Annotated in this window: 50 protein-coding genes, 1 tRNA gene and 2 pseudogenes (2 of these 53 running past the window's edge); 26 read left to right on the forward strand and 27 right to left on the reverse strand. The window is 69.5% G+C overall.

Annotated elements, in window-relative coordinates:
• The 4 genes from FJ887_RS12135 to FJ887_RS12150 form a co-directional block, all read left to right on the forward strand.
• Positions 1-226, forward strand: partial view of an FtsX-like permease family protein gene (locus FJ887_RS12135; RefSeq protein ID WP_140955439.1) — the 3' end only. Its footprint begins 1,157 nt before the window's first position; the window shows 226 of its 1,383 coding nt (coding positions 1,158-1,383); the start codon falls outside the window, past its left edge; it ends in the stop codon at positions 224-226.
• 147 nt (positions 227-373) lie between these two features.
• Complete coding sequence (dnaB, locus tag FJ887_RS12140; protein WP_137825541.1) at positions 374-1,711, forward strand: replicative DNA helicase; 1,338 nt, start codon at positions 374-376, stop codon at positions 1,709-1,711.
• Between the two features lie 23 nt (positions 1,712-1,734).
• Positions 1,735-2,403 carry a 4a-hydroxytetrahydrobiopterin dehydratase gene (locus tag FJ887_RS12145; RefSeq protein WP_137825540.1) on the forward strand — a complete coding sequence of 223 codons (669 nt, stop codon included), beginning with the start codon at positions 1,735-1,737 and terminating at the stop codon, positions 2,401-2,403.
• 75 nt (positions 2,404-2,478) lie between these two features.
• Entirely contained in the window at positions 2,479-3,384 is a 906-nt protein-coding gene (locus FJ887_RS12150; protein WP_137825539.1) for a LysR family transcriptional regulator, read from the forward strand.
• 35 nt (positions 3,385-3,419) lie between these two features.
• Here the strand turns inward: FJ887_RS12150 and FJ887_RS12155 are convergent, their stop codons facing one another.
• The 4 genes from FJ887_RS12155 to FJ887_RS12170 all read right to left on the reverse strand — a co-directional run bounded on the left by FJ887_RS12155 (position 3,420) and on the right by FJ887_RS12170 (position 7,649).
• Complete coding sequence (locus FJ887_RS12155) at positions 3,420-4,379, reverse strand: NAD-dependent epimerase/dehydratase family protein (protein WP_249356756.1); 960 nt, start codon at positions 4,377-4,379, stop codon at positions 3,420-3,422.
• Positions 4,376-5,956, reverse strand: coding sequence for a succinic semialdehyde dehydrogenase (locus tag FJ887_RS12160; RefSeq protein WP_137825538.1), 1,581 nt, complete (start codon positions 5,954-5,956; stop codon positions 4,376-4,378). The genes FJ887_RS12155 and FJ887_RS12160 overlap by 4 nt, the downstream gene beginning before the upstream one ends.
• A 68-nt stretch (positions 5,957-6,024) precedes the next feature.
• The gene (locus FJ887_RS12165; RefSeq protein WP_137825537.1) at positions 6,025-6,936 is read right to left on the reverse strand and encodes an acetoacetate decarboxylase family protein; all 912 of its coding nucleotides are present in this window, start codon (positions 6,934-6,936) and stop codon (positions 6,025-6,027) included.
• 137 nt (positions 6,937-7,073) lie between these two features.
• Positions 7,074-7,649 carry a TetR/AcrR family transcriptional regulator gene (locus FJ887_RS12170; RefSeq protein ID WP_249356755.1) on the reverse strand — a complete coding sequence of 192 codons (576 nt, stop codon included), beginning with the start codon at positions 7,647-7,649 and terminating at the stop codon, positions 7,074-7,076.
• A gap of 102 nt (positions 7,650-7,751) precedes the next feature.
• On the opposite strand from FJ887_RS12170, the gene FJ887_RS12175 reads away from it, so the two are divergent.
• The 3 genes from FJ887_RS12175 to FJ887_RS12185 are packed head-to-tail and all read left to right on the forward strand — an operon-like array spanning position 7,752 to position 9,727.
• Positions 7,752-8,480 (forward strand): type 1 glutamine amidotransferase domain-containing protein, encoded by a 729-nt coding sequence (locus FJ887_RS12175; RefSeq protein ID WP_137825536.1) that lies wholly within the window; start codon positions 7,752-7,754, stop codon positions 8,478-8,480.
• Complete coding sequence (locus FJ887_RS12180; protein ID WP_137825535.1) at positions 8,477-9,256, forward strand: SDR family NAD(P)-dependent oxidoreductase; 780 nt, start codon at positions 8,477-8,479, stop codon at positions 9,254-9,256. The genes FJ887_RS12175 and FJ887_RS12180 overlap by 4 nt, the downstream gene beginning before the upstream one ends.
• A gap of 36 nt (positions 9,257-9,292) precedes the next feature.
• Positions 9,293-9,727 carry a DUF6841 family protein gene (locus FJ887_RS12185; protein WP_137825534.1) on the forward strand — a complete coding sequence of 145 codons (435 nt, stop codon included), beginning with the start codon at positions 9,293-9,295 and terminating at the stop codon, positions 9,725-9,727.
• 9 nt (positions 9,728-9,736) lie between these two features.
• Here FJ887_RS12185 and FJ887_RS12190 read toward each other — a convergent pair whose 3' ends face one another.
• From FJ887_RS12190 to FJ887_RS12220, 7 genes are all read right to left on the reverse strand, one after another.
• Complete coding sequence (locus FJ887_RS12190) at positions 9,737-10,411, reverse strand: HAD family hydrolase (RefSeq protein ID WP_137825533.1); 675 nt, start codon at positions 10,409-10,411, stop codon at positions 9,737-9,739.
• A gap of 47 nt (positions 10,412-10,458) precedes the next feature.
• Entirely contained in the window at positions 10,459-11,085 is a 627-nt protein-coding gene (locus FJ887_RS12195; protein ID WP_171007035.1) for a nucleotidyltransferase family protein, read from the reverse strand.
• 56 nt (positions 11,086-11,141) lie between these two features.
• Positions 11,142-14,012, reverse strand: a complete 2,871-nt coding sequence (locus FJ887_RS12200; RefSeq protein WP_137825531.1) for a molybdopterin-dependent oxidoreductase — start codon at positions 14,010-14,012, stop codon at positions 11,142-11,144.
• Positions 14,009-14,950 carry an FAD binding domain-containing protein gene (locus FJ887_RS12205; protein ID WP_137825530.1) on the reverse strand — a complete coding sequence of 314 codons (942 nt, stop codon included), beginning with the start codon at positions 14,948-14,950 and terminating at the stop codon, positions 14,009-14,011. The genes FJ887_RS12200 and FJ887_RS12205 overlap by 4 nt, the downstream gene beginning before the upstream one ends.
• Positions 14,941-16,311 (reverse strand): XdhC family protein, encoded by a 1,371-nt coding sequence (locus FJ887_RS12210; protein WP_181365649.1) that lies wholly within the window; start codon positions 16,309-16,311, stop codon positions 14,941-14,943. Before FJ887_RS12210 ends, FJ887_RS12205 begins: the two co-directional genes overlap by 10 nt.
• 272 nt (positions 16,312-16,583) lie before the next feature.
• Positions 16,584-16,787, reverse strand: coding sequence for a cold-shock protein (locus FJ887_RS12215; RefSeq protein ID WP_137825906.1), 204 nt, complete (start codon positions 16,785-16,787; stop codon positions 16,584-16,586).
• A gap of 335 nt (positions 16,788-17,122) precedes the next feature.
• The gene (locus FJ887_RS12220; protein ID WP_137825905.1) at positions 17,123-17,812 is read right to left on the reverse strand and encodes an ArsR/SmtB family transcription factor; all 690 of its coding nucleotides are present in this window, start codon (positions 17,810-17,812) and stop codon (positions 17,123-17,125) included.
• A 64-nt stretch (positions 17,813-17,876) separates the two neighbouring features.
• Between FJ887_RS12220 and FJ887_RS12225 the strand changes: the two genes are divergently transcribed.
• From FJ887_RS12225 to nrfD, 7 genes and pseudogenes are all read left to right on the forward strand, one after another.
• Positions 17,877-19,202, forward strand: a complete 1,326-nt coding sequence (locus FJ887_RS12225) for an isocitrate lyase/PEP mutase family protein (RefSeq protein ID WP_212743330.1) — start codon at positions 17,877-17,879, stop codon at positions 19,200-19,202.
• A gap of 22 nt (positions 19,203-19,224) precedes the next feature.
• Complete coding sequence (locus FJ887_RS12230; protein WP_249356807.1) at positions 19,225-19,974, forward strand: ABC transporter permease; 750 nt, start codon at positions 19,225-19,227, stop codon at positions 19,972-19,974.
• A gap of 97 nt (positions 19,975-20,071) precedes the next feature.
• A complete protein-coding gene (gene trxA / locus FJ887_RS12235; RefSeq protein WP_137825903.1) occupies positions 20,072-20,482 on the forward strand; it encodes a thioredoxin in 411 nt (136 codons plus the stop codon).
• Positions 20,483-20,535: 53 nt separating this feature from the next.
• Positions 20,536-21,258: a class I SAM-dependent methyltransferase gene (locus tag FJ887_RS12240; RefSeq protein ID WP_249356806.1), complete on the forward strand. Its 723-nt coding sequence runs from the start codon at positions 20,536-20,538 to the stop codon at positions 21,256-21,258.
• Between the two features lie 47 nt (positions 21,259-21,305).
• Positions 21,306-24,470: pseudogene (gene fdnG / locus FJ887_RS12245) on the forward strand (formate dehydrogenase-N subunit alpha); the annotation flags it as partial.
• Positions 24,471-24,916: 446 nt separating this feature from the next.
• Entirely contained in the window at positions 24,917-26,014 is a 1,098-nt protein-coding gene (locus FJ887_RS12250; protein WP_137825900.1) for a 4Fe-4S dicluster domain-containing protein, read from the forward strand.
• A complete protein-coding gene (nrfD, locus tag FJ887_RS12255; protein WP_137825899.1) occupies positions 26,011-27,378 on the forward strand; it encodes an NrfD/PsrC family molybdoenzyme membrane anchor subunit in 1,368 nt (455 codons plus the stop codon). The genes FJ887_RS12250 and nrfD overlap by 4 nt, the downstream gene beginning before the upstream one ends.
• Positions 27,379-27,713: 335 nt before the next feature.
• Here nrfD and FJ887_RS12260 read toward each other — a convergent pair whose 3' ends face one another.
• The 3 genes from FJ887_RS12260 to FJ887_RS12270 form a co-directional block, all read right to left on the reverse strand.
• Entirely contained in the window at positions 27,714-28,112 is a 399-nt protein-coding gene (locus FJ887_RS12260) for a VOC family protein (RefSeq protein WP_137825898.1), read from the reverse strand.
• Positions 28,113-28,279: 167 nt separating this feature from the next.
• On the reverse strand, positions 28,280-29,923 hold the full coding sequence (locus FJ887_RS12265) for an amidohydrolase (protein WP_140955441.1): 1,644 nt from the start codon (positions 29,921-29,923) through the stop codon (positions 28,280-28,282).
• Complete coding sequence (locus FJ887_RS12270) at positions 29,920-31,302, reverse strand: MFS transporter (RefSeq protein ID WP_181365650.1); 1,383 nt, start codon at positions 31,300-31,302, stop codon at positions 29,920-29,922. Before FJ887_RS12270 ends, FJ887_RS12265 begins: the two co-directional genes overlap by 4 nt.
• A 199-nt stretch (positions 31,303-31,501) precedes the next feature.
• Here FJ887_RS12270 and FJ887_RS12275 point away from each other — a divergent pair, with 199 nt between their 5' ends.
• On the forward strand, positions 31,502-32,104 hold the full coding sequence (locus FJ887_RS12275) for a TetR/AcrR family transcriptional regulator (RefSeq protein WP_137825896.1): 603 nt from the start codon (positions 31,502-31,504) through the stop codon (positions 32,102-32,104).
• Positions 32,105-32,110: 6 nt separating this feature from the next.
• Here the strand turns inward: FJ887_RS12275 and selD are convergent, their stop codons facing one another.
• Together selD and FJ887_RS12285 are read right to left on the reverse strand one after the other, a co-directional pair.
• On the reverse strand, positions 32,111-33,115 hold the full coding sequence (gene selD, locus FJ887_RS12280) for a selenide, water dikinase SelD (RefSeq protein ID WP_137825895.1): 1,005 nt from the start codon (positions 33,113-33,115) through the stop codon (positions 32,111-32,113).
• A gap of 96 nt (positions 33,116-33,211) precedes the next feature.
• A complete protein-coding gene (locus FJ887_RS12285) occupies positions 33,212-33,568 on the reverse strand; it encodes a nuclear transport factor 2 family protein (RefSeq protein WP_137825894.1) in 357 nt (118 codons plus the stop codon).
• A gap of 121 nt (positions 33,569-33,689) precedes the next feature.
• Between FJ887_RS12285 and FJ887_RS12290 the strand changes: the two genes are divergently transcribed.
• Complete coding sequence (locus FJ887_RS12290; protein WP_171007059.1) at positions 33,690-34,463, forward strand: helix-turn-helix domain-containing protein; 774 nt, start codon at positions 33,690-33,692, stop codon at positions 34,461-34,463.
• Between the two features lie 42 nt (positions 34,464-34,505).
• Here the strand turns inward: FJ887_RS12290 and FJ887_RS12295 are convergent, their stop codons facing one another.
• The 3 genes from FJ887_RS12295 to FJ887_RS12305 all read right to left on the reverse strand — a co-directional run bounded on the left by FJ887_RS12295 (position 34,506) and on the right by FJ887_RS12305 (position 38,039).
• Positions 34,506-36,239 carry an FAD-binding oxidoreductase gene (locus tag FJ887_RS12295; protein ID WP_137825893.1) on the reverse strand — a complete coding sequence of 578 codons (1,734 nt, stop codon included), beginning with the start codon at positions 36,237-36,239 and terminating at the stop codon, positions 34,506-34,508.
• Positions 36,236-37,123 (reverse strand): lysophospholipid acyltransferase family protein, encoded by an 888-nt coding sequence (locus FJ887_RS12300; protein ID WP_249356805.1) that lies wholly within the window; start codon positions 37,121-37,123, stop codon positions 36,236-36,238. Before FJ887_RS12300 ends, FJ887_RS12295 begins: the two co-directional genes overlap by 4 nt.
• Before the next feature lie 133 nt (positions 37,124-37,256).
• Complete coding sequence (locus tag FJ887_RS12305; RefSeq protein ID WP_137825891.1) at positions 37,257-38,039, reverse strand: SDR family NAD(P)-dependent oxidoreductase; 783 nt, start codon at positions 38,037-38,039, stop codon at positions 37,257-37,259.
• A 134-nt stretch (positions 38,040-38,173) separates the two neighbouring features.
• Here FJ887_RS12305 and FJ887_RS12310 point away from each other — a divergent pair, with 134 nt between their 5' ends.
• Genes FJ887_RS12310 through FJ887_RS12320 form a run of 3 tightly spaced genes read left to right on the forward strand, consistent with a single transcriptional unit; the run spans position 38,174 to position 42,109 of the window.
• The gene (locus FJ887_RS12310) at positions 38,174-40,420 is read left to right on the forward strand and encodes an HAD-IB family hydrolase (RefSeq protein WP_137825890.1); all 2,247 of its coding nucleotides are present in this window, start codon (positions 38,174-38,176) and stop codon (positions 40,418-40,420) included.
• Complete coding sequence (locus FJ887_RS12315; RefSeq protein WP_137825889.1) at positions 40,414-41,334, forward strand: hypothetical protein; 921 nt, start codon at positions 40,414-40,416, stop codon at positions 41,332-41,334. The genes FJ887_RS12310 and FJ887_RS12315 overlap by 7 nt, the downstream gene beginning before the upstream one ends.
• A complete protein-coding gene (locus FJ887_RS12320) occupies positions 41,324-42,109 on the forward strand; it encodes a ferritin-like domain-containing protein (RefSeq protein WP_137825888.1) in 786 nt (261 codons plus the stop codon). The genes FJ887_RS12315 and FJ887_RS12320 overlap by 11 nt, the downstream gene beginning before the upstream one ends.
• 17 nt (positions 42,110-42,126) lie before the next feature.
• Here FJ887_RS12320 and FJ887_RS12325 read toward each other — a convergent pair whose 3' ends face one another.
• From FJ887_RS12325 to FJ887_RS12335, 4 genes and pseudogenes are all read right to left on the reverse strand, one after another.
• Positions 42,127-42,489: a YczE/YyaS/YitT family protein gene (locus FJ887_RS12325; protein WP_219993833.1), complete on the reverse strand. Its 363-nt coding sequence runs from the start codon at positions 42,487-42,489 to the stop codon at positions 42,127-42,129.
• A gap of 91 nt (positions 42,490-42,580) precedes the next feature.
• A pseudogene (locus tag FJ887_RS18650) lies at positions 42,581-42,982 on the reverse strand (DUF6198 family protein); the annotation flags it as partial.
• Positions 42,939-43,991 (reverse strand): glucose 1-dehydrogenase, encoded by a 1,053-nt coding sequence (locus tag FJ887_RS12330; protein ID WP_137825886.1) that lies wholly within the window; start codon positions 43,989-43,991, stop codon positions 42,939-42,941. The gene FJ887_RS12330 and the pseudogene FJ887_RS18650, both read right to left, overlap by 44 nt.
• Before the next feature lie 66 nt (positions 43,992-44,057).
• Positions 44,058-45,005: an SMP-30/gluconolactonase/LRE family protein gene (locus tag FJ887_RS12335; protein ID WP_137825885.1), complete on the reverse strand. Its 948-nt coding sequence runs from the start codon at positions 45,003-45,005 to the stop codon at positions 44,058-44,060.
• A 212-nt stretch (positions 45,006-45,217) separates the two neighbouring features.
• On the opposite strand from FJ887_RS12335, the gene FJ887_RS12340 reads away from it, so the two are divergent.
• The 3 genes from FJ887_RS12340 (at position 45,218) to selB (ending at position 48,602) form a co-directional block, all read left to right on the forward strand.
• Positions 45,218-45,313: transfer RNA gene (locus FJ887_RS12340), tRNA-Sec, on the forward strand.
• Positions 45,314-45,366: 53 nt separating this feature from the next.
• On the forward strand, positions 45,367-46,755 hold the full coding sequence (gene selA / locus FJ887_RS12345; protein WP_137825884.1) for an L-seryl-tRNA(Sec) selenium transferase: 1,389 nt from the start codon (positions 45,367-45,369) through the stop codon (positions 46,753-46,755).
• Entirely contained in the window at positions 46,755-48,602 is a 1,848-nt protein-coding gene (gene selB, locus FJ887_RS12350) for a selenocysteine-specific translation elongation factor (RefSeq protein ID WP_137825883.1), read from the forward strand. Before selA ends, selB begins: the two co-directional genes overlap by 1 nt.
• Positions 48,603-48,711: 109 nt before the next feature.
• On the opposite strand, the gene FJ887_RS12355 is transcribed toward selB, so the two are convergent.
• A complete protein-coding gene (locus tag FJ887_RS12355) occupies positions 48,712-49,398 on the reverse strand; it encodes a TetR/AcrR family transcriptional regulator (RefSeq protein WP_137825882.1) in 687 nt (228 codons plus the stop codon).
• A gap of 108 nt (positions 49,399-49,506) precedes the next feature.
• Here FJ887_RS12355 and FJ887_RS12360 point away from each other — a divergent pair, with 108 nt between their 5' ends.
• Positions 49,507-50,052, forward strand: coding sequence for an NADPH-dependent FMN reductase (locus tag FJ887_RS12360; RefSeq protein ID WP_249356804.1), 546 nt, complete (start codon positions 49,507-49,509; stop codon positions 50,050-50,052).
• Positions 50,053-50,148: 96 nt separating this feature from the next.
• Here the strand turns inward: FJ887_RS12360 and FJ887_RS12365 are convergent, their stop codons facing one another.
• Both FJ887_RS12365 and FJ887_RS12370 read right to left on the reverse strand, forming a co-directional pair.
• A complete protein-coding gene (locus FJ887_RS12365; protein ID WP_137825880.1) occupies positions 50,149-51,435 on the reverse strand; it encodes a M20 family metallo-hydrolase in 1,287 nt (428 codons plus the stop codon).
• A 31-nt stretch (positions 51,436-51,466) separates the two neighbouring features.
• Positions 51,467-52,798 carry an MFS transporter gene (locus FJ887_RS12370; RefSeq protein ID WP_137825879.1) on the reverse strand — a complete coding sequence of 444 codons (1,332 nt, stop codon included), beginning with the start codon at positions 52,796-52,798 and terminating at the stop codon, positions 51,467-51,469.
• A 226-nt stretch (positions 52,799-53,024) separates the two neighbouring features.
• On the opposite strand from FJ887_RS12370, the gene FJ887_RS12375 reads away from it, so the two are divergent.
• On the forward strand, positions 53,025-54,317 hold the full coding sequence (locus tag FJ887_RS12375; RefSeq protein ID WP_250786233.1) for a helix-turn-helix domain-containing protein: 1,293 nt from the start codon (positions 53,025-53,027) through the stop codon (positions 54,315-54,317).
• A 270-nt stretch (positions 54,318-54,587) separates the two neighbouring features.
• Complete coding sequence (locus tag FJ887_RS12380) at positions 54,588-55,010, forward strand: VOC family protein (protein ID WP_140955442.1); 423 nt, start codon at positions 54,588-54,590, stop codon at positions 55,008-55,010.
• On the opposite strand, the gene FJ887_RS12385 is transcribed toward FJ887_RS12380, so the two are convergent.
• Positions 54,986-56,143 carry a DUF2332 domain-containing protein gene (locus tag FJ887_RS12385; RefSeq protein ID WP_250786234.1) on the reverse strand — a complete coding sequence of 386 codons (1,158 nt, stop codon included), beginning with the start codon at positions 56,141-56,143 and terminating at the stop codon, positions 54,986-54,988. The two genes, FJ887_RS12380 and FJ887_RS12385, sit on opposite strands and share 25 nt — an antisense overlap.
• A 253-nt stretch (positions 56,144-56,396) precedes the next feature.
• Between FJ887_RS12385 and FJ887_RS12390 the strand changes: the two genes are divergently transcribed.
• Positions 56,397-57,207, forward strand: the 5' portion of a protein-coding gene (locus FJ887_RS12390) for an MFS transporter (RefSeq protein WP_140955444.1). Its footprint extends 623 nt past the window's final position; only the first 811 of its 1,434 coding nucleotides appear in the window; the start codon lies at positions 56,397-56,399; the stop codon falls past the right edge of the window.

The raw sequence follows: 57,207 nt of genomic DNA on the forward strand, positions 1-57,207 counted from the left end.
GGTCAGGGCAGTGCTCGGTCCGGTCATCTGGGTGACGCTGTTCGCCGGCGGCCTCGGACTCTTCCTCGTCCTCCCCTTGGCCGGCGCCGCTCTCGTCATGAAGCCGGTCACGTTCGTCACGATTCTCGCGTCAGCGGCCCTTGGTATCGTCGTCATCAGATTGGGGCTGCAGGTCGCCAAGCCGATCCTCGCCTCGGTGGCCACCGCCGGTCGCGCGCGGCTGTGAGACCGGGTCGCGGGCACCGCCTCGGCGAGACCGGGGCGGTGCCTGCGGTGACGTGAATCGCTGTCGGGTCCGCGCGCGGCACGGGTAAAGTGGGATGGCACTGCACCCGGGCCGGGCAGGCGTTGGCACAGAGGAGGAGACGTGGGAGTGAGCAGCGATCTGGGGTATGACGGACTCAGAACTCCTCCGCAGGACATCGAGGCCGAGGAGAGCGTCCTGGGGGCCATGCTCCTGTCGAAGGACGCGATCGCCGACTGCGTCGAGTCGATGTCGCGCGACGACTTCTACAAACCCGCCCACGAGACGATCTACGAGGCGATCCTCGATCTCTACTCCCGCGGTGAGCCCGCCGACTCGGTCACGGTCGCGAACTATCTGACGAAGTCCGGCGACCTCTCCCGCATCGGCGGTCCCGCCTACCTCCACACGCTCATCGCGTCCGTGCCGACCGCGGCGAACGCCGGATACTACGCCTCGATCGTCCGCGAACGGGCCGTGCTGCGCCGCCTGGTCGAGGCCGGCACCCGGATCGTGCAGATGGGCTACGACGCCGAAGGCGACACCGACGCCGTCGTCAACAACGCTCAGGCCGAGATCTATCAGGTCACGGAGAAGCACACGACAGAGGACTACGTCATCCTCTCCGAGATCCTCGGCGAAGTCGCGGCCGAGATCGAGCGCAACGGCGACACCGACGGGCAGACCGCCGGGGTGCCGACCGGGTTCACGGAGTTCGATCAGCTCACCAACGGCCTCCACCCGGGGCAGATGATCGTCATCGCCGCGCGACCCGGTGTCGGCAAGTCGACGCTCGCCCTCGACTTCATCCGGTCCGCGGCGATCCATCACAAGCAGGCCGCGGTCTTCTTCTCCCTCGAAATGGGCAAGAACGAGCTCGTCATGCGACTCCTGTCCGCGGAGTCGGAGATCCCGCTGCAGAACCTGCGCCGCGGTGAGCTCAGCCCCCACGACTGGACGAACCTCGCCGCCACCGAGGCGCGCATCAACGACTCGCCGCTCTTCGTCGACGATTCGCCGAACATGGCGCTCACGGAGATCCGCGCGAAGTGCCGTCGGCTCAAACAGCAGCACGACCTCAAGATGGTCTGCGTCGACTACCTCCAGCTCATGAGCTCGGGCAAGCGCGTTGAGTCCCGTCAGCAGGAGGTCTCGGAGTTCTCGCGTTCGCTCAAGCTGCTGGCCAAGGAACTCGAAGTGCCCGTCATCGCGCTCTCGCAGCTCAACCGCGGCAGCGAGCAGCGCACCGACAAGCGACCGATGATCTCCGATCTGCGCGAATCCGGATCGATCGAGCAGGATGCCGACATGGTCCTCCTCATCCACCGTGAGGACATGTACGACAAGGAGCACGAACGCGCCGGTGAGGCCGACATCATCGTCGCCAAGCACCGTGCCGGACCGACCGGAGACATCGCCGTGGCGTTCCAGGGCGCGAAGTCGCGGTTCGTCAACATGCCGCAGTAGGTTTCCCGGCCCAGGAGCGAAATGTGGACGCACTCAGCAGCAGTGAGATCGACGACGCCGGCATCGACGACTGGCGCCAGCTGGCCGGCCCGATTCGCGCGCGATTCCGAACAGCGAACTTCTCGGCCGGGCTCGATTTCGTCGCAAAGACCGGGGCGGAGGCGGAGCGGGCCGGATTGTCGCCTGACATCGGATTGACCGAAACTGCCGTCAGCGTCACCCTCGGCAGCGCTTCCGTCGGAGTGAGCGCCCGGGAAGTCGCGCTCGCCAGGGACATCAGCCGCATCGCCGCGCAGGTGGGCGCGGTCGCTGAAACCGCGAGCCTCCAACAGGTCGAGTTCGCCCTCGATACTCAGTCAGCTGAAGGTGTTTCCCCGTTCTATGCCGCCCTCCTCGGTGCTGCACCTGCTGGAGTCCATGCCAAGGGTGACCTCGTCGACCCGACGGGCCAGGCGATGAGCCTGTGGTGGCAGGAGCCGAGAGCGAGTTCACGGTTTCCTCTGCCTGAGTCCTCGGTGCCACAGCGGTGGCACCTCGACGTCTGGGTCGGACACGATGAGGTCCAGGCGCGCATTGCCGCGGCAATCAGGGCCGGGGGCAAACTGGTCAGCGATACGGCTGCACCGTCGTACTGGGTGCTCGAAGACCCCGACGGCAATCGCTGCTGCATCTGCGCCCCGATGGTGGACTGACGGCACGGTCTCACTGCCGGAGCGAATCGTCGATCACTGGTCAGTGCCCTCACGGCGCTTTGTACGATGGCAGGCATGGACACGACCCCGAACGATCTGCTCGTGCTGCTCGCCGTCTCCCGCTCGGCAAAGTTCGCCACGGCTGCCCATGCGCTCGGCGTCAACCACACGACGATCTCACGACGGATCGCGGCATTGGAGAAGGCACTCGGCGGCCGGGTGCTCGCCCGATCAGGCAGCGGATGGGAGCTCACGGAGCTCGGCGCCGAGGCGGTGCGCGTCGCCGAGAAGGTCGAGCTCGCGGTCGGCAGCCTCGGTGAGTCGGGCGAGACTCCCGATCCCGTCAGCGGCGTCGTGCGGATGTCGGCGACGGACGGGTTCAGCGCCTATGTGGCCTCACCGGCCGTCGCGGCGCTGCGGCGGACCCACCCGGGCCTGAGCGTTGAGATCGTCACGGTGACGCGGCAGGCGCTACAGCAGCGGTCGGGACTCGACATCGAAGTGGTCGTCGGGAAACCGCAGGTCCATCGCGCCGAGGCGGTCCACCTCGGCGACTATGCGCTGGGAATGTACGCTGCGCAGGACTACCTCGCCGACCACGGCACCCCGACGACGGTCGACGCGCTCATGGAGCACCAGCTCGTGTACTTCGTCGACTCGATGCTCCACGTCGACGACCTTGACGCTCCCCGGCGCCTCGTGCCGTCGATGAAAGACGGTGTGACCTCGACGAATGTCTTCGTCCACGTCGAAGCCACACGGACGGGGGCCGGAATCGGGTTCCTGCCGTGCTTCATGGCCGACCAGCATGCCGACCTCGTCAGACTTCTCCCCGGCGACCTCACCGAACACCTCCCGTACTGGATGGTGCTGCGGCCCGACTCCATGCGCCGTCCCGCCGTCGCCGCAGTCGCCAGGGCGCTCAAGCACCAGACGGCGTCATACTATGACGCCCTCATGGGGAAGGAACAGACGATCTGATTGACGTACGGCGTGCGGTGCGGGCGCCTCGGGATTCACTCGCCGAGGATGTCGGCGATGCCCTGCCGATACGTCGTCACAGCGAAGTCGGGGAAGCGGGAGGCGAACTTCGACGTGTCGAAGATGTTGTCCCCGCGGTACCGGGGCAGGAGTTCGGCCGCCTCGGCGAGCATCGGATTGAACCGGCGGCCCAACTTGAACACCCACAGCGGAAGCACGGTGTAGCCGATCTTCCGCCCGGTGATCTCGGAGGCGATCGCGATGAGCTCACGGTACGTGCGGCGATGCTCATCAATCGGCAGATGCCAGGTCTGCCCGTACGCGTCGGCGGTGTTGCCGAGCAGCGCCAGTGCCCGGCTGGCATCCGGCGTCCAGATCAGCGAGCGCTTCGTCGTCGCACTCACCGGCACGAGCGGGCGCTTGCCCGCCCTGATCCGGTCGAAGACGAGCATGTTCGACCAGCTCTTCGTCTTCCCCGGCCCGTAGAACTCCGGGGCGCGACCGATGAGCGCGTCGATCTGTCCGGCAGCCATCGCGTCGAGGAGCATCGTGACGATCGCCGCCCGCACCCGGCCCTTGCGGCCACCGGGAGCGAATCCCGTCGACTCGGTCTGCGGGGTCGGGGTGCCCGGGTACATGTACGTGTTGTCGAAGAAGACGAGCTTCGTCCCATGGGCCATGCACGCATCGATGACATTGCGCATCATCACCGGGAACTTCTCCTCCCACAGCGCCGAATCCATCGGCAGACCCACCGTGAGATAGGCGATCGAGCTGCCCGCGACAGCACGCTCGGTCGACGCCGGGTCCATGAGGTCGGCTGTGACGAGCTCATCCGTGCCGTTGACCTGCTTCGGGTGCCGGCTGACGAGCCGGATGTCCTGAGTGAAGTCGCGATGGAGGGCGCGGGCGAGTTCGTCGGCGATCGGCCCACCGGCACCGAGGATGGTCTGCAGTCCGTCGCCGCGTTCGCGGGCGTAGTCGGTCGGGTTCACTTCACACCCGGGATCCGCTTGAGCACGCGCAGCGCGCCTGTGACGATGCGGGCGTAGCGCACAGGATCGACATCGTCCGGCACACCGACGGGCAGCAGCCGGGAGGCGGCGATCGTCTGCGACTCGGTGTACTTGAGGATGCCGTGCTCCCCGTGCCGCCGGCCGAGGCCCGAGGCCTTCATGCCGCCCATCGGCGCATCCATCGACCCCCACGCCGCGGCGTACGCGTCGTTGACGTTGACGGTGCCGGCCTCGAGCCGGGAGGCGACGCGGACTCCCCGGTCCTCATCGGAGGTCCACACGCTGAAGTTGAGGCCGTAGTCGCTGTCGTTGGCCGCAGCGATCGCCTCCTCCTCGTCGGCAACCCGGTAGAGGCTGACGACCGGACCGAAGGTCTCGTGCGCGTAGACCTCCATCGACTCGTCGACATCGGTGAGGATCGTCGGCTCGTAGAAGTAGGGGCCGAGCTCGGGACGGCGCCGACCGCCGGCGAGCACCGCAGCGCCCTTGTCCCGCGCATCATCGACATGGCGCATCACCGTCTCGAGCTGCTTCTGCGACACGAGCGAGCCCATGTCCGCGGAGTAGTCGATCCCGGCGGTCAGCGTCATCGCCCTGGCGGCAGCGGCGAACTTCTCAGTGAAGTCGTCCCAGAGGACGTCGGGGACATAGATGCGCTCCATCGAGATGCACAGCTGCCCTGTGTTGGAGAAGCTCGCCCGGATCGCCCCGGACACCGCCTTGTCGACGTCGGCATCGTCGAGGACGAGAAGGGCGTTCTTCCCGCCGAGCTCCATCGACGCGTCGATGAGGTTCTCCCCGGCCTGGGCGGCCACCGTCTGTCCCACAGCGGTCGACCCCGTGAACATGAGGAAATCGGAGTTCTCGATGATCGGCAGACCGAGTTCGGCACCCGACCCGGTGACGACCTCGACGAGACCGGGCTGCATGCCCGCCCGCTCGAGCATCTCCACGGCCCAGAGTGCGGCGAACGGCGTCTGCGCATCCGGCTTCGTGACCACCGCATTGCCGGCGACGATCGCCGGCAGGGCATCGCTGATGCCGAGCGTCAGCGGATAGTTCCACGGCGAGATGATTCCGACGACGCCCTTCGGATGATGGAGCTCCCACACCTTCGTCAGCGCCAGCTGCGCACCCTGACGGCGCTTGGGCCGCAGGTACCTCTCCGCCGTGTGCGCGTAGTAGCGGGCGCTCAACGCGACATCCATGATCTCCTCGAACGCATGCCGGCGGGCCTTGCCGTTCTCCAGCTGAATGAGGTCGAGGACTTCGTCCTGGTGGCGCAGCACGAGGTCGTGGAAGCGCAATAGCACCTCCGCCCGTTCCCGGACCGGGCGGGCGGCCCACTCCTTCTGAACGCTGCGGGCCCGAGCGGCCGCGGCGACGACATCGGCCGGGGTGCCGTGCGGAACGGTGCCGAGGACCTCACCGGTCATCGCATTGGTGACGTCCTGCGTGGCGTCGGGGTCGGCGACCCGCACGCGGCGACTCAGCGCCGCGAGACGGTCGGCGGTGATCCTCGGAGTGATCCGCGCATCCGCGGTCAGTGTGGACACGATGGTCTGCCCTTCTGTGGTCGTGTGACGGGAATGGCTGGGAGTGTAGGTCAGAGACATGAACGTCGTCAGTCGAGCGAGATGACGCGCGGCATGTGGAGAGCCGCCTGACCGTGGGTCATGACATCGAACATCAGGGTCCGCGTCGGACGCAGCGAGCGGATGTCATCGGAGATCCGTCCCTCGCCGAGGCGGGTCTCGACATGGCGCGGGAACAGCGCAGATCCCGAGACGAGGGCGTTCGTCTGGTTGAACGTCGCATGCCATCCTCCGTCGAAGTGCGTATACGACGTCAGGGAGGACACCGCGGTGCCCGACCGGTGCCGCTTCTGCCGGGGAGTCGGGGCCCGGAGTTCGAAGTCGCTGCCGCCGGAGTCGTTGAGCACCCGTCCGGTCACGGACTGCGCGGTGATGTCGACATCGATGTCGGTCACCCACTTGGGGAAACCGTAGCCGTCGTGCCCGCGGACCTGGGCGATCTCGGTGTTGACGGGCAGGGAGAGCACATACGAGTCGAGGTGGTTGTTCTTCAGCGCCGCGAGCAGGTCGATCGCCCCCAGCGGACCGTGGTGGGGCGGTTTGACCGCGATGCCGACGGCCGCCTCGGTGTAGAAGTCGATGTCGGCGACGTCGTAGCGGAACAGCAGCACCGAGGCGAGACCGAAGCCGGGAACGGCTTCGAGCGGATCGAGCGGTGCGGGCAGCCGGTCGCGCAGCGCGCTCATCGGCGCGAGCATCGTCAGGCGTGCGCTCGACATCGCGTAGTAGAAGTTCGGGGTGAACGTGCGCCCGATGCGCGACTCCACCTCGACCTTCGGCTGGTTGCGGAAGAAGTCGACGCTGGTCACGCGGGGGTCGCGGGCGACCTCGTCGAGGTCGGGCTGCATGCGATAGCGGTCGAAGAGACCGCCCGCGGGCACCTGGAGGGTGCGCGAGCCCAGGGTGACTTCGGTGGTCGGGGCGGTGTTCGTCTCGGTCATGGTTCTCATCTCCACATCTGATTCCGGACTCTCGAACTGAGAGTAGGCTGACGAAGTTAACGGTGTCAACATAGCGATGCGGAGATTCATTCCCGACCTCCGGGTGTGTTCCCGGTCTCAGCGGCGCTGCGTGGGTCTCAGTCGGTGAGCAGGGCGGCGAAGGCGGCGCGGACGCGGGTGTCGAAGTCGACGTCGTCGTTGGCCCCGAGGGTGCCGTCGATGTGGAGGGTCGCCAGTCCGTGGGCGAGAGCCCATCCGGCGGTGGCGAGTCCGTGCGGATCCCGCTGCGGGTGGGTGGCGACCGCGACCTCCTGGATGCGGGCGAAGACGGCCGCGCAGGCGACCCTGACCTCGTCGACGGTGCTGAGCTCCTGGCCGAACATCAGAGCGTAGAGGGCCGGATGCGCCTCGGCGAAGCGGATGTAGGTGAGCGCGAGCTCGACGAGCGGGGTGTCGCCCTCCCCGTGCTCGCCGACGACGGCTTCGAGTGCGGTCTGGAGCTCGGCGAAGCCATCGGCGGCCATCGCGGCTTCGAGGTCCTGCTTACTTGCGAAGTGGCGATACGGCGCGGCCTGGGAGACGCCGACCCGGCGGGCCACGGCGCGCAGCGAGAAGGCCTCACCCGTCTCGAGCATCTCGACGCCGGCGGTGATGAGCGCGTGGCGCAGGTTGCCATGATGATGCCGCGGCTTCTCCGCAGGCGCTGTTGACACTGTCGGTCCTCCCCCGTACTTTTTCAGTGTGGACACTGTTAACTTTAGCAAGCAGATCGTCCTCTCCCACAGCGTCCCCGTCGTCGCAGGAAAGGTCCCCTCATGACATCGGTTCTCTTCGTCATCACCGCCGCCACCGGATGGACGCTTGAGGACGGCACCGTCCATCCCACCGGCTACTGGGCCGAGGAGGTCGCCGAACCCTACCGTCTCTTCTCCGAGGCCGGGTGGGACATCACCGTGGCCACGCCCGGGGGAGTGCCTCCGACGCTCGACGAGCTCAGCCTCGGCATCGCCGGGGGTCGACCGAAGAAGCGCCGGGAGATCCGCGCCTACCTCGACTCGATCAAGGACGCCCTCGACCATCCCCTCGCCCTCGACACTGTCGACGAGGCCGACTACGACGTCGTCTTCTACCCCGGAGGGCACGGCCCGATGGAGGACCTCGCGGTCGATCCGGTCTCCGGTGCTCTGCTGGCGCGCCGCCTCGACTCCGGCAGGCCCCTCGCCCTCCTCTGCCATGCGCCGGTCGCCGTGCTCGCGGCGAAGAACGAGGACGGGTCGAACGCCTTCGCCGGACGGACGATGACGGGACTCTCCAACGTCGAGGAGCGTCTCAACGCCTTCGCGTGGAAGGCCAAGTGGCTCCTCGAGGACGCCGTCAAGGACGCCGGGATCCACTACGAGAAGGGCGTGGTTCCACTGCGTCCCCACATCGTCGTCGACGGCAGCCTCTACTCGGGGCAGAATCCCGCGTCCGCCGAGGCGCTCGCCTCCCGGATCATCGCCGATGTCGACGGCCGCCGCGCGGCACCGGGGCCGAGGGCGTGAGACGGCACGCACTCGACGTCCGCGGCACCACCGTCCTCATCACCGGCGCGAGCTCGGGCCTCGGGGCGGAGTTCGCCCGACAGTTCGCCGCCCGCGGCGCCGATCTCGTCCTCGTCGCCCGCCGCCGCGACCGGCTCGAGGAGCTCGCGCGGGACCTCGAGACCGCCCACCGCATCACCGCCCACGTGCTCGTCCATGATCTCGCCGAGGCGGCAGGGGTCGACGGGCTCCTCACGGATCTCACCACCGGCGGCATCGCGGTCGACTCGCTCGTCAACAACGCCGGGTTCGGCATCGCCGAACCCTTCGCCGACACAGACCCCGAGCGGATCGATGACATGCTCGCCGTCAACGTCGTGGCGCTGACCCGGCTGACCCGCGCGCTGCTGCCGCAGCTGACCGGGGTGCTCGTCAACATCGCGAGCACCGCGGCCTACCAACCCACGCCCGGGATGGCCGCGTACGGCGCGACGAAGGCCTACGTCCTCTCCCTCACCGAGGCGATCGCCGAGGAGACGCGGTCGGCTCCGCTGCGGGTGCTCGCGCTCAGCCCCGGTCCGACGAACACGGAGTTCTTCGCCGTGGCCGGCAGCGACTTCGCGGGCACAGGACGGTTCGAGACACCCGAACAGGTCGTCGCGGTCGCCTTCGCCGCGCTCGAGCACCGTCAGCCGCGCAGCGTCATCTCGGGGTTCGGCAACAAGGTGCTTGCCGCCGGTGCCGGTCTGCTGCCCCGGAGGATCGCGCTCAAGGCCGCCCGGAAGGCACTGGAGTGAACATGTTCACCGCAGGTGCGGCGGTACGGTGGGGACATGACGATCGAGACGACCGAGATCACTGCCTACCTCGATGAGTACGCGCGCTCGCTGACCGAGTTCGATGCCGAGGCGGCGAGCCGGCTGTGGTCGATGCCGGGAATGATCGTCGACGACACATTCTCCGGGGTGCTCGAGTCGCGGGAGGCGATGGCCGCGGGACTCGAGCAGTCCTACCCGCTCTACCGGAAGCTCGGGCTCGCCACGGTCGGGTACGACCTCCTCGGCGAGGATCATCTCACCCCCGATCTCGTCATGGTCCAGGTGCGCTGGGACTTCGTCGACGACGCGGGGGACCCGCTCACCGACAGCGTCGCGCACTACCTGCTGCGACGAGAGAGCGAAGGGCTGCGGGCGACGGTGTGCGTGCAGACCGACGACCGCGAGAAGCTGCAGGCGCTCGCGACGGCGAAGGGCGTCGACCTCGGCTAGCCAGGCGCCTCACGTGTGATTGCGGGCACCGAGGAGGCCGAGCCGCTCGAGGTCGGCCCGCAGGTCCTGAGCACCGGTGAAGACGATGCCGATGAGCCCAAGAGCGCGCGCCGCCTCGACGTTGGCCGCGAGGTCGTCGACGAACACCGTGCGAGCAGGGTCGAGGTCGAAGCGGTCGAGGAGGAGGCGGAAGATCGCGGGGTCGGGTTTGATGAGCTTCTCCCGCCCGGAGACGACGATGTCCTCGAGTTCGCTGATCGCCGGTGCCGCGACGGGCGCGAAGTGGATGGTCTCGGCCGACCAGTTCGACAGTCCGAGGAGACGGGTGCCTTGAGCTCCCAGTTCGGCGACGATCTCGGCCATGCCGGGGATCGGGCCGGTCAGCGACCGGTCGAACCGCTCGTAGTACGTCGCGACGATCTCCCCGTGGCGGGGATCGGTCGCACTTGCCCGCTCGACCACCTCGGCGATGGTGGCACCGTTGTCGGCGGAGACGTTGAGGGCGGCGAAGTCGGCTTCGGCGGCGAAGGCGTCCCATTCGGCCCGGCTCATCCGGTCGGCCAGCGGCCCGGACTGGTCCCAGCCGACGAGGACCTGACCGAGGTCGAAGACGACGGTCGTGGGAACGGCGACCCCGGTCCCGCTGTCACCGGCGGGGATCGGGTCGTGGGAAGCTTCGGTCATCGGCGCACCGCCTCGGCGTTGGTGGGTGGATGGTCTGGTCTCCCACGCTACCGGTTCGTCGGCGCCCGTTCCCGCCAGGCCCGCAGATCGTCGGGGGTGTCGATGTCGGAGGCGTCCCCGAGGTCCGAGCATTCGACGAGGTCGACGAGGTGGGTGTGCCCCCGCAGCCACGCCCGTCCCGCTTCGTCGCCGCTCGCTCGCCTGACGGCGGCGCGGGCGTGGTTGAGCGGCAGGAGCACCGGGTGGCCGGGGAAGCCCAACCAGGCCGCGCGGGCGATGCGCCCGGGATCGAACGCGCCGATGAGCCGGTCGAGGACGGCCCGGCCGATCCCGGGCTGGTCGACGAGCATGACGAGGACCGGTGTCGCCGAGGTGGTCCCCGGCTCCCGACCGATCGCCGCGATCCCGGCCCGCCACGATGCGGACATCCCCACCTCGGCGTCGGGCACGTCGATGACGGCGACGTCCCCGAGCCCCGCCGCGGCGAGGTGGGCTTCGATCTCGCCGCGACCGGGACCGGCGGTGACGACGGGCCTCAGCCCGGCGGCGACGGCCACCCGGACGGCCCGGACGACGAGGACCGAGTCCTCCCACGGCAGCAGCGCCTTCGGGCCGAGCCCGAGGCGGTGCCCCGACCCGGCGGCGAGGATGAGGGCGACGCCCCGGCCTGTCATCGCCGACCTCCCGGAACCGGAGACTGTGGGCCTGCGCGCGTGCGGCACGGTCGCGCTCATTGCTCAAGCACCCCCGCCTCGGCGAGTCCCGCATAGATGGCATCCCTCGTCAGAGGCGTCGCCGTGAAGTGGACCCCGGTGGCATGGCGGATCGCGTTGGCGAGCGCGGGAGCGACCGGATTGAACGGGGATTCGCTCATCGACTTCGCCCCCTGCGGACCGACGGCGTCATGGGTGTCGGCGAAGTGGACCTCGGTGCGGGGGATGTCGGCGAAGTTCGGGGCCTTGTACTGCCGGAGGATGTCGGTGACGGGTCTGCCGGTCTCCTCGTCGACGATGATGCGCTCGTAGAGGGCGGCCCCGATCGCCTGGGCGACCCCGCCCTCGACCTGTCCGCGGCACTGGTGGGGGTTCATCACGACCCCGGCGTCAGCGGCGTGGACGGACTGGAGGATCCGGACCTCACCGGTGCACATGTTCACTGCGACCCGGAATCCGTGGACGTTGAACGCCACCGACCGCGGCTCCCCACCCCAGTAGCCCGACCCCGTCGGGGCCTCCCCGGTGGCCGCGAGCGACTCGCGCAGGAGCACGTCGAGGTGGACCGCGCGCCTGCCGCCGGCGGGTCCGACAACCGCGGCGAAGCGGGCATTGAGGTCGGCCGGGACCCGCACGCACGCATAGTCGCCGGCGATCTCGACCTCCTCGGGCCGGGCGCCGAGGTGGGGCGCCGCCAGTGCCTGCAAACGCGCGATGAGGTCCTTCGTCGCGAGATCGTTGGCCTTCCCGGCGATCGTCGTCCCCGTCGACCCGAAGGCCCCCGTGTCGTGTTCGACGACATCGGAATCGGACTGCTTCAGCGTGATCCGGTCCGTCGTCGTGCCGAGCAGGGTCGAGGCGAGCTGCGCGTGGACGGTCGAGGTGCCGTTGCCGAACTCCGCGGTGCCCACCCGCAGCTCGTACGTCCCGCCCTCGCCGAGGGTGATGTGGGCGTGGGCGATGTGGCCGCGCGGTGGGGCGGTGGCGATCATCGCGATCGCGTGCCCCTCGCCGATGTTCCACTCCTCGCCGAGGTCCTCCCCGTGCCCGGCGGCGACGTGCTCGGCCCAGCGAGTGCGGCCGCGGTCGAGGGCGGAGCTGACGAGATCGATGCACTGGTCGAGTCCGTAGCTGCCGATGAGGAGGTCCTCCTCGGGTTCGTCGTGAGCGCTGAGCATGGGGTCGGAGGGTCCGATGATGTTCCTCCGGCGCATCTCGAGTTCGTCGATGCCGAGCTTGTCGGCCAAGGCGGTGATCGTCGACTCGACGGCGAAGATCATCTGGCTCAGCCCGTAGCCACGGAACGCTCCCGAGGGCATCGTGTTCGTGTAGAGGACCATCGCGTCGACCTTCTTGTGCGGTGCGTTGTAGACGGCCACCGACTCCCCGACCCCGTGGAAGAGGACGCCGGGACCGTGATTGCCGTAGGCGCCGGTGTTCGACCGGACGTCGACGGCGAGTGCTGTCAGCGTCCCGGTCTCGTCGGCGCCGGCGCGCACCCGCATCCGGAAGGGATGGCGGACGGTGGTGGCGGTGAAGACCTCCTTGCGGGAGAGTTCGAGACGCACGGGCCGGCCGGTGGCCATCGTCGCGAGCAGGGCGACGTCCTCGCAGAGCACCTCCTGCTTCCCGCCGAATCCACCGCCCACGCGCTCGCAGTAGACCCGCACCCGATCCGGGTCGAGGTCGAAGATCCGGCTCAGCGCCCGGCGGACGAGGAACGGCACCTGCGTGCTGCTGCGGACGACGAATCGGCCTTCGTCGTCGGTCCACGCGATCGCCCCGTGGGTCTCGAGCGCCATGTGCGAGAGGCGCTGGGTGCGGTACGTCGCCTCGTGGGTGACCGCCGAGGCGGCGAGTGCGGCCTCGACGTCGCCGATCTCGTGGTGGACTTCGGCGAGGACGTTGTCACCGGGTCGGGCGATGCCCGCGTCCGGACCGGCGTCTGGGTGGATCGCCGGGGCGTCGGGGGCGTCGGCGAGTTCGACGTCGAAGACCGCCGGCAGGTCCTCGTACTCGATGTCGACGAGGCGGACCCCGCGTTCGGCCGCCCGCTGGGTTTCGGCGATGACGACGGCGACGCGCTGTCCCCAGTACCGGACGACGTCGTCGAAGACGCGGGTGTCCTTGGGGTCGTCCTCGACGATCTCGTGCTGCGCGGTCGAGAACCGCTTGGCCGGGGCGTCCTCGTGGGTGAGGACGGCGATGACGCCCGGTTCGGCGAGCGCCCGCGTCGTGTCGATGGCGAGGATCCGCGCGTGCGCCCGGGTCGCGTGGACGAGCGCGCCGTGGAGCAGGGGCGCGGGCAGCTCGTCCGGTCGCAGGTCCATCGTGTACCGGACGGTGCCGGTGACGACGCCGGGGCCGGCGAGTGCCCCGGTGTTCGCCCCGATGCCGCGGAATCCGGGGTCGACGTTGCGGTGGCCGGCCACGGCATCCTCGATCGTTCGGTAGCCGGTGCACCGGCACACGTTGCCCTTGAGACTGCGCGGCAGGTCCTTCTTGTCGGCCTCGGTCATCGCGGCGACCGTGCAGATCATCCCCGCCGTGCAGAACCCGCACTGGAAGCCGCCGGCGGCGAGGAAGTTCTCCTGCACCGGGTGCAGGTCCTCCGGCGTGCCGAGTCCCTGGATCGTCGTCACCGACTTCCCGGCGATCCGGTGGGCGGGATAGAGGCACGAGTGGATCGCCTCGTCGTCGACGATGACGGTGCACGCTCCGCAGTCGCCGCCGTCGCAGCCCTTCTTCACCCCGGTCGCCCCCTGTTCCCGCAGCCACGTGCGCAGGCACTGCCCGGGTTCGGGTGAGACGGTGACGGTGCGTCCGTCGACGGTGGCCGACGGCCTTCCGGGTGCGGTGGCAGGTGGGGTGTGTTCGGTCGTCGTCATCGCGTGCTCCTCGTCATCGTGATGTCTCCGGTCGTGCGCGCGGCGAAGCGCGGGTGCGGTTCGGCGGGGTCGAGCAGTTCGGTGAGGATCTCCGCGCCGAGGCGGTGCGTCATCGCCTCCCGCCACTGCGGGGTGCCGTGGATGTCGTCGTGCCAGACCCCGGCGACCGCCTCGTCGATCGCCGCCTGCAGCCCCGCACACGTCGCCGCATGCGCGGCGTCCGGGCCGAGGTCGATGATGTGCGGGCGACGGGTCGACCCGGTGATCGCCAAGCGCAGGGTATCGGCGCCGAGGCGGCGGCCGATGATGAGTGCCGCGGTGCGTCCGCGTTCGGTCAGGGAGATGCGGCGGAACGCGCACGGCTGCGTGAGCGCAGCGATCGGGACGTGGAAGCTGCGGATGAGCTCCCCGGGCTCGAGCGTCGTCTGCGCCTCCCCGACGACGAGGTCGGCGACGGGCACGGCCCGCAGCGACCCGCGTGGTCCCCACAGGAGGGCGACGGCGTCGAGGCCGGAGAGGAGGGAGATCATCGGGCCGGCGGGCAGTCCCGTGGCGACGTTGCCGCCGATCGTCGAGGCGTTCCAGATCTTCCACGACGCGACGAAGGAGTCACAGCACGGGGCGAAGAGGTCGAGGCCGGGCAGCACCCGATCGGTGTGGGCGGGCAGGCGCGGACCGTTCGCGCGGAACTCGAAGATGTCCTTGATCAGGCAGGTCGCGGCGATCTCGAGCTCGAGGGGTTCACCGGAGGCGTCGCAGCGCCACTGCGTCGGCGTCCAGCCGGCTTCGGTGATGTCGAGCAGGCGCCGCGGCGGCCCCTGGGTGATGTCGGTGCCGTAGGAGAAGAGCACGGTGCCCCCGGCCAGCCAGCTGTCACCGGGCTGCCACCGTTCCGGATCAGCGCAGGTGAGCACCTCGTCGACGCAGCTCATATCCATGAGATCATCGCCTCCCCGCGGGTGAGCGCGGTGCCGAGCCGGTGCAGGGGATGCGGGGGTGCCGCCGATTCCTCCCGCGGGGGTGCTGTGGGGCCGGGGTCGGGTGCCGTTGGGTCGGGGCTGGGTGCCGCGTCGTCGGGGTCGGGCGTCGCGTGGTCGGGCGCAGCGCTGTCGCTGTCGCTGGCGCGGGACCTGTGGATCGGTCCGGTCGTGTGGCGCAGTTCGGGGATGCCCGCCGAGGTGGCCCGGCCCGTCGTCACGGCGATGAGTTCGGCGAGGACGGCGACGGCGACCTCCTGCGGGGTGCGGGCGCCGATGTCGAGGCCGATCGGGGAGTGGAGCGCGTCGAACGCGGCCTGCGGCAGGCCCCCGTGGACGAGTTCCTGCGCTCGCCTCTCGTGGGTCGTCCGTGACCCCATCGCCCCGACGTAGGCGAGATCCATCCGCAGGGCGCGGTCGAGGACCGGCAGGTCGAAGCGCGGGTCGTGGGTGAGCACGATGACCGCGGTGCGTGAGTCGACGCGGCCGGCCGCGCACTCGCGGGCGAAGTGCTCGCCGGGACGGTCGACGACGACCTCGTGCGCGCCGGGGTGGCGGGCTCGGGTCGCGAAGACGGGGCGGGCGTCGCAGACCGTGACGTGGAGACCGAGGAGGGAGGCGGCCTGGGCGATCGCGGTCGAGAAGTCGTTGGCGCCGTAGATGAGGACGCGGGCGCGGGGGCGACGGGATTCGACGAAGAGCCGGCGCACGGTCGGGCAGTCGGGTCGGGTCTCGTCGCGGACCGCGACGATCCCGCAGCCTCCGCGGCGCACGATCTCAGCGACGGGGGCAGCGGCGGTCCCGACCGCCTCGGCGAAGGTCTGGGGCAGGGGCTCGCCGGGGCCGAGCGTCACGGGTGACAGCGGTGCGCGGGAGTCCGGCGGCGCGGGTGCGACGAGTTCGCCGCCGCGCATCGCGACGTCGAGGGGGATCTCGCGGATGAGGGCACCGGCGTCGTCGGCGGCGTCGTCGCGGGCGGAATCGATGAGACGGGCGACCGCCTCGGCGAGAGGGGTGAGCGGTTCGATGAGGACGCTGATGTCGCCGCCGCACATGAGGCCGACGGAGAGTCCGGACTCGTCGCTGAAGCCGAACTCGCAGATCATCGACCGCTGGTCGGTGATCGCGGTGAGGGCGGCGTCGACGATCGCCGATTCGACGCAGCCGCCGGAGATCGATCCGATGGTCAGGGTATCGTCGCGGACGGCCATCGAGGTGCCGATGGGGCGGGGGACGGACCCGGAGACGGCGATGACGGTCGCGACGACCCACCGGTCAGGGGATTCCACGGTCGACGAATAGGCGTTGAGGCGATCCAACACGGGGCTACCAGTCCTTTCTGCAGCGCCCGGTAGATAGCCCAAGTTCGACCTTGAACTCGCCATAGGCAAGTACGAAGAATCTTAGATCAGAGTTTTTCCGCCTGGCAATAGGATGTTTCCACTTTGTGAGAAGCGCGGCGGCTCACGTGGGCGGATGAATGCGAAGCGGCCGGTGACAGTGGTCATCACTGTCACCGGCCGCTGCCGATCAGTTCACCGCCGTCGACGCCGATCCGGCGTCAGTCGCGGTGAGAAGTCTCTGGGCTCTGAGCTCAGAGGGGGCGAACGCTCGTGGCCTGGAGGCCCTTCTGTCCCATCTCGGACTCGAATTCGACGTTCTGGCCCTCGGTGAGCTCGCGGTAACCGGTCGATTCGATGGCGGAGAAGTGCGTGAACACATCGGCCGAACCGTCGTCAGGCTGGATGAATCCGTAGCCCTTTTCCGCGTTGAACCATTTCACGGTACCTGTGGTCATATTCCTTGTTTCCTTATTCAGCTGCGACCGCCGGAGCGGTCTTGATGGTCGGATCCGACGTGGATCCGGCTTGTCACACACAGTCGGCCGCTCTGCGAACGGCGGGGGCCGATCGCTCGGTGGCCCAAAGGTGTGATCTTCCCGTCGGAGCACAGGCGAGAGCGCTGCGGAACCGACGAAAACCTGGGGGACGCGTCGACACAGGACGCGATCGAAATGAAGAGGGAGGGAGTTGAAGCGATGGGGCCAGTCTATCAGAGATTCGTCCCGGTCCGACGTCGAATCCGATGCAATGTTCCCTGCCCGAATTCGGTCGTCGGGACGGGCGTGCGGTCTCAGCCCGTCGCGCTGGCGACGTCGATGCTCAGCACTCGCTGCAGCGCCTCTGTCCCGGATGGCGTCACAGTCACCGCCCGGCTGCTCGCGGCGCCGCGCACCCAGCCTCGCTCGTGGAGAGTCGAGCAGATGAGCGCCCCGAGCGCCCCGCCGAGGTGCACCCGCCGTTCGGTCCAGTCGAGGCACTCGCGAGTGACCGGGCGGGGTCCCGCCGGCAGCGAGGTCGCCAGGGTGTCCTCGATCCACGCCCGCCCCTGGGCGGTCAGCGCGAAGGAATCGTCGATCACGCCATTGCCGATCAGCGATTGCGTGATCGTGACTCCGAGACTGCCCGCGAGATGGTCGTAACAGGTCCGACCCCGGCGCAGCGCCGAATCGATCGTCGCCTCCCGCAGGCTGTGCACCTTCGGCAACGGCTGCTCGCCGAGAGAGACCACGGCTTCGAGCGCGTGCGCGACTGCCGGCCCGGCGAGCTCGACATAGCGGTGCCGTCCCTGGCGTCGCTCCCGCAGCAGCCCGCGGTCGACGAGGAGGTTGAGGTGGCTGGTCGCCGTCGACGGGGTGACGCCGGCGCCGTGGGCGAGTTCTCGAGCCGTCCACGCGCGACCGTCCATGAGCGCGACGAGCATGCGGGCCCGGGTCGGGTCGGCGACGGCCCCGGCCACCGCGGACAGGTTCTCTGCGCTCATATTCTCAGTGTGCGCCCCCGACAGTGTGGTGACCACCGAAGTGTTCGGGCTCGAGGATGAAGTTATGACTTCTCTCGAGGATCCCGCTCTCTCTGTTCCCCATGTTGCCGACGGTGCGCATGGCATGGCCTGGCTGCGCTCACACGTCGCCAGGTTCTGCGACGGCCCGGACCATGAGCGCCGTCGCGCCCACGCGGTTCGCCTGCTCGAGGCGATCGACCTCGCACATCTGCGTCGACCCGGCCATCCGGTGGCCACCTTGGCCGCTGCCCTCGGCATGCCTCGCGACGCTGTCGTCGACGTCGAGATCGCCGCAGCAGGCTACCAGCCTCATGAGCCGATCACTCCGCACACCGATGCCGCCGTCGAGCGCTTGGTCGCCGCCGCGGGTGGGGAACGGAACGAGGCGACCGCCGCCCGCATCGGGCTGCTCGTGCAGGCGTCGGGTGCGCTGACCGCGTGGGCGAAGGGCAGCGTACCCGCAGTCCCATTCACTCGCCGCCGCAGACCATCGGGCGAGGAGATCCTCATCGACCTCACCGATCATCCGTTCGGCGCCGGCAGACATGCGTGTCCGGGCGAGGAGCAGGCCCGCGCGCTCATGGACGGAGTGAACCGGTTCGCCGATCTGCATCGGGGGGATGAACCGCTGCTGCTGCCGAACGCCTGGGACTGTGCGTCGGCAACGGCCTTCGTCGCCGATGGGTATCCGGCGCTGGGCACGACGAGTCTCGGCGTGGCGGCCTCCCACGGACTGCCCGACGCTACAGGTGCCGCGTACCGGGAGACGATGGAGTTGGCGCGTCGCCTCAGCGTCCTCCCCGTCCCGGTCAGCATCGATGTCGAAGGCGGCTTCGGCCACGATCCCGCCGAACTCGCCCTCGACCTGTCCGTCATGGGCATCGCCGGGATCAACGTCGAAGACGGTCGCGGCGATCACCTCACCCGCGCCGCCGACCACGCGGCCGCGATCACAGCGATCAAGGACGCCGCCCCCGCGCTCTTCGTCAACGCGAGGGTCGACACCCACTGGCTCGGAGCAGCGCGCGACGAGACGGCGAGCCGCGTCCGGGCGTACGCCGAGGCGGGGGCGGATGGGGTCTTCGTTCCCGGTCTGAGAGAGGAGCGCACGATCGAGGAGCTCGTCGACCTCCTCGGCGACGTTCCCCTCAACCTGCTGGCGCAGCTGCCGTGGCAGCGGCTGCGCGACCTCGGAGTCGGTCGGGTGAGCACTGGATCCTGGCCGTTCCGCGCGGCCATCACTCAAGCGGCGGCCGCGGTGGCGGCCTATCGGGCCGGTGCGCACCCGCCGTCTGCACGGTCGTATGAGGAGATCGAACGGAGTCGAAAGGAGGTCTTCTCCGACCCGTGGCAGCCCGATCAGGGCTGAGCGACAGCCCTACACTGAGACGGTGACGCTCACCGAGGTTCTCCCCTTCCTGGCCGGCATCGCCGTTCTCGTCGTCCTCACGGTCACGATCCTCCGCATCGCCGAGGTGGGGCTCGGCTGGCTGCCCGTCGTCGCGATCGTGCGCGCCGTCGTCCAGCTCGCCCTCGTCGCCCTCCTCCTCTCCGGTGCACTCACTGCGTGGTGGGCGGTCGCGGCGTTCATCGGCCTCATGCTCACGACCGCCTCGCTGACCTCGCTGCGCCGGTCCCGCGAGGTGCCGCGCGGACCGCTCGGAGCCGTCGTCGGCGTCATCGTCGGAACCCTCGTCACGCTCGGGCTCGTCCTCGCCCTCGGTCTCGTCGATCTCCAGTTCGAGCGGGTCATCGCGATCGCCGGCATCGTCTCCGGCAACGCGATGACGGCGGCCACGCTCGCGATGCGCCGCTACGACGGCGAACTGCGCGGGGGCTGGGGTGAGGTCGAAGCGTGGCTGGCCGTGGGAGCGCAGCCGCGCCGGGCGACGAAGCGCCTGCGGCAGATCGCGGTCCGCGAGGCCCTGCTGCCCAACCTCGACCAGACGAAGAACACGGGTCTCGTCACTCTGCCCGGCGCCTTCGTCGGCGCGCTCTTCGGCGGCGCCTCCCCGCTCGAGGCGGCCCAGTTCCAGATCGTCGTCCTCGCCTCCCTCATGCTCGCCGGTGCGCTCACCGCCGTCATCGCCACGCAGATCGCCTCGGGCACAGCCCTCAAGCCCGTCGACCCCGCCGGGTAGGCGGGAGTGCTGCGTCGTGGACGACCCTGAGTCCCATTGCTCAAGACGGCAGGGAAACATGCAGGCAAAATGGAGGAACCGTCGTTAGACTGCCCGAATGTCTACGATCGAGATCACCCAGGACAACTTCGAGCAGACCATCACCGACAACTCCGTCGTCCTGCTGGACTTCTGGGCCGAATGGTGCGGCCCGTGCCGCCAGTTCGCCCCGGTCTTCGAGCAGGCCTCGACGCAGTACCCCGACATCGCCTTCGGCAAGATCGACACCGAGGACCAGCAGCAGCTCGCCGGCCTCTTCAACGTCACCTCGATTCCCACCCTCGTCGCGTTCCGCGACGGCATCGTCGTCTTCGCTCAGCCCGGTGCGCTCGCCGCCCCGCAGCTCGAGCAGGTCATCACCGCCGTCAACGACCTCGACATGGACGAGGTCCGCGCCGAGATCGCCAAGCGCGAAGCCGGCGAGGGCGCCGACTCCACCGCCGACGGCGCGCCCGGTCAGGGACAGTGACCGAGCACCACAGCCACACCGACCGGCCCGGGCCCCATGCCCGGGCCGCGTCTGTGTCCGCACCCGACACGGCAGCCGACACCGGGCAGGTGTCCGAATCCGGGCGGGTGCCCGGTTCCGTCGAGGAGTGGGAGAACCGCTACTCCGGCGCCGAGGCAGTGTGGTCGGGCCGTCCCAACGTCGCCCTCGTCGACGTCGTCACCGACCTCGACCTCACCCCGGGCCGCAGTCTCGACGTCGGTTCCGGTGAGGGCGCCGACGTCATTTGGCTCGCCGGCGGCGGCTGGCAGGCCGCCGGCATCGCCCTCTCGCCGACGGCGATCGCCCGCTCCCGAGCCGCCGCCGAGTCGGCAGGAGCGGACGCGGACTTCGCCGCCGCCGACCTCGTCGACTGGGCCACCGCAGACGACCACCGCGGCGCCTACGACCTCGTCACCGGATGCTTCCTCCACACCCGCCTGCCCGACACCCGCGCGGACCTCATGCGCCACCTCGGCGAGCTCGTCAGCCCCGGCGGGACGCTCATCCTCATCTCCCACGCCACGGTTCCGCCGTGGGCAGGCGGCGAGGCTTCAGAGCATGAGGGAGCAGGACACGAGCACCACGGGCTCGACGGCGACTTCGGCACGCCCGAGGAGGACTTCGCACTCCTCACCGACAGCGGAGGCGGACCATGGGAGCTTGTGCTCGCGGAGACGCGGAATCGGCCTGTGACCGGGCCCGATGGCACGGAGTCCGAGCTCGAGGACGGCATTCTCGTGGCAAGGAAAGTTTAGGCATTCTTCACTACACGCCGTAGAGAGTGCGGGGGTATGATGACGCCATGGCACGGTTCAGCTTTCTCGAGTGGCCGGTGCTGCGGCAGTTCCGTTCGTCCGATTCGACCGGACGCGGCGAGTCCGTGGTGTCAGAGCACACGCGCAACATCGTCCCGCGGACGACGACGTCCGACAAGGTCGTCCAGTCCGTCTGTCCGTACTGTGCCGTCGGCTGCGGGCAGCGGATCTTCGTCAAGGACGACAAGGTCGTCGGCATCGAAGGAGACCCCGACTCGCCGATCTCGCGCGGACGCCTCTGCCCGAAGGGCGCGGCGAGCGAACAGCTCGTCAACAACCCCTCCCGGCAGACCGAGGTGCTCTACCGCGCCCCGAAGGCCAAGGACTGGCAGAAGCTCGACCTGAACACGGCGATCGACATGGTCGCCGACCGGTTCCTCGAAGCCCGCCGCAACCACTGGGAGGACTTCGACGACCAGGGCCACCCCCTGCGTCGCACGATGGGCATCGCCAGCCTCGGCGGGGCGACCATCGACAACGAGGAGAACTACTTCGCGAAGAAGCTCTTCACCGCCGCCGGCGCGATACAGATCGAGAACCAGGCCCGCATATGACACTCCGCCACGGTTCCCAGTCTGGGAACCTCGTTCGGGCGCGGCGGCGCCACCCAGCCGGTGCAGGACATGGCGAACGCCGACTGCATCGTCATCCAGGGGTCGAACATGGCCGAATGCCACCCGGTGGGCTTCCAATGGGTGACTGAGGCCAAGGCCCGCGGTGCCCGGATCATCCACGTCGATCCGCGGTTCACCCGGACCACGGCGGTGGCCGACAAGCACGTCCCGATCCGGGCGGGCTCGGACATCGTCCTCCTCGGCGCGCTCATCAACCGGGTGCTGACCGACGGCCTCTACTTCGAGGAGTACGTCCGGTCGTACACGAACGCGACGAACCTCATCAGCGACAACTACCTCGACCCCGAGGACCTCGACGGACTGTTCTCCGGCTACGACCCGGCGACGAACTCGTATGACAACTCGACGTGGTCGTACCAGACCGATGAGGCCGGCGTCGCCCTGCGCGATCCCAACCTCACCGACCCGCGCAGCGTCTTCCAGATCCTCAAGCGCCACTACTCGCGCTACACCGCGGAAATGGTCGCCGAATCGTGCGGGATCTCGGAGTCGGACTTCGAGTACCTCCTCGAATCGATCACGACGAACTCCGGTCGCGAACGGACCACGTGCTTCGCGTACGCGGTCGGGTGGACGCAGCACAGCCTCGGCGCGCAGTTCATCCGCACCGCCTCGATCCTCCAGCTCCTGCTCGGCAACATGGGTCGCCCCGGCGGCGGCATCATGGCGCTGCGCGGACACGCGACGATCCAGGGTTCGACGGACATCCCGACGCTGTTCAACCTCCTGCCCGGGTACCTGCCGATGCCGAGCGCCGGCGTCCACGACACCTTCGACGACTACGTCGCCGCCGTCGGCACGCCCGAGACCCACAAGGGCTACTGGGCCAACGGCCGCAGCTACGCGACGAGCCTGCTCAAGGCCTGGTGGGGTGACGCGGCGACGCAGGAGAACGACTTCGCGTTCGACTACCTGCCGCGGATCAACGGCGCCCACGGCACCTACCAGACGCAGGTGCGGATGCTCAACGACGGCGTCGACGGGTACTTCCTCCTCGGCCAGAACCCGGCCGTGGGGTCGGCGAACGGGCGCATGCAGCGGATGGCGATGAGCCACCTCAAATGGCTCGTCGTCCGCGACTTCAGCCTCATCGAATCCGCCACCTGGTGGAAGGACGGCCCGGAGATCGAGACCGGGGAGCTGCGCACCGAGGACATCGACACCGAGGTCTTCTTCATGCCCGCGGCCAACCACACGGAGAAGGCGGGCACGTTCACGCAGACGCAGCGCCTCGTCCAGTGGCGGCACAAGGCGGTCAACCCGCCGGGTGAGGCGCAGAGCGAACTCGAGTTCTTCTACGAGCTCGGCAAGCGCATCCGCGCGAAGCTCGCTGACTCCGACGATCCGCGCGATCGCCCGCTCCTCGACCTGACGTGGGACTACCCGCTCGACGAGGACGGCGAGGTCGATCCCGAAGCGGTCCTCGCCGAGGTCAACGGCTACTACGTCGGCGGGGAGAAGGACGGGCAGCCGCTCGACGTCTACACGCAGATGCGCGACGACGGCACGACCGCCGGCGGCTGCTGGATCTACACCGGCATCTACTCCGGCGGCGTCAACATGGCCGCCCGCCGCAAACCGCGCACCGAGCAGGACGAGATCGCCTCCGAATGGGCGTGGGCGTGGCCGGCGAACCGCCGGATTCTCTACAACCGCGCCTCGGCCGACCCTGAGGGCAAGCCGTGGTCGGAGCGGAAGAAGCTCGTGTGGTGGGACACGGACAAGGCCCGCTGGGTCGGCGCCGACGAACCCGACTTCCCCGTCGAGCTCAACCCCGAAGCACACTCCGATGTGCCCTTCGGCGGTCCTAGTCAACTCGACGGCGACGACCCGTTCATCATGCAGGCCGACGGCAAGGGCTGGCTCTTCGCCCCCGGCGGCATGGTCGACGGACCCCTGCCCACGCACTACGAACCGCAGGAATCGACGATCGGCAACCCGCTCTACACGCAGCAGAACAATCCGCTGCGCAAGATCATGCGCCGGGAGGACAACCTGTCCGCCCCGGGCGCCGGGTTCCCCGGTTCCGAGGTCTACCCGTACGTGTTCACGACCTACCGTCTCACCGAGCACCACACGGCTGGCGGCATGTCCCGCTGGCTGTCCTACCTCTCGGAGCTCCAACCCGAGATGTTCTGCGAGGTCTCTCCGGAGCTCGCCGAAGAGGTCGGACTCGAACCCTACGGCTGGGCGACCCTGGTCTCCCCGCGGGCGGCGATCGAGGCCCGGGTCCTCATCACCGAGCGGATGACACCGCTGAAGATCGGCGGCAAGTGGGTCCACCAGATCGGCCTGCCCTACCACTGGGGCGTCGGCGGCAAGGGCGCATGGGTCGACGGCGATTCGGCCAACGACCTCCTCGGCGTGACGATGGACCCCAACGTCTTCATCCAGAACGGCAAGTACGTCGCCGGCACCGCCCTGCCGGGCAGGCGGCCGCGCGGACCCGAGCTCGTCGACTTCGTCGAGAAGTACCAGCGCGAGGCCGGGCTCACCCCGGAGTCGGGCAACGAACTCGTCACGGTTCCGCCCGAGGTCGTCGACCGCGCCGCCGAGGCGAGCTCTCCGGCGCACACGGGTGGGCACAACGAACGCGGAGGCGACTCCGCGGTCGGCGTCACCCCCGGTCGCACGTACGGAGCCGACGAATCCGAGGACTCCGGGACCGCCTCGGCGAAGGGCTACAGCGCACCCACGGATTCCGGGGACTCCGCAGGCAGCGGAGCCGGCGCCAGCGGTGCGCCCGAGGGCGCCGGCGATCGTGAGTCCGGAGGTGAGCAGCCGAACAAGCGGGTCGACGCGAACTACGCCGTCGACGGGGATCCCACCGACGGTGACCCGCACTTCGGCTACGACGCCGAGGGCAACCCGTACACGCCGGTCGATCCCGAGCAGCCCGCGAACGCGTGGGAGTACGAGAAGAACGCGCGCAGGAGAGCAGAACAGGAAGAGGAGGAGAACTGATGTCGGCACCGACGCTGGATTCCGGCACCGTCGCGGACGGCCATTGGCATGAGACGACGCAGAATCGCAAGGGATTCTTCACCGATACCTCGATCTGCATCGGCTGCAAGGCCTGCGAGGTCGCCTGCAAGGAGTGGAACCACAACCCGCAGGACGGGAACTTCGAGATCCTCGGGATGTCGTATGACAACACCGGTGAGCTCGGCGCGAACACGTGGCGCCATGTCGCCTTCGTCGAACAGGGCAAGGAGCAGATCGAGGCGGCCAGGGAATCTGGGCGCAAGCTCGTCAACCTCGGCATGCCCTCGATCAGGCCGCGCACCGATGAGACTTCGGGTCCGCAGCCGGTGGGCGGCGGACTGCCGTCGTCACCGCAGCTCGACGTCGATCTCCTCGCCCCCGGCGCGCTCGACCCCGTCGACTTCGACGGTGTCGACACGACGCCGCCGGACACCGCGGACTTCCGCTGGCTGATGTCCTCCGACGTGTGCAAGCATTGCACGCACGCCGGCTGCCTCGACGTGTGCCCGACCGGTGCGCTCTTCCGCACCGAGTTCGACACCGTCGTCGTCCAGGCCGATGTCTGCAACGGCTGCGGCACCTGCGTGGCCGGGTGTCCGTTCGGCGTCATCGAACGCCGTGACGACGGCACGATCCGCCCGCCCACGGATCGCAGCGGGGAGGAGTACCCGCTCGACACCGAGGACATCCCGAACATGCACACGGCGAACAAGTGCACGCTCTGCTACGACCGCCTCGTCGAGGGCCAGACCCCGGCCTGCGCGCAGACGTGCCCGACGACGTCGATCAAGTTCGGCGACCGCGAGGACATGGTCGCCCAGGCCCACGAGCGGGTCGCCGATCTCCACGCGAAGGGCCTCACCGAGGCGCGCCTCTACGGCGCGAACCCGAACGACGGGGTCGGCGGCACCGGATCGGTCTTCCTCCTCCTCGACGAACCCGAGGTCTACGGCCTGCCGCCGGACCCCCGGGTCGCGACGAAGGACCTGCCCGCGATGTTCGCCACCGCCGGCATCGCCGCCCTCGGCATGATCGCCGCGGCCGGCCTGTCCTTCCTCGGGAGCAAGCGTTCATGAGCTCATCCGTTTACGATTCGTACCGTCCCCCCGAGCCCGAAGGCGGCCGGAAGAAGCGTCGCCGAGGCGGTCGCGGGGGATCCGGGTCCGGCTCCGGTGGTTCCGGTGGGCAGGGCTCCGGTGGAGGCTGGCAGAACCGCGGCGCCGACGGCGGCCGCGAGATGCCGATGGTCGAGGACGTCGAGTTCACCTCGTACTACGGTCGCCCGATCGTCAAACCGCCGCCATGGGGTCATGAGATCTCGCTCTACCTCTTCCTCGGCGGGCTGGCCGGCGGGTCGACGCTGCTCGGCCTCGGCGCCCAGTTGAGCGACCGGCCGGGCATGCGCACGGCCACCCGGCTCACCGCGATCGGCGCGACGGCTCTCGGCGGCGCGGCGCTCGTCAAGGACCTCGGTCGCCCCGAGCGCTTCATCAACATGATGCGCGTGGTCAAGGTGTCCTCCCCGATGAGCCTCGGCACGTGGATCCTCTCGGGCTTCGGCGTCGGTGCCGGTGTCACCTCGGTCATCGAGGTCGACCGGCTGACGAAGGAGATCCTGCCGCTGGGACCGCTGCGCAAGGTCCTCCACGCCCTCGAACTGCCCGCGGCCCTCGAGTCCGCGCTCTTCGCGACTCCGCTGGCCGCGTACACGGCGGTCCTCCTCGGCGACACGGCGGTGCCGACGTGGAATGCCGCTGGCCGCAATGGGCTGCCGTTCGTCTTCGTGTCCTCGGCGTCGTTGGCCGCCGGCGGTGCGGCGATGGCGCTCTCACCTGTGCGCGAGGCCGAACCGGCGCGTCTGCTCGCGCTCATGGGCTCGGCCGGCGACCTCTATGCGATGTCGCGGATGAAGAAGGGCATGCACCCCGTCGAGGTCGAGCCGATGGAGGAGGGCGAACCCGGCCACAAGCTCCACCGCGCCGAGAAGCTCCTCATCGCCGGGGCGGTCGGCGCGGCCGTCGTCGAGGTGGGGGCGCGGATCTTCGCGAAGAAGCTCGGTAGCCGGACCGGCGACACGGCGTTGCGCGGAATCAAGGGCGTCGCGAAGACGGCGGCCACCGGCGTCGCCGGTCTCACGGCATCGGGTGTCGCGCAGGCCGTGGCCAAGGGCGTCGCCGGACGGGCGGTCGCCTCCGGCGCTGCCACCGTCGCGGCGAACAAGGCGGGACGCAGCTGGAAGGTCCGTGCACTGCTGCGGACATTGTCCGTGGTCAGCGGTACGGCACTCGCGGCAGCCTCGGCGTACACGCGCTTCGGGATGCTCGAGGCCGGCATCGATTCGACGAAGGATCCGCGCTACGTCATCGAACCGCAGCGCGCCCGCCTCGAGGAACGCCGCGCCCAGGGCATCACCGACGACTCGATCACCACCGGCTGGTAGCCGGCCGCGGGGCGGTGCGCCGCCCCGCGGGAAGTCGGCGTGTGCAACCGGCTTGAGGGCCCATCAGGCGTCGCGGCGCAGGTGGGACGGTAGGCACCACCGTGGCGGAGCCGCGCACTCAGCGGCATGAGCGGATAAGTCCCGGTCAGAGGAACAGAAGTGCAACGGTGACCAGGGTGACGAGGACCTGGATTGTGCCGGGCCACCAGGGAAAGGTCATGTACGGCCTCCGAGGAGGCTCTAGCCGGGACTGGCAGGCGGAGCAACAGGCAGGCACCGAGCACCACCCGACAATGGGCAGGATCGGTCGCGCGAACGCAGCCTGAGGTGGAGCCTCACCCCGGATCCGTCGCCACCCCTGCTGCGTCGGCGCCGGCCGGTTCCCAGAGCTGGACGACATTGTCTTCCGGGTCGGTCAGGGTCGCGAACCTGCCGTTGGGATAGATCTCCGGATCGACGTCCACCACGATGCCGGCCTGCCGCAGCTGCGAGACCATCAGGTCGAGGTCGGCGACGCGAAAGTTCACCGACCAGGTCTTGTGCGGTCCACCGAAGTGATCCGAGTCCGCGGGCATCGCCGCGAACACGGTCGGGCCGGACTGCTGCCACCACGACGGCGTGTCGTAGGTCTCGGGGGGTGCCTCGACTCCCAGGTGCCGTTCGTACCAGGCGGTCAGCTCATCGGGCCGCTCAGCGCGAAAGAAGACCCCACCGATACCGGTCACACGTTCCATGCGCTTCTCGCTTCCGTCGTTGAGCTCCGGATGGTCCGCCGTTCGGGGCAGTCTAGTTCACTCTGGCTGTTTGTGAAGCCCCGCATTCCTTCGCGCGCCTCGGATCGTCCCGACCGTGCCCGCTGGCGAGAAACCCACCCGCCAGGTGTCTGCGCACCGTTCGCGAGCTACTCGCGCGTCGACGCCGCGCTGCCGGCGACGAGTTCGCCGTCGACGTAGGTCCGCAGGACCGTCGACTCGAGGAGGTCGTCCGGGTCGCCGGTGAACGGGTTGACGTCGAGGACGACGAGATTCGCGCGACCACCGGGCACGATCCGCCCGATCCCATCGCCGAACTCGCCCGCCACTGCCCCCGCGAGGGTCAGCCCCTCAAGAGCCTGACCCGGGGTGAACGCTCTCTCCGGGTGATAGACGGCAGATCCCGGGCTGAGCGCTGACCGTGTCGTCAGCGCGATGAAGAGATTGTGCGCCGCCTCGAGGGGAGCCGTGGGCGCATCGGTTCCGAGCGCGATCCGCACCCCCGCGTCGCGGAACTTCTGCCAAGGGAAGCCGGTCTCCGCGCGCTCGTCGCCGAGCATCGCCATCCAGTTGTCCATGATCGCCGGATCGCAGTGGACCGGCTGCAGCGACGCGACGACGCCGAGCGCGGCCATGCGGCGGATCGTGTCATCCGTGACGGACTCGAGATGCTCGATGCGCGGGCTGCGCAGCCGCGGACCATTCGCCCGCCCGCATTCCTCGACGAGGTCGAGCGCGATCTCGCTCGCATGATCGCCGATCGCGTGCATCGCCAGCTGCAGACCGGCGGCATCGGCGGCCACGGCCACCGGTGCGGCGGTCTGATACGACCAGATCGCCTCGGCGTTCGTCCCATTCGCATACGGCGCCCGCATCGCCGCGGTGCACGCGTCGATGACGCCGTCGAGGATGAACTTCACCCCGGCCAGGCGGAACCACTCGGAGCCGTCCAGCGCGGCCACCTGGTCGCGCACCTCGACCGCTCGCGTGACCTGGGAGAGATCCCGTTCGGGATCACCGGTGGGACGGAGGAGCCAATGCGCCGTGACGGGGAACGGCAGGCGGCCGTCGCGCTCGAGCAGGCGGACGACGGCGGCGAGCTCGGGCTCGCCGAGCGCCATATCGGTCGCCGCGGTCACCCCGCTGTGCAGGTAGGCCTCGAATGCCGTGTCGAGGAACCGCTCACGGTCGGCGGCCGTCGTGATCTCATCGAGATAGGACCACACGTACTCGATCGCCGCGGTCTCGAGCATGAAGCCCGTCGCCTGCCCGTCGGCGTCGCGGACGATCTCCCCACCGGGAGGATTCGGCGTCTCTGCCGTAATGCCCATCGCCTCGAGCGCCGCAGTGTTGACCCAGGAGGAGTGGACGTCGTTCGAGTCGAGGATGACGGGAATGTCGTCGATGACCTCGTCGATCATCGCCGCCGTCGGCTGCCCGCCGGGAACGGCGTCGAACATCCAACTCGCGCCGAGGAGGTACGCCGCCTCCGGCTGCGCGCTGCGGGCCGCCCGCAGTCGTTCCTGGATCTCGCTCAGGCTTCCGGCGTCGCGCAGCTGCACCTTGTCCAGGGTCTGCCCGAGCATCGCCAGATGCGTATGCGCCTCGACGAATCCGGGGGACACGAGCGCACCGTCGAGGTCGACCACCTCGGCGTCTTCACCGGCGATCGCCCGGACGGTGGCCGCGTCACCGACGGCGAGGATCCGTCCCGCCTCAAAGGCGACGGCCTCGTGGAGCGGGGCATCGGCGCTGCCGGTGAAGACGGTGGCATTGGTGAGGACGGTGGTCATGATGTCCTTTCGGTCTTGTCGGAGGCGGAGTCGCTGGGGGTGGCGTTCCGTCCGTCAGTGGCGTCGGTGGCGGAGTCCGAGTCGGAGGCGTCAGCGGTGGTGGAGGAGTCGGTCGTGGTGGCGGTCGCCTCGGTGGTGGGAGTGTCCGCGGTCGACGGATCCGCAGGCGGCGGTGAGTCCTCGCCGAGGTGGGTCAGGGTGCGTTCGACGCGCGTCGAGACGCGGGCGATGAGCACCGTGGGGATGACGACGACGAAGCTGACGATGCCCATGATCAGCCCGAAGGTGGGGATGCCGACGGTGTCGATGACCCATGCGCCGAGCAGCGGAGCGAAGCTCGATCCGACGATGTAGGCCCCGACGAGGGGACCCGACCAGTACCCGCGGGCGTCGAGTCCGGCGGCGGTGGCGATGAAGAGGACGAACGCGAACGCGTAGATCGTGTTGACGACGACGATGAGCACAGCCAGGGTCTGCGGATCGGTCGTCATGCCGATCCAGATCTTCGTCACCCCGCCGAGGATGAGCGCGACGGCCAGCGGCACCGCTCGCCCGATCCGGGTGCCGAAGAGCATGACGATGAGCATCGCCGCTGCCCCGCAGCCGGCGGCGGCGCTGAGGGCGAAGCCGAGGGACTGCTCGCTCAGGCCGACGGAGTCACCGAGGACCGGGGCGAGTGTCCACACGGAGTCCTCGCTCGTGCCCCAGAGGGGAAAGATGATGAGGATGCCGATGCCGGCGAGCACGACCTTCCGGGGCGCGCGGGTGCCGGCGGGGGACTCGGCGGCGATGACCGCCGATGAGTAGTCGGGAGTGGCCGGCAGCCAGATCGTCACGGCGAGGCTGAGGGCCGACAGCAGCGCCAGCGCCCCGAACACTGTGAACTGGGCGAGGCCGATCGCCGGGATGACCCCGAGGACGACCATGACGAGGAGGCGATTGACGACGCCGCTCGTCGCGCTCACCCGGTTGGGGTTCTCGATCGCGGCGATCGCGGCCCCCGAGGTCGAGATCGCCGCGCCCACCCCGGCACCGCCGGCGATGAGTCCGGCGACGACGATCGTGGGGCTGCCGATGAGCGCCGCGGCGAGGAAGCCGATGATGGCGATGACGAGTCCGACCACGGCGATCGTGCGGCGGTGGCGTCCTGCCGCCGGGCGCGAGGTCCCCAGTCCGACGAGCGCCGAGGCCAGCAGCGCCCAGGTGAGGATGTTGCCAGCGGCGATGACGTCGAAGCCGATGTCCTCGAGGACGGCGAGGACGAGGGGAGCAAGGTTGGCGAGCATGAGTCCGGCGAGGGCGACGAGGAAGACCGCCGCGCCGTTGCGCAGTCCGAGCGGGACGCGGGGATCGTCGACGGGTGCGGGTGCTGTGCTCATGAAGTGGCCCCTTTGCCGGTGTCGCGGTGCCGATGGCGGCACTCATTGACTAAACGAAAAGTTTTCGGTTACCTAGAATGGTGCACGTCGGCTCGAGAGCTTGTCAATCGCATCGTCGCCGGACCCGGCACTCGCTCCGTAGTGAGCAGGCGCGGAGTCGCACGCAGTCGCAGAGTCGCGAGAAGGAGGAGAGTGCGCCATGGCCCGACCGACGTCCCCGCTGCTGAGCCGGGAGAAGATCGCGCTCGCCGCCATCGAGATGCTCGATGCCGGTGAGGAGCTGAGGATCCAACCGCTCGCGAAGCGCCTCGGGGTCTCCCTCTCCTCGCTCTACCACCACGTCGACGGACGTGACGGAATCGTCCATGCGATGCGCGAGGTCCTCAACGGCGACTACGACCTCGTCACCCTCACCGACGCGGCGTGGCAGGACTCGCTGCGGGCCGGCGTCGGGTCACTCTGGCGCCTCTACGCCGACCATCCGCGGGTGATGATCCATCTCCTCGGGGTGACGATCGACGAACCCGCGACCCTGCGACTCTATGAAGCGCTCCTTGAGATCCTCCGCCGCGCCGGCCTGCCCGAGGACGAACTGCTCACGACCCTCGAAGTCCTCGACGCGTTCGCGTTCGGGGTCGCCCTCGACGCCCTGTCCCCGAATCAGATCTTCGCACCGGGAGATCCGAGCTCACCGCTGGCCGAACTCGCCACCGGCCATCCGACCGGTGCAGAGCGCAACCGACTCGTCTACGACCGCGGGCTCGATCTCCTCATCGCGGGCATCGAGGCACGGGTGAGCTGACCCGGTTCAGCGAATCCGGATGCCCGAGCCGGCGACGGTCTCCCCGATGATCGGGTGCCCCGGCAGCTCCCCGACGACGAGGAGGCCGCCGGAGGTCTGCGCATCCGCGAGCAGGAGGAGGTCCGCCTCGGTGACGGTGTCATCCGCGGTCAGGTGCGGCCGCACCCAGTCGAGATTGCGCCGGGTCCCGCCGGAGACGAAGCCCGCGGCGATCGACTCATCGACCCCGCCGAGGCGGGGCACCGCAGCCGCGTCGATGACCGCACCGATCCCGGAGGCCCGGCCCATCTTGAACAGGTGGCCGAGCAGCCCGAACCCGGTGACGTCGGTGGCCGCGCGGATGCCGGCGGCCACGGCCGCCCGCGAGGCGTCCGCGTTGAGCTGCGTCATCGTCGCGATCGCCTCGTCGAAGACCTCCCCGGTCTGCTTGTGCCGGTTGTTGAGAATCCCCACCCCGATCGGCTTCGTCAGGGTGATCGGCAGTCCCGCCTCGGCGGCGTCGTTGCGCATGATCGCCTCGGGATGGGCGATGCCGGTCACGGCCATCCCGTACTTCGGTTCGGGATCGTCGATCGAATGCCCGCCGGCGACGGGGCAGTTCGCCTGCCCGGCGACATCGAGACCGCCGCGCAGCACCTCGGTGAGCAGCTCCATAGGCAGCGTCTCCCGCGGCCACCCGACGAGGTTGATCGCCGTGACCGGGGTCCCGCCCATCGCGTAGATGTCCGAGAGCGCGTTGGCTGCTGCGATCCGACCCCAGTCGTAGGCGTCGTCGACGACGGGGGTGAAGAAGTCCGCGGTGGAGAGGACCGCGAGATCCTCGCGGATGCGCACCGCCGAGGCGTCGTCGCCGTCATCGAGACCGACGATGACCTCGGGGTGCGTCTGCCCGGTCAGCCCGCGGACCGCGTCCTCGAGCTCACCGGGCGGGATCTTGCACGCACAGCCGCCGCCGTGAGCGAACCCGGTGAGGCGGTACTGTGCGGTCTCGAGCGTCTCCGAGGTGTCCATGTGCGCGAGCCTAGCAGGGGGACGGCCCCGGCAGTCAGGGTGGCGGAGACGCCCCCGGCCGGTGCCGCGTGGGCACCGGCCGGAGGCCTCGGGTGCTCAGGCCGAGTCCGGCACCCTGTCGAGGAACCCGCGCACATCCTCGATCCGGCCATCGTCATCGATGACGATGACGTCGAAGCCGATGATGACAGGTTCCGCGCCTTCGGGCCCCAGGCCCCAACGGAAGCGAACCTGGTCATGGTGGCCGTCCGGATCTCCGAGCGGGGTGAAGACGAAGTCCGGGAACTGCGACTGCGTGCTGTCGATGAGGGCGTCGATGCCTCCGCGGCCTCCGACCTGCGACAGCGGATCGCAATAGCTGAGGTCGGCAGAGAAGTGACGCTCGAGCAGTGCCTGCCGGTCGTCCCGGGTGGAATTCCACGTCGCGATGTAGGCGTCGATGATCTGCTGCATGATGGCTCTCCTTGAGTGTTCGGCGTGCAGGAACATCACCCATGATTTCGCCGCATCCGTGCCGTGGCCATGACCTCCGAGGTCATGGATGACGGGTTCGGCGCGCACCTACACTGGCGACATGGACACGGTGGCGAAGGTGCATTCGGTGGGGGACATGCTGCGGTGGTGGCGGGAGCAGCGGCGCTTCAGCCAGCAGGAGCTGTCGAATCTCTCCACCGTCTCGACCCGCCACCTGAGTCGGGTCGAGACCGGGCGTGCCCACCCCACTCCCGAGATGATCGACTTCCTCGCGGAGAACCTCGATGTGCCGTTGAGAGAGCGCAATCGGCTGCTGCTGGCCGGCGGCTATGCACCGAAGTACTCAGAGACGGACCTCGACGACGCCTCCCTGTCCGTGGTGATGACCGGCCTGCGAGATCTCCTCGATGCGCACGCACCGTACCCGGCTCTGCTCCTCGACGAGCAGTGGACGATCATCGACGCCAATGACGCGGTCGCTGACCTGCTGGCCGGCTGTGACCCCGAGCTGCTCGAACCACCGGTCAATGCCGTCCGTCTCAGCGTCCATCCCCGCGGCCTGGCCCCGCGCCTGGAGAACCTGTCCGAGTGGGCCGCCCACCTCTACCACCAGGTGCTGCGGCGCGGGCAGCGCACATGCGACGTGCGACTCAGGGCTCTCGCCGACGAGATCTGCGAACTCATCGGAGAGACACCCCGCGCGGAGGCTCCGGCCGGTCCCGTGGTCGCGATGTCCCTGCGCGCCGAGACAGGAGTGCTCAAGCTGTTCAGCACCAGCGCCCAGCTCACCACCGCCGCCGACACCGCCCTCGAGGGTCTGCGGCTGGAGACGTTCCTGCCTGCGGATGCCCTCACCCGTCGGCACTTCACGTAGGAGCCGGGACGATAGCCTGCGGGCTGAGTCAGTCAACGGCGGTCAGTCAACACCCGCGGACTCGACGTCCGCCTCGGCGACGATCTTGCCGGGGTTGAGATTCCGGCCCGGATCGCTCGCGCGGAAGAGCGAGTCGACGATGAACGCCCCGGCGGGGGTGACGTCGTCGACGATCCACGGCCGGTGCTCGGTGCCGACCCCGTGATGGTGGGAGAGCCCGCCGCCGGAGTCGATGAACTCCTGCTGCACGGCGTCCTTGACGAACTGGTACTCCGTCAGCGCGGTGTCCTCGCGGCTGTAGGGGACGGCGAACGTGAAGTAGAGGCACGCCCCGCCGTGATAGCTGTGGGACAGGTGGCAGAACATGAAGCCCGGCCCGCCCTGCGCCCGACGCACCTGCTCGAAGCGCTCGTGGACGCGGGCGTGCATCGTCTTGAGGTTCGCCCAGCTCACCCCGGTCTCGCAGACATCGCCGAAGACCTTGTAGTTGAGGAGGAAATCGCGCAGGTACGGGGTGTCGAACTTCTTCTGGTCGTAGATCGCTCCCGGCCCGGTGCCCAGGCTGATCCCACCGCGACCCGAGACGATCCGCTTGACCTCGGCCCGCTCCCGCGCGACGTGCTCCTTCGACCCCTCGAAGCAGACGTAGGACAGGCACATCCCTTCCGTCGTGTCCCAGCCGCGGGCGCGCAGATACGCGAAGAGGGCATCCTGACCACGGGCGCTGACCTTGGATTTCACCGAGGTCGGCTGCGAGACCATGGCGAGGCTGAAGCGCGTCTCGGGTCCGTCGGAGAGCCGGGTGAAGGTGGGGCTGACCTCGGAGCGCGCGATGTCGTGCATCGCCTCGACGCCTGACGCCCAATCCGGGTAGAGGTACGCGACGACCTCCCTGACCTCGGGCCGGCGGTGGATCTGGACCGTGCATTCGGTGATGACGCCGAGGCGGCCCTCACTGCCGAGGATCATCTCGTGGACCGACGGGCCGGAGTCGCGACCCGGGATCGGCTTGCTCACGACGACACCGCGGGGATGGACGACGCGCATCCCCCGCACGATGTCCTCGATGTCACCGTACTTATCCGATTGCATCCCCGATGAGCGGGTCGCCGCCCACCCGCCGAGGGTCGAATAGCTGAACGAGTCGGGGAAGTGCCCCATCGTCCAGCCGCGGAGGTTGAGCTGCTCTTCGAGGTCGGGACCGTAGGCGCCGGCCTCGACCCGGGCCAGCCCCGAGTACTCGTCGACGTCGAGGACCCGGCGCATCCGTCCGAGGTTGAGCGAGACGATGGGGCGGGTCTCCGCCGGATCCGGGGTGACCGATCCGGAGATGCACGACCCGCCGCCGTAGGGGATGAGGACGAGGTCGTGTGCGAGGACGATGTCGAGGACCGCTGTGACCTCGTCCTCGCTGCCGGGATGGACGACGACATCGGTGAGCCGCGGCATGATCCCGTTGCGCACCCGGTAGAGGTCGGGCAGGGAGCGGCCGAACGAGTGGACGATGCGCAGCTCGTCATCAGTGCTGACGTTGTCGGCTCCGACCGCTTCGGCGAAGGAGGCGAGGAGGTCAGCGGGCAACCGTGACGCGGGCGCGTCGACGTCGGCGAGGTCCGGAGTGCGCGGGCGCGGGGCGTTCCACAGGTCGAGCCCGACCTTCTCCTTCGCGATCGCCGCGAACGCCGGCTTCGTCTCCCAGCGGAACTCGACGCCGTCGGCGCCCCAGCCCCACCAGCGATGCCGCCTGACGTCCTCCGCTCTGACCGGTGCGCTCAATTCCTCATCCTCTCATCCGTGCTTTCGCCGAGGCGGCCCCGAGTCCGCGACCGATGACGGCGGGGGCTCGGGGCGGTCGTCCAATGGTGCTGCGTGGTCTGCTTGTCCGGCTCCGGGGCATGAGTGGGGATGCGCGGCTCTTCGCCGGGCGCGAGCTTCTCATGCCGGTGCGCGAGGCGGGGCACCCCGATGGCGTCGGCTCCGGAGTCGAAGAGCTCCTCGACGAGGCACTGGACGCGGGCGGTGAGCGCCGGCAGGGATTCCCCGGGCCGGGGGATGACGGGTTCGCCGAAGACGATGCGCACCGGCGGTCGGCCGGGCACCGGCCAGTTCGCTCCCTTGGGCATCGCCTCGAACCCGCCGACGACGGCGGCCGGAACGATCTGCACCCCGGCATCGACGGCGAGCTTGACGGCCCCGACCTTGAAATCGGCGATGACGCGGCCCTGCTGCCGACCGCCCTCGGGGAAGAGGAGGACGGGGACGCCTGCGCGCAGCAGCGCCCGCGGGACCTCGGAGCTGCCGCGCGAGCCCTCCCGGTAGACGGGGAAGGCGTTGAAGAGGCTGCGGACGAAGAGCCGCTTGTGCCAGGCGGTGAAGAAGTAGTCGTAGGCGACGCCGGTGGAGAGGAAGCGCGCCTGCCGGTGGGGCAGGCTCTGGGCGATGAGCGGAGCGTCGAGATGCGAGGTGTGGTTCGCGATGACGAGGTAGCCCTCGGTCAGCCCGCGGACCCGCGGTTCGATCCGCACCGTCGGCGAGATCGTCGAGACGACGAGGGCGCGGAAGAGGACGCGCTGGAGGAGAGCGCGCAACAGCGCACGGGGTCGGGAGCGGTACTTCTCCGTCGACACCGGCGTGCGAGGTGGGGACGTATCAGAGGTCATCACCCGCTGTTCGGAGCCGACCGCGGTTCTGGATGCCGCCTCGGCGGGAGAATTCCTCCGGCGTGAACTCAGCGGCCCTGACTGCGGCCCCGACTGCGATCCCGGACCCGACGGATCCCGCCGGCCCACGCCCTCATTCCTCCTCATTCCGCCGCGAGGTGAGCAGGGCGGAGAGCCGGTGGATGACGGGACGAGGAGTTGCGCGCAGGGCTGCGACGATGGCCTTCCACCTCAGTTGGGGGACGCTCACGGTGCGGCCGCGGGCGACATCGCGCAGGCATTCCTCGACGAGGTCGTCGGCATCGAGCCAGAGGAGATCGGGGATCGAGGTGCCGGCGATGCCGGCGCGCGCGTGGAATTCGGTGCGCACCCATCCGGGCACGAGAGCGGTGACGGTCACTCCCGTCCCCGCCGTCTGCACCGACAGCGACTCGGAGTAGTTCTGCGTCCACGCCTTGATCGCGGTGTAGTTGTTCTGGGTGAGCCCGGCGCTCACCGAGCACACGTTGATGATCCAGCCGCGTCCGCGCAGGGCCATCGCGCGGGCGGCCGCACCACCGAGGACGAGCACCGTCCGCTGCATGACCTCGAAGCCCCGATCATGCTGCCGCAGGTCGGGGTCGAGCAGACTCGAGCGGACGGAGAACCCGGCATTGCTGACGAGGATGTCGATCGGCGGCCGCGAGCCCGGAGCCTCGATGCGCTCGGCGACCTCGGCCTGGGCCGCGCGGTCGGAGAGATCGGCGACGATGGTCTCGATGGCGACCCCGCTGCCGTCGCGCAGCTCCGCCGCGAACTCCTCGAGCCGGTCGCGATTCCGGGCGACGAGCACGAGGTCGACCCCGCGAGCGGCGAACGCGCGCGCGAACGCGGCGCCGATGCCCGCGGTGCCGCCGGTGATGAGAGCAACATGCATACTTGTCACGATACAGTGACGCGGGTCATACTCGCAGGTGACTGCGCAATGACTTCGCCCGTGGTCCCATCCGATTCGGCCGTGACTCCGAATCAGACTCCGATACCGTTTCCTCACACCTCGATAGGCTGCACATGACACCGAGCCGCATTCTCCTCACCGGTGCGACCGGATTCCTCGGTCAGGCGGTCCTCCAGGCTCTGCTCGAGAGCCGACCGGAGGACACCGTCACCGTCCTCGTCCGTCCCCGCGGGACGCAGACGGGCCGGGACCGGGTGGAGAGGCTGCTGACCAAGCCCGTCTTCGCCGACTGGAGCTCCAGGGTCGGGGATGATGCCGTCGCCGAGGCGGTGCGGACGAGAGTCGAGGTCCTCGAGGGTGATCTCACCGACCTGCCGCCGCTGCCGGAGCCGATCGACATCGTCATCCACTCCGCCTCGAGCGTGTCCTTCGACGCCCCCATCGACGAGGCGTTCCGGACGAACGTCGGCGGGGTCGAGAACCTCTACCGGGCGCTGCTCGTCTCCGGTCAGGACCCGCACGTCATCCACGTCTCCACCGCGTACGTCGGCGGGATCTCGAAGGGCGTGGCCCAGGAGCGTCGGCTCAGCCACGCCGTCGACCACCGTGCCGAATCCGCGGCCGCCGAGCTCGCGCGCGAGCGCGTCGACGCCGAATCACGGACCCCGGAGAGCCTGCGCGGGTTCCTCCGGCAGGCCCGCGCACAGAGCTCCCGGATGGGACCGAAGGCCGTCGCCGCCGCCGCGGAAGCCGCCCGCGAGACCCACGTCGCCGACCGCCTCGTCGACTTCGGCCGCACCCGCGCCGAATCGCTGGGATGGACCGACGTCTACACGTTCACGAAGGCGATGGCCGAACGGGTCGCCGAGGAGGAGTGGGCCGACACCGGCCATCGCGTCTCCTTCGTCCGACCCTCGATCATCGAATCGGCGCTGCGTCACCCGCATCCCGGGTGGATCGACGGCTTCAAGGTCGCCGATCCGCTCATCATGGCCTACGCGAACGGCAGTCTGACAGAATTCCCCGGTCACGCGGACTCCGTGCTCGACATCATCCCCGTCGACTTCGTCGTCAACGTCATCCTCGCCCTCGTCGACCGGGAGCGTGCGCATGCCGAGGACGGGCGTGCGGATGCCGCTCACGGTGACGGACTCCCGCGGGAACCCGAGTACTTCCACGTCGTGTCCGGGACGAGCAATCCGCTCCCGTTCCACCAGATGGTGCGCACGGTGCGCGAGTACTTCCTCGACCGACCGCTGCCCGATCCCGACGGCGAACCCACCCCGGTGCCGGAGTGGAGCTTCCCGAACTCCGAGCTCATCGAGCAGCGGATCCGGCTCAAGGAGCTGAGTTCCCGGGCGGGCCGCAGCATCGTCGACCGTCTCCCGTCCTCGCGCCGGACCCGGCAGTGGGCGGCGCGGCTGAGCCGCATCGACTCCGGGCTGCGCTCGCTGCGCCAGTTCGCCGACCTCTACCGCCAGTACACGAAGACGGAGATGGTCTTCGACGACGCCGCGACCCGGGCCCTCCAGGCGGCGCTGCCGCCCGGTCACGCCAGGAGCTTCGACGTCACCGAGATCGACTGGGACCGGTACTTCAAGGACATCCACCTGCCCGCGGTCACGGAGCTGACCCGCAGCTATGCCCGCAAGCGGGGGCGCTCGACCGCCCGGCAGGCGAGTCCGGCGCCGATCGCCCCGGCCCCGGACGCCCTCGCCGTCTTCGACCTCGACGGCACGGTGATCTCGACGAACATCGTCCGGCAGTACGCGGCCGTGGTCCGCGCGACCCAGCCGCCGCACCGCTGGCCGGCCGCGCTCGCCGGCATCGCGGGGATCGTTCCGGGCCTGCTGCGGGCGGAGTCCCGCGACCGGTCGGAGCTCATCCGCATGGTCAACCGCCGCTACAAGGGGTTCCGCATCGAACAGCTGCGCGAGGTCATCGCGGGCGGTCTCGGGGAGCGCATCCGCAGCTCGATCCGCCCGCAGGCGCGCACCCTCATCGATGAGCATCGCGCGGCCGGGCACCGCACGGTGCTCGTCACCGGGGCCCTCGAGGTTCTCGTCGAACCGCTGGCCGATCTCTTCGACGAGGTCGTCGCCACCCGCATGGACGTCACCGAGGCCGGGGTCCTCTCCGGCTACCTCGCGACGCCGCCGCTCGTCGACGAGGCCCGCGCGAACTGGCTGCGCAAGTACGCGAGCGGGATCGGCGCCGACCTCGGGAAGTCGACCGGCTACGGGGATTCGCTGGCGGATGCGGCGTGGCTCGAACTCGTCGGCGAACCGATCGCCGTCACCCCTGACCTGGGCCTCTATGGACTGGCCCTGAAGAAGCGATGGAAGGTGCTCGAATGGTGACCAGCGACCATCCGCCGGGCCACGTCAACGGCCGGCTGTTCTCCGACGCCGCGCATCCGACGGTCCTCGTCACCGACTTCGACGTCCCGGGCTACCTCGCGGCGGCCCGGGGCCGGATCACGGTCGATGCCGAGCACCTCGACCTGCCCGCCGAGGCGGCCCGTGACCTCGGCTTCCTCTGGCGCCTGGAGAACTCCGCACTTGCCGAGACCCGTGCCATGCTCGCCTCGTGGACGGCCAACGAAGCGCGGATCACCGCCTTCGTCACCGCGTGGGGCTACGAGCGGTACTGGCTGGCCCGGGCGCTGCGCGAGATCCTCGACGCCGGAGACGCTCACCGCTCGCCCCGCGCCCCGCGCTCCCTGTCGTCGACGCTGCGCGGCGCCTGGGTCGAACGCGCCCTGCCGATCGTCGCGCCCGTCCTCGGCGGAGCCGTCAAGGAGCCCATCACCGCCGGTCACATGGCCCGGCTCGCCCTCCAGGAGGGCGCGCTGCAGACCGCGGAGCGGGCACTCCTGCCGCGTCTGACGGGGGAGGCCGCCCGAGTCCTCGCCGAGGTGGTCGACAGGCGGGATGAGATCGTGCGGTTCTTCCGCACCGAGGCGATCGCCCGCATCACCCGGTCCCGTTCCGAAGCGCTCACCGCGCGCCTCCACGTCGCCAAGCCGTGGGCGCCGCTGCGGATCGTCGGTGTGCCCGACCCCGACGAGGCGGTCGCCCTGTCGAGTCTGTTCACCGGCAGCGTCGCCCGCCAGGAGCTCGGCGACTCCGACACCGTCATCGGCCGGCTGCTGCCCGGGAACCCGCAGCCGTCGGTGGCCCAGGTGCGGGCGGCCCTGCGCACGGCGCGGCGAGCCGACAGTCCGAGCGCCCCGGCGCCGACATCTCGAGTGAGGAGTGAGAATGGCGTTTGACTTCGACAACTACGCCGAGACGTCCGAGGCGGTCAAGTGGTCCGACCTCGATCTCGATGTGTTCGACGAGATGCCCCTCGACCGCGACACGCTGCGGTCGGTGCGCTACATGTGCGATGTCGAGTACCACACGACGTGCTTCGTCCGGGAGCTGCTCGTCACTCCCTCTCATCGGGAGGACGCTCCGGCGGCGTTCATGACGATGTGGAATCGGGAGGAGTTCTGGCACGGTGAGGCGCTCGCCGCCGTGCTCGAGAAGCACGGCATCCACGTCGACTACGACGAGATCAAGGCCAAGCGCGCAGGACTCGGCTGGAAGCTCGCGCTCGGCCCGGCGAAGCAGTCGCTGCTGGCGAACATGGTCGGCTCCGACTTCATCGCCGTCCACATGGCGTGGGGCGCGGCCAACGAACTGTCGGCGACCGCCGGCTACCGGCGGATGGCGGCGATGCAGGACCACCCTGTGCTCTCACCGCTGCTCGAGCGCATCGCCAAGCAGGAGACGCGGCACGTCGCCTTCTACTCGACCCAGGCCCGGGAGCGCCTCGAGGACAATCCGCGGGCGCAGCGGATCGTGCAGCTCGCGCTGGGGAAGCTGTGGAAGCCAGTGGGCTCGGGGATGATGGACGACGCCGAGGTCAAGCACGTGATGTCCTATCTCTTCCGCGGCCAGAGCGAGGAGGTCGACAAGCTCGACAAGCGCGTGCAGAAGCTGCCCGGCCTCGGTGATCTCACGATCTTCCGCAACGCCTTCGCCCGCCTCGGCATCGAGTGAGGGCCGCCTCGGCGAGGTCACAGCAGTTTCGTCGGGTCTCCCGGAGCTCCGGCATCGGGGTGGGAATCGGTGCGTCCGAGGCCCCGGGTCAGCCGGTCGACGAGGGGCTCGTTGACGTGGGCGGAGAAGAACGCGATGAGCGGGCCGACGAAGAACGCCGTCATGATCGTCCCCACGCCCACGGGCCCGGAGACGAGGAGGGCACCCACGAGGACGATGAGGTCCTGGGGGACGCGCACGCGCTGGTACTTCCAGCCGGTGCGGTCGACGATGATCGGGGCGATCGCATCGTAGGGTGCGGTGCCGACGCCTGCCGAGATGTACCCGCTGGCTCCGAACGCGAAGACGATGATCCCGATCGCGAAGAAGAGGGCGGCCATCGCGTGATCGCCGGGGGGCGACGGCGAGCGGGGCGAGCAGGCCCGCGAACACCTGGATGAAGAACCCGGTGAGCGTCATGTTGATGAGCGTGCCGACGCCGATGTACCGGCGCGCGAAGATGAGGACGGGGATGAAGAGGATCGCGTTGCTCAGCAGCTGGTACGCGCCGAGGCTCCACCCGATCCTCTCGCTGATCCCGATGTTGAGTGCCGTGTAGGGGTCGACGCCGACCCCGCCGGTCTCAAGGATTGCGGCCCCGAGACCGATAAGGACGACGCCGATGAGCGCGTAGAGCGCCCGGATGGCGCGGCAGCGCAGTGACCAGCTCTTCGTCGGATCCGACGGCGCCGAGGTGTTCATGGACTGATCTCCCAAGGTGCGGGTGAGGGGATGGCTGCCGGGGCGCCGGTGGGGTTGGGGCGCGCCAGCGTGGTGGCGGCGCGCCGGCTCAGCTCTGCAGGTCGATGACGACCTTGATGTCCCCGGGTTCATGGTCGAAGGCGTCGAGGGCGCGGGTCAGGGGCACGGTCCGGGTGATGAGCGCGGACAGCCACTGCGGATCGGCCGCGGCCAGCGCCTCGGCGGCCTGCCGCCAGTGCTCGACGTTCGCGTTGACGGACCCGACGATCGCGACATTGTCGAGGACGATCTGCTTGCCGATCGTCGCGAGGTCGAGTTCGGTCGCGCCCTGCGGATCGTGCATCCCGAGCAGGCACACGACCTGGTAGGGGGTGACGGCCTCAAGGATGTCAGCCAACGTCCGGGAGTCGCCCGTGGTGTCGAGGACGATGTCGGGCTGCACCTCGGCGAGGACCTGCGGCAGGTCGCCGACGTGGAACTGCCCGCCGAGCTCCCGCACGAGCTTCTCCTTGTTCGGCTTCTGCGAGGAGTTGATGACATGGACCTCGAGCCCGCGCTGACGCCCGAGGAGTGCGGTGAGGAGACCGATCGTGCCCCCGCCGATGATCACTGCGGTCTGCGGGTCGAAGAACGCGCGCCCGCCGACCTTGAACACCTCGTCCCAGGCCTTCGCGACGACCGAGGTCGGCTCCATGAGGACACCGGTCTGTCCGAGCGCCGGGTCGAGGCGGATCGCGAAGTCCTGTTTGACGACCCACTGCTCGGAACCGAAGCCGTTGAGCTCCTTGATGCCGCGTTCGGTGTACTCGCCGTTGCGGCACATGTCGAACTCGCCGTGCGCGCACGCGGGGCAGGGCACAGGATCGGGACGGCGGACGACCCCGGCGATGAGGTCGCCGACGGCGAAGTCGGAGCCGTCGGGTACGGCCTCGACCCGGCCGAGGGACTCGTGGCCGATGATGAGCCGCTCCTGACCGGGCGGCGCCCACCCGTACTGCCCGCCGTTGAGTTCCCGGTCGGTGCCGCAGACTCCGATCGCCAGGCCGGTGACGAGGAGTTCGTCGGCCTCAGGCTCCGGGAGGGCCGCCTCGGTGACGGCGAGGGAATCGGCCGTGCCCGGTTCGACGCTCAGTGCTCTCATCATGGTCCTCTCAGGTGGGTGTCCGTGCTGGGTCTGGTGGGTGGGCTCGCGCCGGGGGCGGTGGGCTCAGCCGTCGAAGGGTGCCACCGGCACCCCCGTGGCTCCGGGGGTCGCGGCGAAGACGGCACCGGCCTCGGGCTGGGCACCGGGGGTCAGCCCCTCCTGGCTCGTCGTGATGAAGAGGGTCCGCAGGTCGGGACCGCCGAAGGTGCACGCCGTGACGTTGGTGACCGGCAGTTCGACGACCTCGAGGAGCGTGCCGGCAGCGTCACGGCACTCGACGCGGGAACCGCCGTAGATCGCCGTCCACACATTGTCCTCGGCGTCGAGGCAGAGCCCGTCGGGACCGCCGGCCGGGTCGTCGGAGTCGAGGGTGAAGAGGCGGCGCGGGTTCGTCAGCCCCGTCTCCTCATCCCAGTCGAGGACCCATGTGCTGCGGGTGGGGGTGTCGTTGTAGTAGGCGCGGTCACCGGAGGCGGTCCAGGCGATGCCGTTGGAGATCGTCACGTCGTCGAAGACGGTGGACACGGCACCGTCGCCGCTGATCTGGAAGAGGGTCGCCCCGCCGTCTCCCTGGTCGTAGCGCATCGTGCCGGCGAGGAACCGTCCCGCCGGGTCGCAGCCGCCCTCGTTGAGGCGGACCTCGGGGTCGGAGACGAGTTCGGCGACCGTGGTCCAGTCGCCGCCGGTCGGGTCGGCGGAGACGCTGAGTCCGTGCTCGGTGAGCACCGCGATGCCGCCGGACAGCCGGGGGCGCAAACACGCGGCGACGGGGCCGGGCACATCGAGGACGGTCACCTCGTCACTCGTTGGGCCGCTGGTGCCGTTCGTGCCGCCTGTGCTGTTCGGGCCGCTCGGGCTGCCGGAGCCGGGCGCGCCGTGCGCGGTGAGGATCCGCCCGGCGAGCATGTCGACGTAGCGCAGGGAATTCGCTGCCTGGGACCCGTCGTCGGGCCACCACACGGGGCCTTCGGCATGGAAGGCGATGGGCGGGACGAACAGTTCGGCGCGCATGGGACCTGCCTTCGACCAGCGGTTGTCGGTTCCGGGACACCGCCGCGTCAGCGGCGTCATCCGTGGTGACCACGCTATGCGGGGTCGTCCCGTGCGTCAACGGCAAGGCACGTGGTGGCCCGACCGCCGTGACGGGGGTCTCCGCGGTCACCGCCGCAGGGGGTGCGAGGGCGCGGTCTGCGGTGTCCGGGGCACAGGGTAGAGTTCGATCCGGAGGCGTCTGGCGTCCTGGTGGGCCCCCCGGTCTTCAAAACCGGTGAGACCGAGCATCTCGGTCTGGCGGGTTCGATTCCCGTCCGCCTCCGCCACACGCCCGCACCGGCCCGAGCACGGTCGTGCACGCACCGAGGAGGAGGCAGCCATGGTCGAGCCCGACCCCCGCCGGAGCATCCCGCGCACCGACCATCTCCTCGCCCTTCCCGAAGTCGAGGCCGCCCGCGACCGCCTCGGCGAATCGGTCATCCGCGCGGTCATCGCCGATGCCCAGTCCCGCGCGCGGTCCGGTGAGCTCCCCGTCGCCGAGGTGACCCCCACCGTCATCGCGGCCGTGACCGACCATGGTGCCTCCTCGCTCACCCCGGTGCTCAACGCCACGGGCATCATCGTCCACACGAACCTCGGTCGCGCACCGCTCTCACCAGCGGCGCAGCAGGCGATCGCCGATGCCGCGGGCTATGTCGACGTCGAACTCGACCTCGAGTCCGGCAAGCGGAGCAAGCGCGGCGTCGGCGCGAAGCAGGCCCTGCTGCGGGCCTGCCCGGCCGCCGAGGACGCCCTCGTCGTCAACAACGGCGCTGCCGCCCTCCTCCTCGCCGTCACGGCCTTGCGGGGAAACTCGGCCCCGCAGGGAAGCGGTTCTGCTCAACAGGGGAACGGTACGGCCGCTGACGCCCGATCCGTCACGCCGGATGAGATCGTCGTCAGCCGCGGGGAGCTCGTCGAGATCGGTGCCGGGTTCCGCCTCCCCGACCTCATGGTCACCACCGGCATGCGGCTGCGCGAGGTCGGCACGACGAACCGCACCCACCTCGCCGACTACGCTGCCGCGCTCACCCCGGCCACGGCGTGCCTGCTCAAGGTCCATACGAGCAACTTCCGTCTCACCGGCTTCACCGCCGAGGCGACCCTGACGCAACTGCGCACGCTCGCCGACGAGCACGACCTCCCGCTCATCGCCGACCTCGGCAGCGGTCTGCTCACCCCCGATCCCGCACTGCCCGACGAACCCGACATCGACACGGCCCTGCGCGCCGGCGCCGACGTCGTCATCGTCTCCGGCGACAAGCTCCTCGGCGGGCCGCAGGCCGGGATCCTCCTCGGGTCCACCGCGGCCATCGAGCGCATCGCCACCCACCCGCTGGCCCGTGCGATGCGCACCGACAAGCTCACGCTCGCCGCACTCGAGGCGACGATCGCCGGGCGCGGCAACCCCGTCCACGATGCCCTCCACATCAACCTCGACCGGCTGCGGGAGCGCACGGAGACCCTCGCCGAGGCAGTCGGCGGAACCGTCGTCGCCCATGACGGTCGCGTCGGCGGCGGGGGAGCCCCCGGGGTGCCCCTGCCCGGATGGGCCCTCGAGATGCCCGAGGCGCTCGCCGCCCCCCTGCGCGCAGGCGAGCCCGCCGTCGTCGCCCGAATCCACCAGGGCGTGTGCCTTATCGACCTGCGGTGCGTGCCGGAAGCCGCCGACGACGCTGTCGCCGCGGCGATCAGGACCGCGTCGGACCGCCTCGGCGAGGGTGCCTGATGTTCGTCGTCGCCACCGCCGGGCACGTCGATCACGGAAAGTCGACCCTGGTCAAAGCCCTGACCGGGATGGAACCGGACCGGTGGGAAGAAGAGCGCAGGCGCGGGCTGACGATCGATCTCGGGTTCGCGTGGACGACGCTGCCCTCCGGCCGGGAGGTCGCGTTCGTCGACGTTCCCGGGCATGAGCGGTTCCTGTCCAACATGCTCGCCGGGGTCGGGCCCGCGCCGATCGTCTGCTTCGTCATCGCCGCGGACAAGGGGTGGCAGGCCCAGTCGAGCGATCACCGGGATGCGATCACCGCGCTCGGGATCGACCGGGGCCTCGTCGTCATCACCCGCGCGGACCTCGCACCCGACACCATTGCGGTGACAGAAGCCCAGGTGAGAACCCAGCTGCAGGGCACGCCGCTCGCCGCGGCACCGATCGTCGCGGTCTCGGCGACGACGGGGGAGGGGATGGACGACCTCGTCGCCCGCCTCGACGAGGTGACCGCAGCGGCCCCGGCCCCCGATCCCGTTGCGCGCGTGCGGCTGTGGCTCGACCGCGCGTTCTCGATCACCGGGGCGGGCACTGTCGCCACCGGCACGCTGACCGCGGGAACCCTGCAGGTGGGGCAGCGCATGGAGATCGTCGGGGCGACGACGTCGGCCCGGACGGGGATCCGCGGAATGCAGAGCCGGGAGTCCTCCGCCGAGGTCGTCACCCCGGCCGCCCGGGTTGCGGTCAACCTCCGCGACGTCTCCGCCGACGACATCCACCGCGGTGACGCCCTCATCACCCCGGACGCGTGGCCGATCGTCACCGTCGTCGACGTCCGCCGGACGATGGGTGAGCCCCTCGACGACGGCGTCCATGAGCTCATGCTCCACATCGGCACCGCGGCCGTGCCCGTGCGCCTGCGGCCCTTCGACGCCGACCACGCCCGGCTCACCCTCGACCGGCCCCTGCCGCTCGAGCTCGGCGACCGGGTCGTGCTGCGCAATCCCGGCAGCCGCAATGTCTTCGCAGGCGTCGTCGTCCTCGACGTCGATCCGCCTGAACTGGGACGACGCGGCGACGGGGTGCGTCGGGCCGCTGAGCTCGCCGAGCGGCCGGTGACCGGGGATGTCCTCGCCGAGGTGGCCCGCCGAGGAGCCGTCGAACGCGCCGTGCTCGCACGGTTCGGGGTGGTGGCTGCGGGGTCGGCCTCGTCCACTGACGCGAGCGGTTCAGTCGACGCGACCCTGCCGGCCGGTGTCGAGGCGCTCGCCGGGCGGCTCGTCCACACGCCGGCACTCGAGGCGTGGGTGCAGGCGGCGCGCGAGACTGTGTCGAGACAGCTGGCCGCGCAGCCGATGGCGGCGGGCGTGCCGGTCAAGGTCGTCATCGAGGCGCTGCGACGCACGGATCCGCCGCTGCCGGACGGCGGCGGAGCGCTCGTGGCGACGATCATCGGGCGGGCCGGTCTCGAGACCGCGGACGGCATGGTGCGCCCGCCGGGTCACACGGCCGATCTCGGTCCCGCCGAGGCCGGGGTCGCCGCACTCGAACGTCGCCTCGCGGCCGATCCGTTCGATGCGCCGGAGGCGGACGATCTGCGGGCGCTGCGCCTGGGAGCGCGGGAGCTCGCGGTCGCAGAAAAGGCCGGCAGGGTGCTGCGCCTCGGCGATGGTGTCGTCGTCTCCCCGCGCACCCCGGCGCAGGCGATGCGCCTGCTCGCCGGTCTCGCTCAGCCGTTCACGACGAGTCAGGCCCGGCAGGCGCTCGGCACGACGCGGCGGGTCGTCATCCCGCTCCTCGAACACCTCGATGGCCGCGGGTGGACGAGGCGCCTCGACGGCTCGCATCGTGAGGTCGTGCGGTAGGGAACGGGTGTGAGCGGAGGCCACGCGACTCTCTATTGTCAAAGGCGCCCGTGCCAACAGGCCGATCATCCAGGTGAGATGGAGATCAAGCGACCGAGACATCGGGGTGTCAGAGTGGTTCGGCCGCAGCATAGCCATGCAGGAACGTCCCAATGGCGCTGCGCATGAGTTCCTCGAGCCGCTCGGCGCTCGGGTCAGGGTCGAGGATGTCGCTGCGACTGGCGTTGATGAGGGCAGCGAGGTGAGCAGCGGCGATGTCGGGATCATCGAGTTCGAGGTACCCGCGTCGGGCGAGATCAGAGAGGTGCAGCGCTATCTGCCGCCGCGTTCGCAGAGGTCCGCTGCGTCTCCATGATTCGAGGAGTTCCGAGGAGATGTGCTCGGTTTCGGCCTGGAGCTGCGTGACCAGACGCCAATGCGGTGCGTTCGGTGGAACAGAGGAGTGCATCGACAGACCGTAGGAGACCAGTGCGGGCTCAACTTCGGTCCGGGAGCCGATCGTTCCCAGATGCTTCTCGATCTCGCCGATGTGGATCTCTGAGACGGCAGCGGAACTGAACTCGACGACTGCCGCGAACAGCCCGGCCTTGTCGGTGAAGTGGTTGTAGACCGTGCGCGTGGACACCGCGGCGACCTCGGCGACCTTCTCGACGCTGGTGCGGGCGAAGCCGTCTCGGGCGAACACTTCGAGTCCGGCACGCAGAATCGCCAACCGTTTCGGTGGAATTCCAGACGCGGTGGCCGAGCGGTGGTCCACAGAGTTCATGATTCCGATTATAGTCTTGCACTTTATCATGCTTAAAAGTACAGTGCCAACTGTAATATTGAAGGTGATGAAAGGAATGGCGTGGTGAACATCGGAATCTTTCTGGGAACTGTTCGACCTGGTCGACGAGGACCGGCAGTGGCCGCCTGGGTGGCTGACATCGTTGACCGGCGATGCGCCGCTGTAGGCGTCGAGTGCGAGGTCAAAGTCATCGACATCGCTGACATCGGGCTGGGCCTCACGCCCGAGCCGAATCCACCGAAGTTCGGTCTCTATGAGCGAGAAGAAACACGAGCATGGGCGGAGGTTGTCGCCGGGCTCGATGCTTTCGTCTTCGTCACTCCGGAGTACAACCACTCGGTTCCCTCAGCATTGAAGAACGCGGTGGACACGCTCTACGGAGAGTGGTCGGACAAGGTCGCAGGCATCGTCAGCTACGGAGTCAACGGCGGTGTGCGTGCCGCTGAGCATCTGCGTCAGATCCTTGGCGAGCTCCAGGTCGCGACGGTGGCGGTGCAGCCGGCTCTGGGAATGTTCGAGGACTTCGTCATCGCCGATCCGCTCGCGACGGGTGACTTCGCGCCTCGAGACCTGCAGAGGGCAGCGGTCGAGTCGATGGTCGACCAGCTCACGGCGTGGGCGACTGCGTTCGCGACCTTCCGCGCCGCGGCACACGCGCAGTGATCGCGATATCTACGGCGAGGCGGCACGCGCCGTCCTGTCGGCCGAAAGTCGCAATGCGCTCAACTGGTCGAGGGCATACAGACATCTGCCCGGCCCCTACCCCGCGAGCGCTCCTGACGCCAAACGCCGGACCACCTCGGTGAGGTGATGGAGGCCGGAGAGGAGGTCCTCGTCCTTCGTGAACTCCTCGAGACTGTGGGAGACCCCGCCGACGCTGGGAACGAAGAGCATGACGGTGGGCACGGTGTCTTTCATGTTCGTCGAGTCGTGGCCGGCCACCGTCATCACCGGCGCCGAGGTGAGCCCGAGGTCATCGGCGACCGCGCGGGCGAGCTCGACGCCCTCGGCCGGGTACGGGTTCTGATCCCAGCTGTGCTCCGCGGTGATCTCGATGTCGACCCCGACCTCCTCGGCGACCGTCGCGACCGTCGACATGAGGGAGGCATGGGCGGCGGCGATCACCTCGGCGCTGGGGGAGCGCAGATCGATGAGCAGCGCGACGTCGCTGGCGACGACGACCGGGGAGTTCGGGTAGACGGTGAGTTCGCCGCACGCAGTGTGCAGCGCTCCGGGCTCGAACTCGTCGACGAGGTCGCGGGCGGCGACGACGAGCCGGGCCGCGCCGAGCAGGGCGTCCCGGCGATCGGCCATGAGCGTCGAGCCGCTGTGCGCCTGCGCGCCGTGGACCCGGAACTCGAACTTGTGGGCGGCCCACGTCGCGCCCACGAGCCCGATCGTCACCCCGTCCTCCTCCATGCTGCGGCCCTGCTGGACGTGGATCTCGGCATAGGACGCGATCGGCGGGGCCGTGAAGTCGCCGCGTTCGCCGAGGGCATCGAGCGCCTCGGCGACGGTGATGCCCTGCGGGTCGGTCGTCGTCAGCGCCGCCTCGAGGTCGGCCTTGCCGGTGAAGACATTGCTGCCCATCATCGACGGTTTGAAGCGGGAGCCTTCCTCGTTGAACCAGTTGACGACGGCGAGGTTGAACCGCGCCCGGCTGGGGTCGGCGCGCAGCTCCTCGGCGACGGCGAAGACGGCATGCGCGCTCGCCATCACCCCGTACGCCCCGTCGAAGCGTCCGGCTGTCGGCTGCGAATCGAGGTGGGAGCCGGTGAGGACGTAGGGGGCGCCGGGCACGAGTTCGAGCAGCCCGAACTGATTGCCGATCGCGTCCCGCTCGACGACGAACCCGTGCTGCTGAAGCAGACGCGCGAACCATGCGCGCTGCTCGCCATCGGCGGGGCTCGCCGCCTGCCGGTCGACGCCGTTCGTGCCTTCGACGGCACCGAAGCGGGAGTGGACGGCCCAGTCGGCGAGGAAGTCGGCGTCGCGGTCGGCCCGGTCAGGCAGATTCGCCGGCGCCGAGGCGGTGGTGTCGTTCATCGAGGGGTCCTTCTGTGCGCGTGGGGTGTGGTCAGTGCTTGAAGCCGGGAAGGGAGACGCTCAGCCTCGGGGCGATCGCTCCGGCGAACGCCGTGAAGAGGGAGAGGAAGACGAGCATCGCAGCGGCCGGCCACCAATGGTCGCCGGCCGAGGCGACGAAGCCGGTGGCGAGCAGCGGGATGAAGCCCGAGAGCATGCCCGCCGCATTCTGCGCCATGCCCACTCCCGTGTAGCGGGTGGTCGCGGGGAAGAGGCCGGTGAGCACAGTGCCGGAGGCGGCGTAGGGGAACGAGAGCGCGCCGACGGCGACGGTCATCGCGATGACGATGAGCACCGGCTGGCCGGAGGAGAACATGAGGAACGCGGGCACCGCGACGACCGCGGAGAGGATGCCGCCCCAGAGGATGACGCGGCTGGCGCCGAACTTCGCCCCGAGCATTCCGCCCCAGATGAGGATGAAGATCTCGACGAACGCGGCGACCATGCTGCCGAGCAGGAGAAGCGAATCGTCGTAGCCGAGGATCGTCACGCCGTAGTACACGCAGAACGCGGTGACGAGGTAGAACCCGCCGACGCCGAGGAGCGCGGCGGCCATGCCGACGATGATCTGCTTCCAGCTGTTCTTCAGCGTCGTGCTGATCGGGCTCTTCTCGACCTCGCCGGTCTCTTCGAGCTGCCGGAAGACCGGGGACTCCTCGAGGCGGCTGCGGATGTAGACGGCGACGAGGAGGAGCGGGATTGCGACGAGGAACGGGATGCGCCAGCCCCACGAGTTGAAGTTCTCCTGCGAGAGCAGCAGCGTCATGACGAAGAAGCCGCCGGAGGAGAGGATCGTGCCGATCGGCGATCCGATCTGCGGGATCGCGGCGTAGCGGGCGCGCAGGTGGAGCGGGGCGTTCTCGACGACGAGCGTCATCGCCCCCGACCATTCGCCGCCGACGAAGAGACCCTGGGCGATGCGCAGGAGGACGAGGAGGACCGGGGCGGCGAACCCGATCGCCGCGTAGGTCGGCAGCATGCCGATGAGTCCGGTGACGATGCCGATGCCGACGATCGTGATCATCAGCACCCGCCGCCGCCCGATCCGGTCGCCCATCCGACCGAAGATGATCCCGCCGATCGGACGTGCGGCAAGCCCCACACCGAAGGTGGCGAACGACGCGAGTGCGGCGGCCGTGACGTTCTCGGAGGTGAAGTACTGGACGTTGAAGATCAGCGCGGCGGCGGCGCTGAAGAGGAAGAAGTCGTACCATTCGAGCGCTGTGCCGATGAGCGCGCCGACGGCGACCTTGTTGGCGTCCTTGACGCTGAGTTCCTGGGTCGCGTCGTATTCGATCGCCGAGGTGGTGGGCTTGCTGCTCATGCGTGATCTCCGTCGGGTGCGCAGGTCGGGTGCGACCGGTGGGTCGCGGTCTGCGGTCGTCGCTGGTGGCCTCGTCGCCACGATGATTCTCCTGTGACTCACGACACTACCGAGGGAGAACGCTGAGTTTCCACGAGGAAATGCCGCCGTTTCACCGCTGTGCATTGTGCATCTGCACTGTGTCGTGTGCCTACACTGGGGCGAGACGCGTGCCTACACTGAGTCGATGAGTGCGACGCACACCCTTCACGATCGTCCGCTGCCCGGGGATGAGGCCCGGTGGAGCGAACTGCTCGACGCCCTCGACCTCGACGAGCTCACCGAATCGTTCGTCGCCAGGGTCGCCGTCGTGCCGGGCTACGATCCGGCTCCGCTGCCGCTGTCCGAGCTGCGGCGGACGGGACGGAATTCGTTCGCCACGCTCATCGACGGACTGCGCGCCGGCGGATTCTCCGGCGCTGTAGCCGTCTCGACCGACGTCGGCGTCTCCCGCGCCAGGGCCGGGATCCCACTCGAAGCGCTGATGACCGCGATCCGACTCGACTTCACCGTGCTCTGGGAGGCCCTCACCCGGGTCGCCGCACCGAGCGACGCCGAACTCGTCATCCGCCACACCGGAGACGTCCTCAGCACCGTCGATGACTACATCGTCCAAGTCCAACAGGCGTACACGGCGGAGCAGGCGCGGATGCGCGCCGAGGAGTCCTCGGTCCGCCAGGGCGTCATCGCGGGACTCTTCCAGGACGCCGACCCGACCGCCGAACGGCTCGCAACGATCGCCTCGGCGCTGGGCCTCGACGTCGACGACGCGCTCATCGTCGCTGCCGCCGGTGCCGAGGACACCCCTGCCCTGCGCGTCCTCGTCTCCGCGCACGAAAGCGCCGGTGGGACGATGTTCACCCACCACCTCGGCGACGTGCTCATCGCGTTCACCCGGGCCAGGCGAGTGCGACCCGGCGGAGTGACAGGACGGGACACAGTGCGGGCGGAGACCGGTCGGGCCGGCGGCGGCGAGGAGTCGCGGGCCGGCGGCGGTGAGTCGCGGATCGGTGGCAGCGAGGAGTCACGGACGGGTGGGGGCGACCTGCGGGCGGGCGAGATCGAGGACCGCCTCGCCGAGGCGCGCGTCGGAATGGTCGCGGCAGCGGGACTCGGGTCGCTGCGTCGGTCGGCGCTCACCGCGCGTGACCTCGCCCAGGTCTTCGAGGCGGGCGAAACCGGGGCGATGACCTGGAGCAGAGGCTGGGCGAGGCTGGCCGCCAGGGCCCTCAACGCTAGCGGGAAGTCGGTGATCTCCGACGTCGACGATGCGCTCGCCGCGTGCGGGATCGCCGAACGCGATCGCCTCGTCGAAGCCGTGCGCGCCTACCTGGAGACGGGGAGCATCGGTCGGACCGCGGGCATCCTCTACTGCCACCGCAACACCGTGGCCAACCGTCTGCGCCGCTTCGCCGAGGTGACCGGCGTCGACCCGACGATCCCGGTGCAGGCGGCACGCCTCGTCGTCGCGTGGGCGTGAGGGGGCGGGCGGGCTGAGTCCGTTGTGCTGGGACTGGTGTGCCTGGACTGGTGTGCTGGGACCGGCCTCGTGACGTGGCCCGCTGTGCCGGTTCGGATGCGCCGGTTCGAATGCGGCGGGTCGGGCGAGTGGACTGGGCCGGTGGGCCGGGCCGCGCGCACCGGGTGACTGTGTCAGTGGTCGAGCGCATACTGGAGGCATCGCGGAGGGCAGTGTCGCCCACGCGGTGGTACGGCAGGTTCGATCACTCATCATGCGAGGTGGATAGCAATGCCAGTCATTCCCCATGTCTTCATCAGCGGCGGTCAGTGCGCAGCCGCGTTCGAGCGGTATCGCGACATCTTCGGCGGTGAGCTCTCGCTCACGCGGTCGAAGGATGCGCCGCCGGAGGCGCGCATGCCCGGCGCGAGCGAGGATTCGGTCATGCACGCCGAGCTGACCTTCGGCGATTCGCGCATCATGGGCGCCGATGATCCGACCGGTGACGGCGGCGCGATGACCGGAGTCGCGCTCAATTTCGTCGCTCCCGATGTCGACGCGGCGACGGAGGTCTTCGAGTCGCTCTCAGCGGGCGGGCAGGTGCAGATGCCGCTCGGGCCGACGTTCTGGTCCCCGGGTTTCGGCGCCTGCGTCGACCAGTTCGGTGTGCCGTGGATGGTCGACACGAGTCAGGGGGACAGCAGCGCCTCGTAGCTCTGACCATGGGGGCCGGTGAGGGCCGTGGCGACGCCGTCGACGGCGAGGACGAAGCGTCCGTCCGCACCGTCGATGCCATGGTCGGCCAGTTGCGCGCCGATGTCGGGCAGCACGTGCTCGCCCTCGTTGCTCAGCCACACGACGTCGGGGTGGGCCCGCATGATCGCGACGAACTCGTCTCGACTCTCCGGGTCGACGTAGGCGAGGACTGCGCTGTGGAACACGACGACCTGTGAGTCCGCGGGTGCCTCGGCGATGAGTGCCGCGACGGTTGTCGTGAGGTCACCGGTGACGAGTCTCGGCGGGTCTGCGGCGGCGATGGCCGCAGCGGCGTCGAGCCGGTCGCGCCGCACCGTGTGCTCGGGCCAGATGAGCGAGCGCAGCCAGGCTCGCTCTTCCGGGTCGGTGATGTCGAGCGGATTGAGGTCGATGCCCGCGCGCCAGATGACCTCGGGAAGTCGGTCCGGCGGCAGGGCACCCGCGATGTCACAGGCGAGGTCGACGGTGCTCGGCCCGTCGACGGGATCGAGGTGGGTGACAGAGGATCCCGGAGCCGTGGATTCCCCAGCAGCAGACGCTCGGGCATCGCCGGGCATGGGATCGTCCTGCGCGGGGCCGGAGTCGGCACCGGCGGTCCTGCGCTCGTCCTGCGGGGCACCGGAGACGGCACCGGAGGGCTCGCGCTCGTCCGGGCTCGGGCTGCCACCCGTGCGGTAGGTGTAGCTGTAGCGATCCGGGTAGAGGCACAGCCCGGCAGAAGCACCGACCTCGATGAGCGAGACCGGACCGCTGATCTGCGCGAGCGCCGGCAGCAGCACGGCACAGCGTCCGGCCTCGTTCGTCTGTGTCGAGCGGGCGAGCATGAGTGTGCGCGTCTCAACCCAGTGCTCGAGCAGCCACTGCCGCAGCTCGGCGTAGTCACCCTCACCGGAGCCGAGATGCCTGGCCGCGCCGAAGAGCAGATTCGCCTGACGTTTCGGCCGCGGAAGGTCAAGGAGGAGGGCGAGGATCTCGTCGTCATCGGCGACACCTGCCGCCCAGGAGGTGTAGATCGGCGACGTCCCGGCCGCCTCGATGCGGGAGAAGTTGCGGTAGTACTCGCGCAGCGTCTCAGCGTCGAGGTCGGTCATCGGTCGCATGCCTTCTCACCTGCATCTCTTCTGTCGGTTCGGGGGAGAGCGACGCGGCCCGGCGCCGGTCGCGGCAGCCGTTCTTACCCTCCCTGCCCTCATCGTAATCCGGCCCTGCCCCCGGGCAGCATCCCCACTCTGTCTCGACAAGCGGATGGCATCGTCCCAATCAACAATACGGTGGACGATGGCAGCAGACCGCGACGACCGGTCGGCGACTGTGCAGGTGTCAGACGACGGCGAAAGGACAGCGATGACGGACTCGGCCACAGCTCCCCTGAGCTTCCGCCGCCGCTGGACGGTCATGGTCATCTGCGCTTTCGCTCTCTTCCTCGTCGGACTCGACACGACGATCGTCACGGTCGGGCTCGCCGAGATCGGCTCCGGGGTCGACCTCGATGCGGCACGGCTGCCGTGGGTGGTCGACGCCTACACCGTCGTCTTCGCCAGCCTGCTCATGACCTCGGGAGCCGTCGCCGACCGATTCGGTCGTCGCCTCGTCCTTCTCACCGGCCTGAGCATCTTCGCCGTCGCCTCGCTCCTCTGCGCGCTCGCCGGCGACGGGGCCATGCTCATCGGCCTGCGCGCCATTCAGGGCGTCGGCGCGTCGATGCTCTCCCCCGTCGCGCTCGCGATCGTCGTCAACGTCATGCCCACGCAGCGCGAACGCGCACTCGCCATCGGAGTGTGGGGCGCGATGTTCGGCGTGAGCATGGCCGCAGGTCCCATCGCCGGCGGCCTCCTTCTGGCCGCCTTCGACTGGCGTGCGCTGTTCTGGATCAACGGGCCCGTCGTCGCGATCATCATCGTCTTCGTCGCCCTCATCGTGCCGCCCTCCCGCAGCCCTTCGCCGAGGCGGCTCGACGTCCCCGGCCAACTTCTCCTCATCGCCCTGTTGGCCACCGTCGTGGGACTCCTCATCGAAGGCAACGCGATCGGCTGGACCTCGGTCACAGCGCTCGTCGGGTACGGGCTCGCAGTGCTGCTGGCAGTCGTCTTCGTCGTCGTTGAGAACCGCGTGCGCTCGCCCCTCGTCGAGCCCTCGTCCTTCCGGTCGCCGGCAT

Origin of the sequence: Brevibacterium sp. XM4083, assembly GCF_006489205.2 — a bacterium.
Classification (GTDB): domain Bacteria; phylum Actinomycetota; class Actinomycetes; order Actinomycetales; family Brevibacteriaceae; genus Brevibacterium.

Coding starts and splice junctions, on each gene's coding strand:
- FJ887_RS12305 (WP_137825891.1), bottom strand. CDS start 38,039: ATGCATGTTGCTCTCATCACCGGCGGCACCGCGGGCATCGGCGCCGCG.
- selB (WP_137825883.1), top strand. CDS start 46,755: ATGTTCGTCGTCGCCACCGCCGGGCACGTCGATCACGGAAAGTCGACC.
- FJ887_RS12250 (WP_137825900.1), top strand. CDS start 24,917: ATGTCGGCACCGACGCTGGATTCCGGCACCGTCGCGGACGGCCATTGG.
- FJ887_RS12310 (WP_137825890.1), top strand. CDS start 38,174: ATGACACCGAGCCGCATTCTCCTCACCGGTGCGACCGGATTCCTCGGT.
- FJ887_RS12220 (WP_137825905.1), bottom strand. CDS start 17,812: ATGAGCGCAGAGAACCTGTCCGCGGTGGCCGGGGCCGTCGCCGACCCG.
- FJ887_RS12150 (WP_137825539.1), top strand. CDS start 2,479: ATGGACACGACCCCGAACGATCTGCTCGTGCTGCTCGCCGTCTCCCGC.
- FJ887_RS12275 (WP_137825896.1), top strand. CDS start 31,502: ATGGCCCGACCGACGTCCCCGCTGCTGAGCCGGGAGAAGATCGCGCTC.
- FJ887_RS12300 (WP_249356805.1), bottom strand. CDS start 37,123: ATGACCTCTGATACGTCCCCACCTCGCACGCCGGTGTCGACGGAGAAG.
- trxA (WP_137825903.1), top strand. CDS start 20,072: ATGTCTACGATCGAGATCACCCAGGACAACTTCGAGCAGACCATCACC.
- FJ887_RS12165 (WP_137825537.1), bottom strand. CDS start 6,936: ATGACCGAGACGAACACCGCCCCGACCACCGAAGTCACCCTGGGCTCG.
- selD (WP_137825895.1), bottom strand. CDS start 33,115: ATGGACACCTCGGAGACGCTCGAGACCGCACAGTACCGCCTCACCGGG.
- FJ887_RS12205 (WP_137825530.1), bottom strand. CDS start 14,950: ATGGATATGAGCTGCGTCGACGAGGTGCTCACCTGCGCTGATCCGGAA.
- FJ887_RS12290 (WP_171007059.1), top strand. CDS start 33,690: ATGGACACGGTGGCGAAGGTGCATTCGGTGGGGGACATGCTGCGGTGG.
- FJ887_RS12380 (WP_140955442.1), top strand. CDS start 54,588: ATGCCAGTCATTCCCCATGTCTTCATCAGCGGCGGTCAGTGCGCAGCC.
- FJ887_RS12185 (WP_137825534.1), top strand. CDS start 9,293: ATGACGATCGAGACGACCGAGATCACTGCCTACCTCGATGAGTACGCG.
- FJ887_RS12260 (WP_137825898.1), bottom strand. CDS start 28,112: ATGGAACGTGTGACCGGTATCGGTGGGGTCTTCTTTCGCGCTGAGCGG.
- selA (WP_137825884.1), top strand. CDS start 45,367: ATGGTCGAGCCCGACCCCCGCCGGAGCATCCCGCGCACCGACCATCTC.
- FJ887_RS12315 (WP_137825889.1), top strand. CDS start 40,414: ATGGTGACCAGCGACCATCCGCCGGGCCACGTCAACGGCCGGCTGTTC.
- FJ887_RS12370 (WP_137825879.1), bottom strand. CDS start 52,798: ATGAGCAGCAAGCCCACCACCTCGGCGATCGAATACGACGCGACCCAG.
- FJ887_RS12215 (WP_137825906.1), bottom strand. CDS start 16,787: ATGACCACAGGTACCGTGAAATGGTTCAACGCGGAAAAGGGCTACGGA.
- FJ887_RS12190 (WP_137825533.1), bottom strand. CDS start 10,411: ATGACCGAAGCTTCCCACGACCCGATCCCCGCCGGTGACAGCGGGACC.
- FJ887_RS12365 (WP_137825880.1), bottom strand. CDS start 51,435: ATGAACGACACCACCGCCTCGGCGCCGGCGAATCTGCCTGACCGGGCC.
- FJ887_RS12270 (WP_181365650.1), bottom strand. CDS start 31,302: ATGAGCACAGCACCCGCACCCGTCGACGATCCCCGCGTCCCGCTCGGA.
- FJ887_RS12325 (WP_219993833.1), bottom strand. CDS start 42,489: ATGGCCGCCCTCTTCTTCGCGATCGGGATCATCGTCTTCGCGTTCGGA.
- FJ887_RS12375 (WP_250786233.1), top strand. CDS start 53,025: ATGAGTGCGACGCACACCCTTCACGATCGTCCGCTGCCCGGGGATGAG.
- FJ887_RS12385 (WP_250786234.1), bottom strand. CDS start 56,143: ATGACCGACCTCGACGCTGAGACGCTGCGCGAGTACTACCGCAACTTC.
- FJ887_RS12265 (WP_140955441.1), bottom strand. CDS start 29,923: ATGACCACCGTCCTCACCAATGCCACCGTCTTCACCGGCAGCGCCGAT.
- FJ887_RS12200 (WP_137825531.1), bottom strand. CDS start 14,012: ATGACGACGACCGAACACACCCCACCTGCCACCGCACCCGGAAGGCCG.
- FJ887_RS12320 (WP_137825888.1), top strand. CDS start 41,324: ATGGCGTTTGACTTCGACAACTACGCCGAGACGTCCGAGGCGGTCAAG.
- FJ887_RS12195 (WP_171007035.1), bottom strand. CDS start 11,085: ATGACAGGCCGGGGCGTCGCCCTCATCCTCGCCGCCGGGTCGGGGCAC.
- FJ887_RS12330 (WP_137825886.1), bottom strand. CDS start 43,991: ATGAGAGCACTGAGCGTCGAACCGGGCACGGCCGATTCCCTCGCCGTC.
- nrfD (WP_137825899.1), top strand. CDS start 26,011: ATGAGCTCATCCGTTTACGATTCGTACCGTCCCCCCGAGCCCGAAGGC.
- FJ887_RS12355 (WP_137825882.1), bottom strand. CDS start 49,398: ATGATAAAGTGCAAGACTATAATCGGAATCATGAACTCTGTGGACCAC.
- FJ887_RS12225 (WP_212743330.1), top strand. CDS start 17,877: ATGACTTCTCTCGAGGATCCCGCTCTCTCTGTTCCCCATGTTGCCGAC.
- FJ887_RS12335 (WP_137825885.1), bottom strand. CDS start 45,005: ATGCGCGCCGAACTGTTCGTCCCGCCCATCGCCTTCCATGCCGAAGGC.
- FJ887_RS12175 (WP_137825536.1), top strand. CDS start 7,752: ATGACATCGGTTCTCTTCGTCATCACCGCCGCCACCGGATGGACGCTT.
- FJ887_RS12285 (WP_137825894.1), bottom strand. CDS start 33,568: ATGCAGCAGATCATCGACGCCTACATCGCGACGTGGAATTCCACCCGG.